The organism is Ensifer sp. 22460, assembly GCF_052044935.1.
Classification (GTDB): Bacteria; Pseudomonadota; Alphaproteobacteria; order Rhizobiales; family Rhizobiaceae; genus Ensifer.
Genome location: NZ_JBQENZ010000033.1, coordinates 2501 through 58743, shown reverse-complemented (window position 1 = coordinate 58743; position 56243 = coordinate 2501). Strand labels below are relative to the sequence as shown.

52 protein-coding genes, 1 tRNA gene and 2 rRNA genes are annotated in these 56243 nt (G+C 61.8%); 20 read left to right on the top strand and 35 right to left on the bottom strand.

Annotation, left to right across the window (positions count from 1 at the left end):
• Positions 1 to 178 precede the first annotated feature (178 nt).
• The 3 genes from recF to ACTJKM_RS30770 all read left to right on the top strand — a co-directional run bounded on the left by recF (position 179) and on the right by ACTJKM_RS30770 (position 2636).
• Positions 179 to 1303: a DNA replication/repair protein RecF gene (recF, locus tag ACTJKM_RS30780; protein WP_058328323.1), complete on the top strand. Its 1125-nt coding sequence runs from the start codon at positions 179 to 181 to the stop codon at positions 1301 to 1303.
• Between the two features lie 93 nt (positions 1304 to 1396).
• Positions 1397 to 2158: a molybdopterin-synthase adenylyltransferase MoeB gene (locus tag ACTJKM_RS30775; RefSeq protein ID WP_058328324.1), complete on the top strand. Its 762-nt coding sequence runs from the start codon at positions 1397 to 1399 to the stop codon at positions 2156 to 2158.
• Between the two features lie 7 nt (positions 2159 to 2165).
• Positions 2166 to 2636, top strand: a complete 471-nt coding sequence (locus ACTJKM_RS30770; RefSeq protein ID WP_440639112.1) for a GNAT family N-acetyltransferase — start codon at positions 2166 to 2168, stop codon at positions 2634 to 2636.
• A 65-nt stretch (positions 2637 to 2701) separates the two neighbouring features.
• Here ACTJKM_RS30770 and ACTJKM_RS30765 read toward each other — a convergent pair whose 3' ends face one another.
• The gene (locus ACTJKM_RS30765) at positions 2702 to 3706 is read right to left on the bottom strand and encodes a 2-hydroxyacid dehydrogenase (protein ID WP_057247751.1); all 1005 of its coding nucleotides are present in this window, start codon (positions 3704 to 3706) and stop codon (positions 2702 to 2704) included.
• Between the two features lie 182 nt (positions 3707 to 3888).
• Here ACTJKM_RS30765 and ACTJKM_RS30760 point away from each other — a divergent pair, with 182 nt between their 5' ends.
• Entirely contained in the window at positions 3889 to 4440 is a 552-nt protein-coding gene (locus tag ACTJKM_RS30760) for an SH3 domain-containing protein (RefSeq protein ID WP_057247750.1), read from the top strand.
• A gap of 38 nt (positions 4441 to 4478) precedes the next feature.
• Here the strand turns inward: ACTJKM_RS30760 and ACTJKM_RS30755 are convergent, their stop codons facing one another.
• Positions 4479 to 5471 (bottom strand): adenosine kinase, encoded by a 993-nt coding sequence (locus ACTJKM_RS30755; RefSeq protein ID WP_057247749.1) that lies wholly within the window; start codon positions 5469 to 5471, stop codon positions 4479 to 4481.
• Between the two features lie 87 nt (positions 5472 to 5558).
• Positions 5559 to 5987, bottom strand: coding sequence for a VOC family protein (locus ACTJKM_RS30750; RefSeq protein ID WP_057247748.1), 429 nt, complete (start codon positions 5985 to 5987; stop codon positions 5559 to 5561).
• 68 nt (positions 5988 to 6055) lie between these two features.
• Between ACTJKM_RS30750 and ACTJKM_RS30745 the strand changes: the two genes are divergently transcribed.
• Positions 6056 to 6649 (top strand): TetR/AcrR family transcriptional regulator, encoded by a 594-nt coding sequence (locus ACTJKM_RS30745; RefSeq protein WP_057247747.1) that lies wholly within the window; start codon positions 6056 to 6058, stop codon positions 6647 to 6649.
• A 30-nt stretch (positions 6650 to 6679) separates the two neighbouring features.
• Here the strand turns inward: ACTJKM_RS30745 and nth are convergent, their stop codons facing one another.
• A complete protein-coding gene (gene nth, locus ACTJKM_RS30740; RefSeq protein ID WP_058328341.1) occupies positions 6680 to 7450 on the bottom strand; it encodes an endonuclease III in 771 nt (256 codons plus the stop codon).
• A 22-nt stretch (positions 7451 to 7472) separates the two neighbouring features.
• On the opposite strand from nth, the gene ACTJKM_RS30735 reads away from it, so the two are divergent.
• A complete protein-coding gene (locus ACTJKM_RS30735) occupies positions 7473 to 7970 on the top strand; it encodes a DUF2244 domain-containing protein (protein ID WP_057247746.1) in 498 nt (165 codons plus the stop codon).
• Between the two features lie 105 nt (positions 7971 to 8075).
• Positions 8076 to 8963 (top strand): methylated-DNA--[protein]-cysteine S-methyltransferase, encoded by an 888-nt coding sequence (locus tag ACTJKM_RS30730; RefSeq protein WP_058324472.1) that lies wholly within the window; start codon positions 8076 to 8078, stop codon positions 8961 to 8963.
• Positions 8964 to 9080: 117 nt separating this feature from the next.
• Here ACTJKM_RS30730 and ACTJKM_RS30725 read toward each other — a convergent pair whose 3' ends face one another.
• The 6 genes from ACTJKM_RS30725 to mepA all read right to left on the bottom strand — a co-directional run bounded on the left by ACTJKM_RS30725 (position 9081) and on the right by mepA (position 15307).
• Entirely contained in the window at positions 9081 to 9716 is a 636-nt protein-coding gene (locus ACTJKM_RS30725) for a 2,3-bisphosphoglycerate-dependent phosphoglycerate mutase (protein WP_058328325.1), read from the bottom strand.
• A gap of 34 nt (positions 9717 to 9750) precedes the next feature.
• Positions 9751 to 10569, bottom strand: coding sequence for a 4-hydroxy-tetrahydrodipicolinate reductase (dapB, locus tag ACTJKM_RS30720; protein ID WP_057247743.1), 819 nt, complete (start codon positions 10567 to 10569; stop codon positions 9751 to 9753).
• Positions 10570 to 10694: 125 nt separating this feature from the next.
• A complete protein-coding gene (locus tag ACTJKM_RS30715) occupies positions 10695 to 12512 on the bottom strand; it encodes an ABC transporter ATP-binding protein (RefSeq protein WP_058328326.1) in 1818 nt (605 codons plus the stop codon).
• Between the two features lie 112 nt (positions 12513 to 12624).
• On the bottom strand, positions 12625 to 13644 hold the full coding sequence (locus ACTJKM_RS30710) for a glucokinase (RefSeq protein ID WP_057248222.1): 1020 nt from the start codon (positions 13642 to 13644) through the stop codon (positions 12625 to 12627).
• Positions 13645 to 13764: 120 nt separating this feature from the next.
• Entirely contained in the window at positions 13765 to 14148 is a 384-nt protein-coding gene (locus ACTJKM_RS30705; protein WP_057247741.1) for a methylglyoxal synthase, read from the bottom strand.
• A gap of 103 nt (positions 14149 to 14251) precedes the next feature.
• Positions 14252 to 15307, bottom strand: a complete 1056-nt coding sequence (mepA, locus tag ACTJKM_RS30700; RefSeq protein WP_425985866.1) for a penicillin-insensitive murein endopeptidase — start codon at positions 15305 to 15307, stop codon at positions 14252 to 14254.
• 232 nt (positions 15308 to 15539) lie between these two features.
• On the opposite strand from mepA, the gene ACTJKM_RS30695 reads away from it, so the two are divergent.
• The 5 genes from ACTJKM_RS30695 (at position 15540) to ACTJKM_RS30675 (ending at position 22414) form a co-directional block, all read left to right on the top strand.
• The gene (locus tag ACTJKM_RS30695; RefSeq protein ID WP_113512243.1) at positions 15540 to 17399 is read left to right on the top strand and encodes an extracellular solute-binding protein; all 1860 of its coding nucleotides are present in this window, start codon (positions 15540 to 15542) and stop codon (positions 17397 to 17399) included.
• Between the two features lie 177 nt (positions 17400 to 17576).
• Entirely contained in the window at positions 17577 to 18662 is a 1086-nt protein-coding gene (locus tag ACTJKM_RS30690; protein ID WP_058328328.1) for a microcin C ABC transporter permease YejB, read from the top strand.
• A complete protein-coding gene (locus ACTJKM_RS30685) occupies positions 18662 to 19807 on the top strand; it encodes an ABC transporter permease (RefSeq protein ID WP_058328329.1) in 1146 nt (381 codons plus the stop codon). Before ACTJKM_RS30690 ends, ACTJKM_RS30685 begins: the two co-directional genes overlap by 1 nt.
• 8 nt (positions 19808 to 19815) lie before the next feature.
• Positions 19816 to 21444, top strand: a complete 1629-nt coding sequence (locus ACTJKM_RS30680) for an ABC transporter ATP-binding protein (RefSeq protein ID WP_058328342.1) — start codon at positions 19816 to 19818, stop codon at positions 21442 to 21444.
• Positions 21445 to 21454: 10 nt separating this feature from the next.
• The gene (locus tag ACTJKM_RS30675) at positions 21455 to 22414 is read left to right on the top strand and encodes a 2-hydroxyacid dehydrogenase (protein WP_058328330.1); all 960 of its coding nucleotides are present in this window, start codon (positions 21455 to 21457) and stop codon (positions 22412 to 22414) included.
• A gap of 52 nt (positions 22415 to 22466) precedes the next feature.
• Here the strand turns inward: ACTJKM_RS30675 and ACTJKM_RS30670 are convergent, their stop codons facing one another.
• The 3 genes from ACTJKM_RS30670 to ACTJKM_RS30660 all read right to left on the bottom strand — a co-directional run bounded on the left by ACTJKM_RS30670 (position 22467) and on the right by ACTJKM_RS30660 (position 25160).
• On the bottom strand, positions 22467 to 23321 hold the full coding sequence (locus ACTJKM_RS30670; RefSeq protein WP_058328331.1) for a C40 family peptidase: 855 nt from the start codon (positions 23319 to 23321) through the stop codon (positions 22467 to 22469).
• Between the two features lie 9 nt (positions 23322 to 23330).
• On the bottom strand, positions 23331 to 23681 hold the full coding sequence (locus ACTJKM_RS30665; protein WP_057248220.1) for a MarR family transcriptional regulator: 351 nt from the start codon (positions 23679 to 23681) through the stop codon (positions 23331 to 23333).
• Positions 23682 to 23768: 87 nt separating this feature from the next.
• Entirely contained in the window at positions 23769 to 25160 is a 1392-nt protein-coding gene (locus tag ACTJKM_RS30660; RefSeq protein WP_057247734.1) for a leucyl aminopeptidase family protein, read from the bottom strand.
• A 131-nt stretch (positions 25161 to 25291) separates the two neighbouring features.
• Here ACTJKM_RS30660 and ACTJKM_RS30655 point away from each other — a divergent pair, with 131 nt between their 5' ends.
• Positions 25292 to 26113: a tetratricopeptide repeat protein gene (locus tag ACTJKM_RS30655; RefSeq protein ID WP_057247733.1), complete on the top strand. Its 822-nt coding sequence runs from the start codon at positions 25292 to 25294 to the stop codon at positions 26111 to 26113.
• A gap of 270 nt (positions 26114 to 26383) precedes the next feature.
• Here the strand turns inward: ACTJKM_RS30655 and ACTJKM_RS30650 are convergent, their stop codons facing one another.
• The 10 genes from ACTJKM_RS30650 to ACTJKM_RS30605 form a co-directional block, all read right to left on the bottom strand.
• A complete protein-coding gene (locus ACTJKM_RS30650) occupies positions 26384 to 27367 on the bottom strand; it encodes a type II secretion system F family protein (RefSeq protein WP_057247732.1) in 984 nt (327 codons plus the stop codon).
• Between the two features lie 10 nt (positions 27368 to 27377).
• Complete coding sequence (locus ACTJKM_RS30645; protein ID WP_057247731.1) at positions 27378 to 28388, bottom strand: type II secretion system F family protein; 1011 nt, start codon at positions 28386 to 28388, stop codon at positions 27378 to 27380.
• An 8-nt stretch (positions 28389 to 28396) separates the two neighbouring features.
• Complete coding sequence (locus tag ACTJKM_RS30640; protein WP_057247730.1) at positions 28397 to 29866, bottom strand: CpaF family protein; 1470 nt, start codon at positions 29864 to 29866, stop codon at positions 28397 to 28399.
• 21 nt (positions 29867 to 29887) lie between these two features.
• Positions 29888 to 31177, bottom strand: coding sequence for an AAA family ATPase (locus ACTJKM_RS30635; RefSeq protein WP_057247729.1), 1290 nt, complete (start codon positions 31175 to 31177; stop codon positions 29888 to 29890).
• An 18-nt stretch (positions 31178 to 31195) separates the two neighbouring features.
• Entirely contained in the window at positions 31196 to 31891 is a 696-nt protein-coding gene (locus ACTJKM_RS30630) for a CpaD family pilus assembly protein (RefSeq protein WP_057247728.1), read from the bottom strand.
• Between the two features lie 56 nt (positions 31892 to 31947).
• Positions 31948 to 33495, bottom strand: coding sequence for a type II and III secretion system protein family protein (locus tag ACTJKM_RS30625; RefSeq protein ID WP_057247727.1), 1548 nt, complete (start codon positions 33493 to 33495; stop codon positions 31948 to 31950).
• 10 nt (positions 33496 to 33505) lie between these two features.
• Complete coding sequence (cpaB, locus tag ACTJKM_RS30620) at positions 33506 to 34315, bottom strand: Flp pilus assembly protein CpaB (RefSeq protein ID WP_057247726.1); 810 nt, start codon at positions 34313 to 34315, stop codon at positions 33506 to 33508.
• Between the two features lie 118 nt (positions 34316 to 34433).
• Positions 34434 to 34946, bottom strand: coding sequence for an A24 family peptidase (locus tag ACTJKM_RS30615; protein WP_057247725.1), 513 nt, complete (start codon positions 34944 to 34946; stop codon positions 34434 to 34436).
• A 111-nt stretch (positions 34947 to 35057) separates the two neighbouring features.
• Positions 35058 to 35237 carry a Flp family type IVb pilin gene (locus tag ACTJKM_RS30610; protein ID WP_057247724.1) on the bottom strand — a complete coding sequence of 60 codons (180 nt, stop codon included), beginning with the start codon at positions 35235 to 35237 and terminating at the stop codon, positions 35058 to 35060.
• A gap of 34 nt (positions 35238 to 35271) precedes the next feature.
• Positions 35272 to 35457, bottom strand: a complete 186-nt coding sequence (locus tag ACTJKM_RS30605; protein ID WP_057247723.1) for a Flp family type IVb pilin — start codon at positions 35455 to 35457, stop codon at positions 35272 to 35274.
• Between the two features lie 256 nt (positions 35458 to 35713).
• Between ACTJKM_RS30605 and ACTJKM_RS30600 the strand changes: the two genes are divergently transcribed.
• The 7 genes from ACTJKM_RS30600 to ACTJKM_RS30570 all read left to right on the top strand — a co-directional run bounded on the left by ACTJKM_RS30600 (position 35714) and on the right by ACTJKM_RS30570 (position 41359).
• Complete coding sequence (locus ACTJKM_RS30600; protein WP_057247722.1) at positions 35714 to 36127, top strand: pilus assembly protein N-terminal domain-containing protein; 414 nt, start codon at positions 35714 to 35716, stop codon at positions 36125 to 36127.
• Between the two features lie 115 nt (positions 36128 to 36242).
• Positions 36243 to 36866 (top strand): TadE/TadG family type IV pilus assembly protein, encoded by a 624-nt coding sequence (locus ACTJKM_RS30595; protein ID WP_057247721.1) that lies wholly within the window; start codon positions 36243 to 36245, stop codon positions 36864 to 36866.
• Positions 36867 to 36925: 59 nt separating this feature from the next.
• Complete coding sequence (locus tag ACTJKM_RS30590) at positions 36926 to 37465, top strand: TadE/TadG family type IV pilus assembly protein (protein WP_057248219.1); 540 nt, start codon at positions 36926 to 36928, stop codon at positions 37463 to 37465.
• A gap of 144 nt (positions 37466 to 37609) precedes the next feature.
• Positions 37610 to 38830 (top strand): phosphopentomutase, encoded by a 1221-nt coding sequence (locus tag ACTJKM_RS30585; protein ID WP_057248218.1) that lies wholly within the window; start codon positions 37610 to 37612, stop codon positions 38828 to 38830.
• The gene (locus ACTJKM_RS30580) at positions 38827 to 39795 is read left to right on the top strand and encodes an adenosine deaminase (RefSeq protein WP_057247720.1); all 969 of its coding nucleotides are present in this window, start codon (positions 38827 to 38829) and stop codon (positions 39793 to 39795) included. Before ACTJKM_RS30585 ends, ACTJKM_RS30580 begins: the two co-directional genes overlap by 4 nt.
• Positions 39796 to 40016: 221 nt before the next feature.
• Positions 40017 to 40646 carry a uracil phosphoribosyltransferase gene (gene upp, locus ACTJKM_RS30575; protein ID WP_058324465.1) on the top strand — a complete coding sequence of 210 codons (630 nt, stop codon included), beginning with the start codon at positions 40017 to 40019 and terminating at the stop codon, positions 40644 to 40646.
• A 188-nt stretch (positions 40647 to 40834) separates the two neighbouring features.
• Positions 40835 to 41359, top strand: a complete 525-nt coding sequence (locus ACTJKM_RS30570) for a TIGR02281 family clan AA aspartic protease (protein WP_113512246.1) — start codon at positions 40835 to 40837, stop codon at positions 41357 to 41359.
• On the opposite strand, the gene deoA is transcribed toward ACTJKM_RS30570, so the two are convergent.
• The 12 genes from deoA to ACTJKM_RS30510 all read right to left on the bottom strand — a co-directional run bounded on the left by deoA (position 41352) and on the right by ACTJKM_RS30510 (position 56112).
• A complete protein-coding gene (deoA, locus tag ACTJKM_RS30565; protein ID WP_113512247.1) occupies positions 41352 to 42668 on the bottom strand; it encodes a thymidine phosphorylase in 1317 nt (438 codons plus the stop codon). The genes ACTJKM_RS30570 and deoA overlap by 8 nt on opposite strands.
• Positions 42665 to 43471 carry a purine-nucleoside phosphorylase gene (locus ACTJKM_RS30560; RefSeq protein ID WP_058328335.1) on the bottom strand — a complete coding sequence of 269 codons (807 nt, stop codon included), beginning with the start codon at positions 43469 to 43471 and terminating at the stop codon, positions 42665 to 42667. Before ACTJKM_RS30560 ends, deoA begins: the two co-directional genes overlap by 4 nt.
• Positions 43468 to 43860, bottom strand: a complete 393-nt coding sequence (locus ACTJKM_RS30555; RefSeq protein ID WP_034805117.1) for a cytidine deaminase — start codon at positions 43858 to 43860, stop codon at positions 43468 to 43470. The genes ACTJKM_RS30560 and ACTJKM_RS30555 overlap by 4 nt, the downstream gene beginning before the upstream one ends.
• Before the next feature lie 4 nt (positions 43861 to 43864).
• Positions 43865 to 44836: an ABC transporter permease gene (locus ACTJKM_RS30550; protein ID WP_057247715.1), complete on the bottom strand. Its 972-nt coding sequence runs from the start codon at positions 44834 to 44836 to the stop codon at positions 43865 to 43867.
• 4 nt (positions 44837 to 44840) lie between these two features.
• Positions 44841 to 45974, bottom strand: a complete 1134-nt coding sequence (locus ACTJKM_RS30545) for an ABC transporter permease (protein ID WP_057247714.1) — start codon at positions 45972 to 45974, stop codon at positions 44841 to 44843.
• The gene (locus tag ACTJKM_RS30540; RefSeq protein ID WP_057247713.1) at positions 45971 to 47506 is read right to left on the bottom strand and encodes an ABC transporter ATP-binding protein; all 1536 of its coding nucleotides are present in this window, start codon (positions 47504 to 47506) and stop codon (positions 45971 to 45973) included. Before ACTJKM_RS30540 ends, ACTJKM_RS30545 begins: the two co-directional genes overlap by 4 nt.
• Positions 47507 to 47751: 245 nt before the next feature.
• Positions 47752 to 50022, bottom strand: a complete 2271-nt coding sequence (locus ACTJKM_RS30535) for a heavy metal translocating P-type ATPase (RefSeq protein ID WP_440661572.1) — start codon at positions 50020 to 50022, stop codon at positions 47752 to 47754.
• 93 nt (positions 50023 to 50115) lie between these two features.
• Positions 50116 to 51534: a coniferyl aldehyde dehydrogenase gene (locus ACTJKM_RS30530; RefSeq protein WP_058328337.1), complete on the bottom strand. Its 1419-nt coding sequence runs from the start codon at positions 51532 to 51534 to the stop codon at positions 50116 to 50118.
• Positions 51518 to 52231 carry a lysoplasmalogenase gene (locus ACTJKM_RS30525; RefSeq protein WP_058328338.1) on the bottom strand — a complete coding sequence of 238 codons (714 nt, stop codon included), beginning with the start codon at positions 52229 to 52231 and terminating at the stop codon, positions 51518 to 51520. Before ACTJKM_RS30525 ends, ACTJKM_RS30530 begins: the two co-directional genes overlap by 17 nt.
• 392 nt (positions 52232 to 52623) lie before the next feature.
• A tRNA-Met gene (locus tag ACTJKM_RS30520) sits at positions 52624 to 52700 on the bottom strand.
• Between the two features lie 352 nt (positions 52701 to 53052).
• Positions 53053 to 53167 (bottom strand): 5S ribosomal RNA (gene rrf / locus ACTJKM_RS30515).
• Positions 53168 to 53315: 148 nt separating this feature from the next.
• A 23S ribosomal RNA gene (locus ACTJKM_RS30510) occupies positions 53316 to 56112 on the bottom strand.
• Between the last annotated feature and the right edge of the window lie 131 nt (positions 56113 to 56243).

The following is a 56243-nucleotide window of genomic DNA, read 5'->3' as shown; positions in this document are numbered from 1 at the left end:
CGCGCTGGCCATTTCGTCTTGCCTTGGCCAACGCTTTCGTCCTACTGCATGTCTCCTTAAATCGACCTCGATTTAAGGACGAAGACATGCAGCAATTCAAAGTGCTACAGCGACCTTTGCGCGTCTGATATGACGCGCGGCGCTGTAGCTGGCGCCCAACGTCGAATCCGGTTTGCCCATGCCCCACAAGGTCTTTCTCAACCGCTTGAAGCTCACGGAGTTCCGCAACTATGCGGCTCTCTCGCTGGAGCTCGACCAGCGCCATGTGGTGCTGACGGGAGAGAACGGCGCCGGCAAGACCAATTTGATGGAAGCGGTTTCCTTCCTCTCGCCAGGACGAGGCTTGAGGCGCGCGGCTTACGCCGACGTCACCCGCGTCGGCGCGAGCGACGGGTTTTCCGTCTTTGCGGAGGTCGAGGGCATGGAGGGGCCGGTCGAAATCGGCACCGGCACCGCCGGGGTAACCGAGGGCCAATCCCGGCGGCTGCGGCTCAACGGAACTCCGGCATCAACCGTCGACGAACTGACGGATCACCTGCGCGTTCTCTGGCTGACGCCATCGATGGACGGGCTCTTCACCGGGCCTTCGGCCGACCGGCGGCGCTTCCTCGATCGGCTGGTGCTTTCGCTCGATCCTGAGCATGGCCGACGCGCCAGCGAATTCGATCGGGCGATGCGCAGCCGAAACCGGCTGCTCAGCGAGTTTCGCCCGGATCCGTCCTGGCTGACCGCAATTGAGCGAGAGATGGCCGGTCTCGGGGTTTCCATGGCGCTGGCAAGGCAGGAGATGCTCGGCCTCTTGACCGCGCTCGTCGAGCGGAATGTCGATGACAGCGTTTTTCCGTCCGCCCGCCTGGCGCTGTCCGGCTTTCTCGACGACGAGGGCCATCGCCCGGCCTATGATCTCGAAGAGCAATATCTGACAATGTTGCGCGACGGGCGGCCGCGCGACGCAGCGGCGGGCCGGACGCTCGATGGACCGCACCGAAGCGACCTGCTGGTGCGTCATCGGGACAAGGACATGGAAGCCGCACGCTGCTCGACCGGCGAGCAGAAGGCGCTGCTCGTCGGACTGGTGCTGGCGCATGCGCGCCTCGTCGGCGACATGACTGGCCACGCGCCGATCCTGTTGCTTGACGAGATCGCCGCGCATCTCGACGTCAACCGGCGTGCGTCGCTGTTCGACCTCGTCGATGGTCTTGGCGGCCAGGCCTTCATGACCGGTACCGACCAGGCGATGTTCGAGGCGCTTGGCGAACGCGGTCGCTTCCTGACCGTTTCGCACGGGAGCGTTACGGGATAAGCAAGAGCGGATGAGGAAAAGTGTGTGCGGTTTTCCGCCCGCATCCGCTCTCGCTTGAGAATCGATCGGCCGCCCGGATGAGGAGGATGTTGCATGACCGGTGAGAACAAGCTCGACCAATCGGAGATCGCCCGCTACGCCCGCCATATCGTGCTGCCGGAAATCGGCGGCGCGGGGCAGCAAAAACTCAAAGCGGCACGTGTGCTGGTGATCGGCGCCGGCGGGCTCGGCGCCCCGGTGCTCGTCTATCTCGCGGCCGCTGGCATCGGCCGGATCGGCGTCGTCGACGACGACATCGTTGCGCTCTCGAACCTCCAGCGGCAGATCATTCACCGCACCGAGGACATCGATCGCGCCAAGGTCGAAAGGGCAGCCGAAGCGATCGGTTCACTCAACCCGCATGTCAGCGTCGACGAACACAGGCTGCGGCTCAACCCCGACAATGCCGAGGCGCTGTTCCGGCAATATCACCTGGTGATCGACGGCTCGGACAATTTCGACACACGCTATCTCGCAGCCGATACGGCAGCCGCGGTCGGCATACCGCTGGTGACCGGCGCCGTCGGCCGCTTCGACGGATCGCTGACGGTGCTGATGCCGTACAAGGCAGGCAGCGATGGACGGCCGAACCCCTCCTATCGCGATCTGTTCCCGGAACCACCGCCGGCCGGCGTCGTGCCCTCCTGCGCCGAGGCCGGCATCGTCGGCGCCCTGACCGGCGTCATCGGTACATTGCAGGCGATGGAGGCGATCAAGGTGATCGCCGGTTTCGGTGAACCGCTGGTCGGTCGGCTGTTGATGTATGACGCGCTGACGGCGCAGTTCAACACGATCCGCTACCGTCGCCGAGCGTAGGCCGATCATGGTGCAGATCTTTCGCATCAGTGAAAGCTTCGACCGGCACGAGGAGCTGCTAAAGCTGATCCTTGGCGCCTTCTCCTACATGGACGGACGGGTCGACCCGCCCTCCTCGGCGCACGTACTCACCGTCGAATCGCTCCGGCAGAAGAGTGCCAACGAGATCGCCTTTGGCGTTAGCGACGGCGAGCGGCTTGTCGGCTGCATCTTCTGCAAGCCTGAAGCCGATTGTCTCTATATTGGCAAGCTCGCGGTTGCCCCGCAGACACAGGGAAAGGGTATCGGCCGGTTGCTGCTCGCGGAAGCGGAGGCGACAGCGCGAGCGCTCGGCCTTTCGGCGTTGCGGCTACTCACCCGCATCGAACTCACCGAAAACCACCGGGCGTTCGCCGCCTGGGGCTTCGTCGAAACCGGTACGATGTGCCACCCCGGCTTTACCCGGCCGACGGCGATCGAGATGCGCAAGACACTCTAGCTAGCTTCTAACCTTGAGCAGGCCGGACGGACAGCCGCACGGCAGGACCGTGCGGCGCTCCGCGATCAGTCGCGGCCCGGAAGCACGCGGTCCGGCGGGCGATGGCCGTCGAAGAAGGTGCGGATGTTGATGACCACCTTGTCGCCCATATCGATGCGGCCCTCGAGCGTCGCCGAACTCATGTGTGGCAGGAGCACGACCTTGCCTTCGCCGGCAAGCTTGATCAGCTTCGGATTGACCGCCGGCTCGTTCTCGAAAACGTCGAGGCCGGCACCGGCGATCTTGCCTTCGCGCAGCGACTTGATCAGCGCCGTCTCGTCGATGATGCCGCCGCGGGCTGTGTTGACGATATAGCTGTCAGGCCGCATCAGCGCCAGGCGGCGGGCCGAGAGCAGGTGATAGGTCGCCGGCGTCGACGGGCAGTTGACCGAAACAATATCGACGCGGGCCAGCATCTGGTCGAGGCTGTCCCAGTAGGTCGCCTCCAGCATCTCTTCGGTTTCCGCGTTCACCCGGTGACGGTTGTGATAGTGGATCGAAAGGCCGAAGGCCTTGGCGCGGCGTGCGACCGCGGTGCCGATCCGGCCCATGCCGACGATGCCGATGCGCTTTCCGGCAATGCGCCGGCCGAGCATCCAGGTCGGCGACCACCCGGCCCATTCGCCCTTGCGATCGGTCAGGATCTGCGCACCTTCGGCAAGCCGGCGCGGCACTGCGAGAATCAGCGCCATCGCCATGTCGGCGGTGTCCTCCGTCAACACGTTCGGCGTGTTGGTGACGGTGATGCCTTTGCGCGCTGCGGCGTCGACGTCGATATTGTCGACCCCATTCGAGAAGCTGGCGATCAGCTTCAGCTGTGGGCCGGCCTGCTCGATCAGCGCCGCATCGATGCGATCGGTCACTGTCGGCACCAGCACGTCGGCGCGCTTCACCGCCGCGACGAGCTCGGGCTGGCTGCGCGGCGTGTCGTCGATGTTCAACTCCGCATCGAAAAGTTCGCGCATGCGCGTCTCGACGATATCAGGCAGTTTACGGGTGATGTAGACCGTGGGCTTCTTCTTGCTTGTCATTGCTGCGACGGGCCTTGTTGACGGGTCCTTAACCAAGTTGGGCGATACTTTCTCCCTGTAGCCGCAATTTCTACCAGACCCCACCGGGAAGACAAACAAAACTCGCGCGTTCGTCCCCGCGATTTCAGCCCGTGTGTTGGGCCCCAGGTGAACTGCGCCCGCAAAAGCTAGTGCCACGGAAAATGAGCTTCGTCATGCGTCATGTCATTTCCAGATTCTCGTTCTCGTTGATCGCCGCCTGCCTTGGCGCCGGGATCATGGCGTCGGCGGCTTACGCTCAAGCTGCCAAGGGCGCCAGCGGACTGCCGCTGCCGCGCTTCGTGAGCCTCAAGTCGAAGAGCGTCAATCTCCGGATCGGCCCGAGCGTCGATTACGCGGTCGCCTTCCGCTACATGAAGCCCGGCGTTCCCGTGGAGATCATCCAGGAATACGATAACTGGCGCCGTATCCGCGACGCCGACGGCACCGAAGGCTGGGTCAACCAGGCGCTGCTTTCCGGCGACCGTACAGCCGTCGCAGCGCCCTGGATGCGCGGCAAGGGCGAAGGCGTCTTCGTCAACATGCGCCGCGATCCGCAGGGTACATCCCCGATCGTCGCCCGCATGGAGCCGGGGGTCATCGTGCATGTCGGCGAATGCAATGGCGACTGGTGCCATGCCGAGACGCAGGGCGTCGAAGGCTGGATCGCCCAGAGCGAGATCTGGGGCGCCTATCCCGGCGAGGCCTTCAAGTAAGGCCACGCCTGCTTTTCACAAAATTCAATCAGGACGAATCAGGCGAGACCCGCCTGCTTGGCGGCCGTTTCCAGCGAGACCATCGGCCGCGGGCCGATCTGACCGATGACAATGCCGGCGGCGAGATTGCCGAGCCTGCTGCAGTCTTCGAGCGAGCGTCCGGTCGTGTAGCCGTGCAGGAAGCCCGCGGCATAGAGGTCGCCGGCACCGGTCGTATCGACGACCTGGGCGATCGGCGTTGCGCGGACCCGAACCCGCTCCTCTCCACGCACGACCACCGAGCCTTCTTCGCTGAGGGTCACGGCAGCGAGCTTGCAATCCTTCGAGAGTTTTTCCAGCGCCAGATCGAAGTCTTCGGTCTCGTAGAGGGCCAACGCTTCCTGCCTGTTGGCGAAGACGATATCGACCGTGCCTGATCGCATGAGTTCGAGGAACTCCTCGCGATAGCGGTGAACGCAGAAGCTGTCAGACAGCGTGATCGCGGTTTCGCGGCCGTTTTCGTGAGCGATCCGCGCGGTCTCGCGGATGGCGTCCTTGGCCCGCGGCGGATCCCAGAGATAGCCTTCGAAATAGGTGACCTTGGCCTCAGCGACGACGTCGGCCTCCACATCCTCGGGGCCAAGCTCGACGCAGGCGCCGAGATAGGTGTTCATCGAGCGCTCGCCATCCTCGGTGACGAAGATCATCGAGCGCGCGGTCGGCGGCACGTTTTCGAGCGGCTTCGTCTGGAAGTAAACGCCCTGGGCGCGGATGTCGTGCGCGAAGATCTCGCCGAGCTGGTCGCTCGCGGTCTTGCCGAAGTAGGCAGCGCGACCGCCAAGGCTGGCGACACCGGCTGCCGTATTGCCGGCGCTGCCGCCGGACGCTTCGACGGCCGGGCCCATGCGCGAGTACAACAACTCGGCTCGTTCGGCATCGATGAGGTTCATGGCGCCCTTTATGATGCCGTTTTCATTGAGAAAGGCATCGTCGCAGCGCGCGATGATATCAACGATGGCATTGCCGATCGTCAGCACGTCGTATTTTGTCATGAACCTCGTCCGGTCTCCGTGATGGCCGGTGTTCGTTAATACCGGTTTTCCGGCCATTTGGAAGACAAAAGACGTGGGGCCATCGCATCAGGCCGTCGGAAGCGCGCTTTCGTCGTAAGCTGCGGCGAATTCGGCGCTCGGCGGGATCGGCTTGATGACATCGATCAGCACGCCGTTCGGATCGGCGGTGATGAAATGACGCTGACCGAAGACCTCGTCTCGCAACGTCTTCAGGATCGGAAGCCCAGCGGCAACCGCTTGCGCGTAAATGCGATCCGGATCCTCGACCTCAAAATTCAGCAGAAGACCGCGGGTGGGCGTACGTGCTTCCTCCGGGATCGTCTCGTGGCGGTAGTCGAGCACCGCCAGCGTCACATGCTCGTCCTCGACCGACTGCAGATGCACATACCAATCGCTGGTGAAGAGCGCCTGGAAGCGGAAGTGCTCGATGTAAAAGGCGGCGGTGGCGGCAACATCTGATGTCATGATGACAGGATAGTAGCTCGTCGATTTCATGGCTTTCCCTCGCTCCGGCAATATCATACAATCTGTATGTATCTTTAATTAACATACAGGCTGCATGTATGCAACAGGAAGTCTCCCGTCGCTCCAATCGCGAGCGATCCGACACGACGCGCACCGCGATCCTCGATGCCGCGCGTGGCCTTTTCGTCACCCGGGGTTATGCCGATACCTCCACGCCCGATATTGTTGCCGCCGCCGGATTGACCCGCGGCGCGCTCTATCACCACTTCGAAGACAAGAAGGCATTGTTCCGTGCCGTGGCGGAGCGGGAGGCGGGCGCAGTGGCGATATCGATCGAGCAGGCAACGGCCAACGACCTCACGCCCCGCGACGCACTGAAAGTCGGTGCCCGCGCCTATTTCGACGCGATGCGCGAGCCGGGCCGAATCCGTCTGCTGCTGCTCGACGGGCCGGCGGTGCTCGGCAAGCAGGAAATGGCCGCGATCGACGCGGCCAATGCCCAGAGAACCCTGGAGGAGGGCATTGCCGAGGCGATGGCGCCGGCAGTGCCGGGCCCGGAAAGGCTGTCGGCCATGGCCTCGCTGCTTTCGGCCGCCTTCGATCGCGCGGCGCTCGACATCGCCGATGGTGCTTCGGCCGAGCTTTACGCGGAGACGATCGGCACGCTGATCGACCGGCTGGTGTCGGCCTGACGCCAACCGTCAAGACAATACCAGGGTGCCTCAGCCTGCGGCGGAGATGATCTGCGGCGGTAGTTCGACGAGCGGCGCCGGGATATCGCAGGTCTTTTCCGGCGACTTGCAGAGATCGGCGATGACGCAGCGCTCGCATTCGGGCTTGCGCGCCTTGCAACAGTAGCGCCCGTGCAGGATCAGCCAGTGATGCGCGTGGTAGAGGTATTCATCCGGGATGATCTTGATCAGCTTGTCTTCCACCTCGTCTGGGGTCTTGCCCGGTGCCAGACAGAGGCGGTTGGCGATGCGGAGGATGTGGGTGTCGACGGCGATCGTCGACTGGCCGAAGGCCATCGACAACACCACATTCGCGGTCTTGCGACCGACCCCCGGAAGGGTCACCAGTTCCTCCCGCGTGCGCGGCACTTCGCCACCGAAATCGCGGATCAGCTTTTCGCTGAGCGCGATGACGTTCTTCGCCTTGTTGCGGTAGAGACCGATGGTCTTGATGTAGTCCCGGACCTTCTCTTCCCCAAGCGCCAGCATCTTCTCCGGCGTATCGGCGATGGCGAAGAGCGCGCGCGTCGCCTTGTTGACGCCGGCATCGGTCGCTTGCGCCGAGAGCGCCACGGCAACGACGAGCGTGAACGGGTTGACGTGCTCCAACTCGCCCTTCGGCTCGGGGCGCTGGATCGAGAAGCGGCGGAAAATCTCCTTGAGCTCGTCCTGGCTGTAGAGGCTCTTCACCCGCGGCGTTGCGCGGCGGCTCGTCTTGGGTTTTGCGGCGCTGACGGGGAATTTCGGCTTCACGTTTTTCATGATGCATCTATAGTCAAAGGTCATGATCAATGGCAACGTCACCACCCCGCCCGAGGATGCGCCGGTCTTCACCGCCGAGCTTACGCCCTATCGTTCGCTCGGGCGAAAAGGCTTCAGGATCGTCTTCCTGATCGCCGGACTGCTCAGCCTGGTGCACGCTTTTGTCTTCCTCGTCATCGGCGCCTGGCCGATCGTGTTCTTCTTCGGGCTCGACTACCTGCTGCTGTTCGGCGCCTTCTGGCTGAATTACCGCTCGGCGCTCAGCCGCGAAGAGGTCAGCGTTTCCAGAACCGATGTTTCCGTGCGCAAGTTCACGCCGTCGGGCCAGATCACCGAACACCGCTTCAATCCGTTCTGGGCCCGCTTCAATGTCGCCCGCCATCAGGAAATCGGCATCATCTCGATGACGATCAGCGGTGGTGGCCGCCGGACCGACATCGGTTCGTTTCTCAATCGCGACGATCGCGAGACCTTCGCGCTCGCCCTCTCGGGTGCGCTTGCGACCGTTCGCCGCCGCTGACGCTCGCCGAACGACCAATGGGACGCAAATCCGCGCATTCGTTCAAGTTTCGGGTGGTTTCCTGGACCAGCAAGGGATTACCTGTGACATGACAGGAGAAGAGCCATGAACATTGCGACATCCGTACCCACAGACATCACGCCGAAAGGCACCGATTACGATACGGTCAGCCGCGTGATCGAAATGCTCACCGAGGATTATCGCGACCAGCCGTCGCTCGAAACGGTGGCGCACCGCCTGAAGCAGTCGCCGACGCAACTCCAGAAGGTCTTCACCCGCTGGGCCGGGCTTTCGCCGAAGGCCTTCCTCCAGGCGGTGACGCTCGACCATGCCAAGCGCCTGTTGCGCCAGGAAGACATGCCGCTGCTCGAAACCAGCATCGAGGTCGGCCTGTCAGGGCCGAGCCGCCTGCACGACCTGTTCGTCACCCACGAGGCGATGTCGCCCGGCGAATGGAAGGCGCGCGGCACCGGCCTGACGATCCGCTACGGTTACCATCCCTCGCCCTTCGGCACGGCGCTGGTGATGATCACAGACCGCGGCCTGGCAGGCCTCGCCTTTAACGATGGCGGCGGCGAACAGGCGAGCTTCGAGGACATGGCGCAACGCTGGCCGAACGCCAGCTATATCGAAGACAGTGCGGCCACCGCCTACTATGCGGCACGCATCTTCGATCCCTCGCGCTGGCGCCAGGAAGAGCCGCTGCATATCTTCCTGATCGGCTCCGATTTTCAGATCCGGGTCTGGCAGGCATTGTTGAAGATCCCGCTCGGCTGCGCCACCACCTATTCGAACATCGCCGGGACGATCGGCCAGCCGACGGCCTCGCGCGCCGTCGGTGCCGCGGTCGGGCGTAATCCGATCTCCTTCGTGGTTCCCTGCCATCGCGCACTCGGCAAGAGCGGCGATCTCACCGGCTACCACTGGGGCCTGACGCGCAAGCGCGCGATCCTCGGCTGGGAAGCCGGCAAGGCGGCGGACGGCACGATCTGATGCTTTCAAGTCACGCAGATCCGGACGGAAAGCCGCTTCGCACCTTTCCTGGAACTGCTTGGAAAAACAAAAAAGGGGCGCTCGGCGCCCCTTCTTCATTTCCATCTTTGTCAGCGCTCAGTGGGCGCCGGACATGTCGCCCAGCACTTCCTTGGAAGCGACCGTCGAGTCGGCCTTGAGCTTGTAGACCATTGGCACGCCGGTCGCGAGGTTGAGCTTCAGGATCTCTTCCTTGGTCAAATGATCGAGCACCATGACCAGCGAGCGCAGCGAGTTGCCGTGGGCGGCGACCAGAACCTTCTGGCCCGACAGCACGCGCGGCAGGATCTCGGTCAGGTAATAGGGCCAGACGCGGGCACCGGTGTCACGCAGGCTTTCGCCGCCCGGAGGCGGCACGTCGTAGGAGCGGCGCCAGATGTGCACCTGCTCTTCGCCCCACTTCTCGCGTGCGTCGTCCTTGTTAAGGCCGGAGAGGTCGCCGTAGTCGCGCTCGTTGAGCGCCTGGTCGCGGATCGTTTCGAGCGAGGACTGGCCGACGGCGTCGAGCACGAACTGGCAGGTGCGCTGGGCACGGACGAGGTCCGAGGTGAAGGCGATGTCGAACTTGATGCCATATTCGGCAAGCGCCTTGCCGCCGGCCCTGGCTTCCGCGACGCCGAGTTCCGTCAGGTCCGGATCACGCCAGCCGGTAAACAGGTTCTTCAGGTTCCAGTCGCTCTGGCCATGCCGGACGAGGACGAGAGTACCGCTCATGTCGAATTCCCCTTGAGACTTGAGAGTGGAAAGGTCAGTTGAGCCCGAGAACGTCGAGCATGGAATAGAAGCCGGGTTTCTGGCTGCGTGCCCAAAGCGCCGCCGTGACGGCGCCGCGCGCGAAGATCGAGCGATCCGTGGCACTGTGCGAGAGCGTCACCTGCTCGCCTTCGCCGGCGAGAATGACCGAGTGTTCGCCGACGACCGAGCCGCCGCGCAGCGTCGCAAAGCCGATCGTACCGGCCGGACGCGGGCCCGTATGACCGTCACGCACGCGCACCGAATTGTCGGCAAGGCTGATGCCGCGTCCCGTCGCCGCCGCTTCGCCGAGAAGCAATGCGGTGCCCGAGGGCGCATCGACCTTGTGCTTGTGGTGCATTTCGAGGATTTCGATATCCCAATTGGCGGGGCCGAGCGCACGCGCCGCCTTTTCCGTCAACACGCCGAGCAGGTTCACACCGAGGCTCATATTGCCCGACTTGACGATCCGGGCGTGACGCGCAGCAGCACGGATTTTCGCCTCGTCGTCGGCCGAGCAGCCGGTGGTCCCGATGACATGGACGATGCGGGCCTGGGCCGCAAGGCCGGCAAACTCGACGGTGCCCGCGGGTGCTGTGAAATCAAGCACGCCTTCCGCCTCGACGAACGCTTCGAGCGGCTGGTCGGTGACCGGCACGCCGATCGGCCCGAGACCGGCCACTTCGCCGGCGTCACGGCCGATGAAGGGAGAACCCGGGCGTTCGATGGCGGCATGCAGGCGCACGCCGTCCATCGCGTGGACCGTGCGTATCAGCGTCTGGCCCATACGGCCTGCAGCACCCACCACCACGAGCTTCATATCGGGTTCGCCCATCGGTGATTTCCTTCTCGTCCGCTGTTAGCGCGTTCCCAGTCAAAACGGCGTCGGGAAACGCTCTATCTCATTGTTCTTACGCATTTCCGGACGCAAAACCGCTACGCGCTTTTGCTGGAAATGTTCTAGATTTCGGCGCCGGCCGGCGCTTCGGGCGCCTTGGCCTCAGGCGACTGGCCCTGAAGATTGTGAAGCCGAGCGTAGAGACCGTCCGGTCGCCGTGCAAGCTCGGCATGCGTGCCCTCCTCGACGACGGAACCATCCTTCATGACGATGATCTTGTCGGCATTGACGACGGTCGAAAGGCGATGCGCGATGACGATCACCGTACGGCCGTTCATGGCGTAATCGAGCGCCTTCTGCACGGCGGCTTCCGATTCGGTATCGAGCGCCGAGGTGGCCTCGTCGAGCAGCAGGATCGGCGCATTGCGCACGAGTGCACGGGCGATGGACAGCCGCTGGCGCTGGCCGCCGGAAAGCGTCATGCCGTTTTCGCCGACCGGGGTATCGTATCCCTGCGGCTGCGCCAGAATGAAATCATGCGCATAGGCAAGCCGCGCGGCTTCCTCGATCTCCGCGTCGGTCGCATCGATGCGCCCGTAGCGGATGTTGTCGCGGATCGATCCTTCGAAGAGGTAGGGTTGCTGCGACACATAGGCGATGCTCTTGCGCAGCGACTGCTTGGTGACGTCGGCAATATCCTGCCCATCGATCAGAATCTGGCCGGAAGCCGGATCGTAGAACCGCGGGATGAGGCTGATGACCGTCGACTTGCCGGCACCGGAGGGGCCGACGAGCGCCGTCGTCTTGCCGCCTTCTGCAACGAAGCTGACGCCTTTCAGAACCTCGTCGCCGTTAGCGTACTGGAAGCGGACGTCGCGCAGCTCGACTGCGGCACTCGTGAAGGCCAGTTCCTTGGCGTCCGCCTTGTCGCGCTGATGCGGCACGGTGTCGAGGATTTCGTAGACCATGCGGGCATTGACGGCAGCACGCTCCATCGAGACTTGCAGCCGCGCCAGTCGGCGGGCGGGATCGTAAGCCATCAGGAGAGCCACCACGAAGGCGAAGAAGGCGCCGGGCGGCACGTCCGCATAGATCGCGCGGAAGGCGGAATAGGCAAGCACAGCAGAAATCGCGAGGCCGGCGAAGGTTTCGGTCATCGGTGCCGTGCGCTCGCTCAACCGCGCAATGCGGTTCGCCCGGTTCTCGGCCCGATCGATGATCGCATCGACCTTGCCGCGCAGTTCGCCTTCCATGGTGAAGGCCTTGACGATGGTGATGCCCTGGATCGTTTCCTGCATCGCGCCGAGAACGCGGCTATTGACCTCGATCGATTCGCGCGTCGCCGAACGCAGGCGCCTGGAAACGTAGCGCAGGCCGAGCAGCAACGGCGGCGCCGCGACGAAGACGATGATCGACAGCAACCAGTCCTTGGCGAACATGACGCCGACCAGACCAATCAGGGTCAGGAGATCGCGGGCGATCGACGTGACCGTCAGGTTGAGCACGTCGCGGATGCCGCTGACATTCTGGCTGATCTGGGCTGCAAGCTGTGCCGATCGCGTCTCGTTGAAATAGCCGACGCTCAGCGCCATCAGATGGGCGTAGAGCCGGCGCTGGTAACGCGCGACGATGTTGTTGCCGATCTTCGACAGGGCAACGGCCTGGCCGTAGGTGGCGAAGCCACGCAGAATGAAGGCTGCGAGGATCGCGCCGCAGACGAGCAGGACGATATCTGCCCGCTTGTTGGCGAAAGCCTCGTTGATCACGGTCTCCATGATCGAGGCCGTGAAACCGGTTGTGGCAGCGACGACGGCCAGACAGGCAATGGCAAAAGCATAGCCGCGAATGTGGTCGCGACCGTTTTCCGCAATGACCCGTTTCAGAATTCCGCTGATCGTATCGGAATCGACCGCGTGCTGTTTTCTATTGCTGGCGCTCAAAAAGCCCGTCTTCCCTGGACCCAATGTGGCGAGCCGGTTTCCGGCCCGACCTTTCCCGGGGCTCTATAGTAGTTTGGTATCGCTTTGGCGAGTCTTTGCGCGCGCCGACTGCTCAGCTTCTCCAGCGGCGTCCCTCCGTTGCAACACCGAAATCCCTCGGCGTGCGGGCAAAAGCGGCCAGACCGGAGAGCGCCGCCATCGGATGAATGACGGCAAAGGTCGGGATCGTCTTCATCAGCGCCGAGTGCGGCGCCTTGTCTTCGAAGGCGTCACGGAACGGTGATTTCATGAGCGCCGGCAGGATCTTCTGCGAGATGCCACCCGCCAGAAACACGCCGCCGCGGGCCATGAAGATTAGCGCCATGTCGCCGGCAACACGGCCGAGATAGGTGCAGAACAGCGAGATCGTCTCGATCGCCGCCCTGTCGCTCTCGGCCAGCGCGTGCGTCGTCACTTCCGCCGGATCGATGAGCACCGGGTCCACGCCATCGGCGGCACAGACGGCGCGATAGAGATTCATGATGCCGCGCCCGCAGAGAATCTGCTCGCCGGCCATGCGTCCCTCGATCGGTTCGAGGAAGGGCCAGATCTGAAAGTCGCGTTCGCTACGCGGGCCGATGTCGACATGGCCGCCCTCGCCCGGTACCGGGATCCAGGTGTGCTGGGCAAAGACCAGTCCGCCGACGCCGAGACCCGTGCCCGGGCCAAGCACGACACGCGACGTCAGGGGACGAACGCTGCCGCCGCCGATCTGCACGAGATCCTCGTCCGCCGGCGCAGCCACGGCGAGCGCCTGTGCCTCGAAATCGTTGATGATCAGCACGTCCTCGAGGCCAAGGCTCGAGAGCATGTCCTTCGGCCTGATCACCCAGCCGGCATTGGTGAGCGGAATTTCATCGCCCCGGATCGGACCGGCCACCGCCAGAATCGCCGAACGCGGCTGCACCGAGGTCTTGTCGAGGATGCTCTTCTGCATCGCCTCCTCGATCGTTTCGAAATCGCCGGTCTTGATCGGCGGCAGCTGCTTCGGCTCGGCAAAGGCATCGAGGAGCAGGGCAAAGCGGGCATTGGTGCCACCGATATCACCGATCAGGATCGGAAAGGGGAAGGCGTTTTCACTGGTGCCGGGCATCGCAAGATCCATCCTGATCGTCGTGGCAGGTATATCGCTGTCTATCAGCTAGAGCGGGATAAGGGAAAGTGTGTCCGGTTTTCCGCCCGCAGCCGCCTAACTCATGAGAAGCGATCACGTTTATGATTTTGGGTTGAAGTCGATCAACCGTTCGGCTGTCGCCTGGTTGAGGGCCATCGGAATGTCGTAGACGATCGCGAGACGCATCAGCGCCTTGACGTCCACGTCATGCGGCATTGCCGTCAGAGGATCGACGAAGAAGATCAGAAGCTGCACCTCGCCGGTGGCGATCATCGCGCCGATCTGCTGGTCGCCGCCGAGCGGACCGCTTTTCAGGCGCGTGATATCGAGCCCCGGACAGACATCGAGGACACGGCCGCCTGTCGTGCCTGTCGCAACGATGCGCCATTGGGACAAAACCGCTTCATGCACCTTGGCGAAAGCCGCAAGATCGTCCTTCTTCTGATCGTGAGCGATCAGGGCAATGCATTTCCGATCCGCCATGTCGGGCCTCGCATCAATCTTTAAATCGATTTGATCGCCCTATACATGAACGCCGCGGCAATGGGAAGGTTGAAGCCCGCCCACCCCGCTCACGCGTTCATGATCATTGCAAGGCCGGACGGGCCAGCGGCACTGGAATATCGGTCGGCGGAACGTCTCCGGCGGCAGCGCCGATCACCTGCTCGATACCTTCAGTCGCCGGGGCAGGTGCCGCCGCCCGATAGGCCGTGCCAAACGTGGCGGCCTCTTCCGAGGCGGGCGCGGGACCGTTCAGCACCAGCGCGCAAGCTTTCGGCAGGTCGGCCATGGTCGTGAGCCTTGGCTTCACCGGCTTTTCGCCCGGCTTCTTCTTCGGCTTTGCCCAGGGCTCGTCGGTAAACCACCAGGCCAGCGACTTGTCGCAGCCATCGCCGGCCGGCACCGCCGCCTGGTCCTTGCAGCTCGCTGCACCCGCGGGGCATTTGATGCGGATGTGGAAATGATAGTCATGACCGTAGATCGGCCGGACCTTGCCAAGCGCCGATCGGTCCCCGGTCCAGGTGTCGCAGAGCTTCTTCTTGATCGCCGGATTGACGAAGACGCGCTCCACCTGCGGGTAGCTGGCGGCCAGCATGATCAGCTGCGCGTGTTTTGGCGTCCAAATGGAGCGATCAACCGTCAGGAACTTGTTCTTCTGCAGCATCGAGGTCGCGGAGATATCTTCGCGCTCGCGGTAGCTGAGCGTGCGCTGCGGCATCGGCGTCAGCCAGATATCGGCGTCGAGACCGATCTGATGGGACGCGTGGCCCGACAGCATCGGGCCGCCGCGCGGCTGCGAGATGTCACCGAGCAAAAGGCCCGGCCAGCCGACCTTTTCGGCGGCATCGTGCGAAAACTGCTCGATCAGCGCGATCATCTGCGGGTGACCCCAACGTCGGTTGCGCGACAGCCGCATCGCCTGCCAGGTGGGCCCGTCGGTCGGGATCGCGACACCGCCGGCAAGGCAGCCCTTCGCGTAGAAACCATAGGGGTTCGCGGCCATTTCGGCCGGCAGGGCCTTGGCACCGAACAGCGCCTTTGCCGGCACATCCTCGGCCGCCGCGTTGTCGGCAATCAGAAGGCTTGTTCCCAGCAGCAACGCAAGAAACGCCGAGCCGCAACGTCGAAGTGGAGCAATCATTGAATTTCGTCCCATTTGTCTCGCGGACAGAAGCGCCAACACGCGGCATTCCCTGTCCGACGAACCCCGATCCTAAGGCCCCGTGTTTGCCTCAGCCTTACGCGTCACGCGCTTGTGAATCACCGGGATGTGACTCAAAAATTTTGCCTGATTTGCGGCGGTGCCTGTCAATTGCCCGGATTTCGCCTATGCTCTCGAAAAAGAAGATTGAAATATAAGGGGTACCGGCTGGATGCCAAACTTCTGCAGGACCGTGAAACCTGGCCTCGCTGCCTCGCTTCTGACAGCAGCGTTTCTTCTCTTCCCTCCTGCATCGAACGCCGAAGATCAGCCCGTCTGGCGTCATGGCACGTCTTCAATCGGTGAACTGAAATACAAGCCTGACTTTGCCCGCTTCGACTATGTCAATGCGGATGCGCCCAAAGGCGGCGAATTGCACCTCTCCGAAAGCGGCACCTTCGACACGTTCAATCCGATCCTTTCCAAGGGCGAGGCGGCGAGCGGTGTTACCTCCCTCGTCTTCGACACCCTGCTCAAATCCGCTGAGGATGAGATCACCACGGCCTACGGTCTGCTAGCCGAGGGCGTCTCCTATCCCGATGATATTTCCTCCGCCACTTTTCGTCTTCGCGCCGAGGCGAAGTGGGCGGACGGCAAGCCAGTGACGCCAGAGGATGTCGTCTTCTCGTTTGAAAAGGTGAAGGAGCACAATCCGCTCCTGTCCAACTACTACCGCCACGTCGTTTCGGCGGAAAAGACGGGCGAGCGCGACCTTACTTTCCGCTTCGACGAGAAGAACAACCACGAACTGCCAAACATTCTCGGCCAGTTCCCGATCCTGCCGAAGCATTGGTGGGAAGGGCAGGACGAGAAAGGCAACAAACGCGACATCAGCCGCACGACGCTTGAACCGGTCATGGGCTCCGGCCCCTACAAGATCGCTTCGTTCCAGGCCGGCGGCTCCATCCGCTTCGAACGCAGGGACGACTATTGGGGCAAAAACCTCAACGTGAATGTCGGTCAGTATAATTTCGGTACGATCACCTACGCCTTCTTCAGCGACCGGAACGTACAATTCGAGGCGTTCCGCGCCGGCAATGTCGATTTCTACCAGGACAACAGCGCCAGCCATTGGGCGACGGCCTATGATTTTCCGGCCATGAAGGATGGCCGCGTGATCCGCGAGGAAATCGAGAACCCCTTGCGCGCGGCCGGGATCATGCAGGCCTTTGTGCCGAACATGCGCCGAGAAAAATTCCGGGACCAGCGCGTGCGCGAGGCGCTAAACTACGCCTTCGACTTCGAGGATCTCAACCGCAATCTCGCCTACAATGCCTTCCAGCGTGTCGACAGTTACTTCTGGGGCACCGAGCTTGCCTCATCCGATTTGCCTGAAGGCCGGGAAAAGGCCATCCTGGAGGAGCTGAAGGACAAGGTTCCGGCCGAGGTCTTCACCACGCCCTACACCAACCCCATCAATGGCGACCCGCAAAAGGTGCGCGACAACCTGCGCAAGGCGCTCGCGCTGTTCAAGGAGGCCGGCTACGAGCTGAAGGGCAACCGCCTCGTCAACGTGAAGACTGGCGAACCCTTCAGCTTCGAACTGCTTCTGTCCAACCCGTCTTTCGAGCGCACGGTCACCCCGTTCATCAACAGTGTGAAGAAGATCGGTATCGATGCCCGCATCCGCACCGTCGATGACTCCCAGTACACCAATCGCGTCAGAAGCTTCGACTATGACATGATCTACGGCATCTGGGCGCAGACACTGGTGCCCGGCAACGAGCAACTCGACTATTGGGGCTCATCCTCGGTCAACCAACAGGGATCGAGAAACTATGCCGGGATCGCCGATCCGGCGATCGACGAGCTCATTCGCAGAGTGATCTTCGCGCCGAACCGCGATGAACTGGTCGCGACCACGCGGGCGCTCGACCGCGTCCTTCTCGCCCACCACTACGTCGTGCCGCTCTTCTATTCGAAGTCGGTGCGCGTCGCCTATTGGAACCACCTCGCCCACACGAAGGAACTTCCCTATTACGGCACAGGCTTCCCGGATGCCTGGTGGTCGAAAAACGCCACCCCCAAATGAAGTCCTTGCACTCGGATGGCGTCTCGATTCCAAATGCAGAAAAACGAATCACTGAAACAAGCCCCGATCCGGGCCTGACAGCCGCAAGGAGACACAGGGATTGAAACACCATAGACGGCATGCCGACGCTTCGCCGGTCCGGGCCACCGCCCACACGTCGATCGAAAGGCTCGCCTGATGGGTGCCTATATCCTGCGCCGCCTGCTTCTGATGATCCCGACGATCTTCGGGATCATGGCGATCTCCTTCGCCATCGTACAGTTCGCACCGGGCGGCCCGGTCGAGCAGGTGATTTCGGATCTCACCAATGCTGGCGGCGGCTCGGACCGCTTGAGCGGCAGCAGCGGCGACCTGATGCCGTCGGGGGGGGATGAAGGCGGCCGCTATCGCGGCGCGCAAGGGCTAGATCCGGAATTCATCGCCAAGCTCGAAAAGCAATTCGGCTTCGACAAGCCGCCGCTTGAGCGCTTCGCGACGATGATGTGGAATTACATCCGCTTCGATTTCGGCGAGAGCTTCTTCCGCAACACATCGGTCATCGATCTCATCAAGGAGAAGATGCCGGTCTCGATCTCGCTCGGCCTCTGGATTCTGCTGTTTTCCTACGCAATCTCCATCCCGCTGGGCATCAAGAAGGCGGTTTCCGACGGCTCGGCCTTCGACGTCTGGACCTCCGGCATCATCGTCATCGGCTATGCCGTGCCGAGCTTCCTGTTCGGCATCCTCTTGATCGTCATCTTCGCCGGCGGGTCGTTCTTCGACTGGTTCCCGCTCCGCGGCATTGTCTCCGACAATTTCTGGCAACTGCCCTGGTGGCAGAAGCCACTCGACTACATCTGGCACATGACGCTGCCGCTGATCACGCTGCTGCTTTCGGCATTTGCGACCACCACGCTGCTCACCAAGAATTCCTTCATCGACGAGATCAAGAAGCAATATGTGACGACGGCGCGGGCGAAGGGTCTCAACGATCGCCAGGTGCTCTACGGCCACGTGTTCCGTAACGCCATGCTGATCATCATCGCCGGCTTCCCGGGCGCCTTCATCTCGGCCTTCTTCACCGGGTCGCTGCTGATCGAGTACATCTTCTCGCTCGATGGCCTCGGTCGCCTCGGTTATGATTCGGTCGTCAAGCGTGACTACCCGATCGTCTTTGCAACGCTCTTCATCTTCTCGCTGATGGGTCTGCTCGTCAGCCTGCTGTCAGACCTCATCTACACCTGGGTCGATCCGCGCATCGACTTCGAGCGGAGGGACGTCTGATGGTGGACGTGACGACCTCCCCGACAAGCCGCGTGGCGGTGCCCCCGCGCGGCTGGCTGTCTCCGGTCAACCAGCGGCGCTGGCAGAATTTTAGGGCGAACCGACGCGGCTACTGGTCGCTCTGGATCTTCCTTGCGCTTTTCGGCCTCAGCCTTGTTGGCGAATTCATCGCCAACGACAGGCCCATTGTCGCCTCCTACAAGGGCGAGCTTCTCTTCCCTGTTGTCATCGATTACCCGGAGGAAAAGTTCGGCGGCTTCCTTGCCGAGACCGACTACCGCTCCGACTTCATCCGCGACGAAATCGAGGCCAATGGCTGGATGATCTGGCCGCCGGTCCGCTATTCCTATCAGACCGTCAATTCCAACATCCCACATTCGGCGCCCACCAAACCCTTCTGGCTGATGGACAAGGAGGAGCGCTGCTCCGCCTATCCGGAGGGGCGGAATGACCGCAACTGCATCGTCGGCAATCTCAACTGGCTTGGCACCGACGATCAGGCCCGCGACGTGTTTGCGCGCATGATCTACGGCTTCCGTCTCTCGGTGCTGTTCGGCCTGACGCTGACCATTGCCTCGGCGGTGATCGGCGTGACCGCCGGTGCTGTCCAGGGCTATTTCGGCGGCTGGACCGATCTCCTGATGCAGCGCTTCATCGAGATCTGGTCGTCAATGCCGGTGCTTTACATCCTGTTGATCATTGCCGCGATTCTGCCGCCCGGCTTCTTCATCCTGCTCGGCATCATGCTCTTGTTTTCCTGGGTCGGCTTCGTCGGCGTCGTGCGCGCCGAGTTCCTAAGGGCGCGCAATTTCGAGTATGTGAATGCGGCGCGCGCGCTCGGCGTCGGCAACGGCACGATCATGTATCGCCACCTGCTGCCGAACGCGATGGTCGCAACGCTGACCTTCCTGCCCTTCATCCTCTCCGGCTCGATCACGACGCTGACATCGCTCGACTTCCTCGGTTTCGGCATGCCGCCGGGCTCGCCTTCGCTCGGCGAGATGATCGCGCAGGGCAAATCCAACCTGCAGGCGCCCTGGCTCGGGCTGACGGCCTTCTGCGTCATGTCGCTGATGCTATCGCTGCTGATCTTCGTCGGTGAAGCAACGCGCGATGCCTTCGACCCGAGAAAGACATTCCGGTGAGCGCGACGATGACAGATCCCATCCTCTCCGTCCGCGACCTCTCGGTCGCCTTTCACCAGGGCGGCAACACCTCGATCGCCGTCGACCACATCTCCTTCGAGATCAAGCGCGGGGAAACCGTGGCGCTTGTCGGCGAATCCGGTTCGGGCAAGTCGGTTTCGGCCAATTCGATCCTGAAGCTGCTGCCCTATCCGTCCGCGAGCCACCCGAGCGGCGAGATCGTCTTCAACGGCAAGGACCTGTTGAAGGCCGGCGATGCGGAGCTGCGCAACGTGCGCGGCAACGACATCACCATGATCTTCCAGGAGCCGATGACCTCGCTCAACCCGCTGCATTCGATCGAGCGGCAGATCGGCGAGATCCTCGAACTGCACCAGGGGCTCGAAGGAGCCGCTGCGCGCACCCGCATTCTCGAGCTTCTCAACCAGGTCGGCATCCGCGAGCCGGAGAAGCGCCTCAGCGCCTATCCGCACGAGCTCTCCGGTGGCCAGCGCCAGCGCGTCATGATCGCCATGGCGCTTGCCAACCGCCCCGAGTTGCTGATTGCCGACGAGCCGACGACGGCGCTCGACGTCACGGTGCAGGCGCAGATCCTCGAGCTTCTGAAGACGCTCAAGGACGAGCACGGCATGTCGATGCTGTTCATCACCCACGACCTCGGCATCGTGCGCAAGATCGCCGACCGGGTCTGCGTGATGACCAAGGGCAAGATCGTCGAGACCGGGCCGACCGCCGAGATCTTCTCCAACCCGCAGCACGCCTACACCCGCCATCTGCTCGCCTCCGAGCCGAAGGGCAACCCGCCGCCGTCAGACGCGTCGAAGCCGATCGTGATGGAAGCCTCGGACATGAAGGTCTGGTTCCCGATCAAGGCCGGCTTTCTGCGCAAGGTGGTCGACCATGTGAAGGCCGTCGACGGCATCGACCTGAAGCTGCGCGCCGGCCAGACGCTCGGGGTCGTCGGCGAATCCGGTTCCGGCAAGACGACGCTCGGCCTGGCGCTGACGCGGCTGATCTCGTCGAAGGGCCGCATCGCCTTTATCGGCAAGGACATCGACCGCTACAGCTTCAACGAAATGCGGCCACTTCGAAACCGGATGCAGATCGTCTTTCAGGACCCCTATGGCTCGCTCAGCCCGCGCATGTCGGTGGCCGATATCATCGCCGAAGGCCTGAAGATCCATGAACGTTCGCTTTCGGAAAACGAGCGCGATGCCCGCGTCGCCGCCGCTCTCGAAGAAGTCGGCCTCGATCCTTCGACCCGCTGGCGCTACCCGCACGAATTTTCCGGCGGCCAGCGCCAGCGCATCGCCATTGCGCGTGCCATGGTGCTGAAGCCGCAATTCGTCATGCTCGACGAACCAACCTCGGCGCTCGACATGAGCGTGCAGGCGCAGGTGGTCGATCTCTTGCGCGACCTGCAGAGCAAACACGATCTCGCCTATCTGTTCATCAGCCATGACCTGAAGGTCGTGCGGGCGCTTGCCAACGAGATGATCGTGATGCGCCTGGGCAAGGTGGTGGAACAGGGGCCGGCCGAGCGCATCTTCAATGCGCCGAGCGAAGATTACACGAAGGCGCTGATGGCAGCGGCCTTCAACCTCGAAGCCGTCAATCTCACCGCGATCCGCCAGTAGAGTGCCCGCAATGTCCGCAAAGAGCCCCGTCATCGTCGATCTGAAGTTCATTCCGGAGGAGGTCGAGGCGGCTCTTCGCGGCGCCTTTCCCGATCGCGAGGTGATCAATCGCGCCGACGTCGTGCACCACAACCGCGATCTCTCGGGGATCGACTATGCAGTGGTGTGGAAATCGGCGCCGGATCTCTTCGAGCGGGCGCCGGATCTCAAGGTGGTCTTCTCCGGCGGCGCCGGCGTCGATCACGTGCTGACGCTTCCCGGGCTTCCCGAGGTGCCGCTGGTGCGCTTCGTCGATCAGACGCTGACGACGCGCATGAGCGAGTGGGTCGTCATGCAATGTCTTCTGCATCTGCGCCAGCACCGCGCCTATGAGGCGCTAGCGGCGAAGCGCGAATGGCGCGATCTGACCCAGCCGGAAGCCGCAGACATCACGGTCGGCATCATGGGCATGGGCGTGCTTGGCCAGGACGCCGCCCGCAAGCTCTCCACCATGGGATTCAAGGTCGTCGGCTGGTCGCGCAGCAAGCGAGACGTCGCAGGCATCGAGACCTTCGGCGGCAGCGAGCTCGACACGTTCCTGGCGCGCACGGATTTCCTCGTCGGTCTGCTGCCGCTGACGCCGGACACCCGTGGCATTTTCAATCTGCGCCTGTTTGCCAAGCTCAGCCGCAACGGTCCGTTTGGCGCGCCTGTTTTCATCAATGCCGGTCGCGGCGGCAGCCAGGTCGAAGCGGATATCCTGAGCGCGCTGGACAGTGGTGTGCTCGGCGGCGCCTCGCTCGATGTCTTCGAAGAGGAACCGCTTGCCAGCGACAGCCGCTTCTGGACGATGCCGAACGTCTATGTCACACCGCATGTGGCGGCATCCTCCGACGTCAAGGCGCTGTTCCGCCATGTCGAGCAGCAGATCGCCCGCTTCGAAAGCGGTCAATCGCTCGAACACGTGGTCGACAAAGTAGCCGGCTATTGATTTAGCGGAAGCGAGGCGCGCGGCGGAATCAACCCGCCTGTAGTGGCTTGCGTCAGGGCCGGCGATAGCCGGTCGGCTGGTCATAGAGCCAGCCAATGCGAGCGATCGCCTCTTCCAATCCTTCATGCGCGACCGACATGGTGTGGCCGTTGGCATGGATCAACGTGCGCTCGTCTTCCATGATCGCGACATGGCCCTTCCAGAACACGAGATCGCCGCGCCGCAACTCTTCACGGGCGATCGGAGCGCCGAGCCGAGCCGCCTGCATGTCGGAATCGCGCTCGACTACGCGGCCTGCCATCAACATCGACGTCTGGACGAGGCCTGAGCAATCGATGCCGAAGCCGGAGCGGCCGCCCCACAGATAGGGCGTTTCCAGGAAGCGGGCGGCGACCGTGACGTAGTCGGCGCTGACGGCGTGGCCAACGGGCGCACAATGATTGGCGACGATCGCGCGGCCGCCTTCAAGCAGGAAGTAGCGCGTTCCGCGCGTTTCCGCCTCGCCGATAACCGCGACACGGCTTCCCATCGAGAGAGCGAAGGCCTGCGGAAACTTGAGGTCGGCACCGTTGTAGACGAATGTGCGCGGCACGGTGACGATATGGGTCGGAACTGCGGTCTGGCGCAGAAGAGCCGTCTCCGGCATGTAGCCGACGTAGCCGTCGAGATCGGCTTTGACCCAGGCCCAGCCGTTGGCCGTATCAAGCACCCGCACGCCCTCGCCATAGAGCACCTCGGTGTCCGTGCCGCAGGCGGCGTCCGGGCGGGCACGGAGCGGCGCGACCGGCACGGCGAGTGTCGCCACCTCTCCCTCGACATAACGCTCCGCCTCGACCTGGCCGCGAAGCGCGATTTCGGCGAGATCGCTGCGATAGGCGTTGAGACGACGGTCCGGCAGTTGCGACATGGCTGAGACTCACAAGGTCAATTTGCGACCATGAAGAATGATCAGATCGCCGAGTTTTTCAAGGTAAAGCGCACCTTCGACGGTGCGCTTGATGATCACGTTGCGCCGGTCGATATCGTCACGCACCCGGTCCACGAGACCAAGAGCGCCCATGGTATCGAGCGCGCGGGTGATGACCGGCTTGGTAACGCCAAGCGTCGCCGCCAGTCCGCGCACCGTGTGGGGCGGTGGCACGAGGTAGATGTGCAGAAGGATCGCCAGCTGCCGCAGGGTCAGGTCGCGGCTGTCGACGCGCACCTGGGCGAGCGACACCGTATGCCAAAGCCCGAGGGCCTGGGAGGGCGTAAGCTCGATCGGCAATGGCGGCTCCTGCGCAAGAAACTGATCCGCCACGATAGCGGCGGATCGTTACGCAAGCGTTTCTTTCTTGCCAATCGTTCCGATAGGCTATTTTGCCATCTTCTGGACGTGATGGTAGAGCGCCCGGATCGCCTGCGCCTCGCCGCCAACCGGCGAATGCGGCCGCTCGGACTGTGCCCATCCGAAGATGTCGAAATGCACCCAGCTCTTGGTGTTGGTGACGAAACGCCGGAGGAAGAGCGCTGCAGTGATTGAACCGGCCATACCACCCGCCGGCGCATTGGTGAGATCTGCGATCCGTGCCGAGACATCCTTGTCGTAGCCATTGTAAAGCGGCATGCGCCACATCGGATCGTCGACCTCGAGGCTTGCTTCCGAGAGATCATGGGCAAGGTCGGCGTCGTCGGTAAAGAAGGGCGGTAGATCCGGGCCGAGCGCGACGCGAGCGGCACCGGTGAGCGTCGCCATGTCGACCAAAAGATCAGTCTTCTCCTCGTCGGCATAGGCGAGCGCATCGGCCAAGATCAGCCGGCCCTCGGCATCGGTGTTGTCGATCTGAACTGTCAGCCCCTTGCGGCTGCGATAGATGTCACCGGGGCGGAAGGCATTGGCGGAGATCGAGTTCTCGACAACCGGCACGATGACGCGCAGATCGACCTTGAGTTTGGCGTCCATGATCATCAACGCGAGGCCGAGGACATTGGCGGCACCGCCCATGTCCTTCTTCATCAAGAGCATCGAGGCGGCCGGCTTGATGTCGAGACCGCCGGTGTCGAAGCAGACGCCCTTGCCGACCAGCGTTACCTTCTTGTGGCCCTTCTTGCCCCAGCGCAGCTCAAGCAGGCGCGGAGCTTCGGCGCTGGCGCGTCCAACGGTATGGACCAGAGGGAAATTCTGCGTCAGCAGCGCTTCGCCCGATATCACCGAGACATCGGCCTTGTAGTGGGCGGCAAGCGCGCGGAATGCCGCTTCGAGCGCCTCGGGACCCATGTCGTTGGTTGGCGTGTTGATCAGGTCGCGCGCAAGGAAGACGCCGGCGAGCTGCCGCTTGATATCGGTCGCATCGGCGTCGGCGGGGATCAGCAGTGTCGGCGGCTCGCCCTTGGTGGATTTGTAGCGCTCGAAGCGATAGGAACCGAGGCCATAGCCGAGCGCCAGCCGGTTGGCGGTGAGCGGCGCGGTTTCGATGTGCCACTTGCCTGCCGGCAGTGCTCGCGCAAGCTTGCCGGCCAGAAACGGCGCTTCCGACGGGTTGCTGCCGAGACCGAAGAGCGCACCGCCGAGATGGCCGTCTGAGGACGGGATCAACAGCACCGCGCCGGATTCGGCCGTGAAGCCAGCCTTGCGCGCCCAGTCCAAAGCGATCGGATCGATCGTCCCCGTCTCAATATGCGCCGGCGTGACCGCGAAGATCGGCAGGGTCTTGCCGGCGCTGGTGTTGAACGGCGACGGCCGCTCGATGAACTGATAGGGAGCCATGAAAGTCCTCGGCTGACAGAGATGGAATCGCGCCATTAACGCTCCGTTAGGGTTAACAGATTATTGCTGGAGTGAAAGTTGCGCCGGTGTTGTCTGAAGTTCAGGTGCGCGAATGCATGCTGGGGACACTCATGGCCAAACGCACGACTTCACCGTTGAAAGTCGCTCACTTCTTCCAGGGCGCGGCGATTGCGCTGGTGGCGCTCTCGCTCGCAGGCTGCGCCAATCAGCCGAAGAAGGAGCTGACCACGGGCTCGATTTCGAGAACGTCGACGCCGGTTCAGTCGATGACCGCGACCGAGCTTTCGGCGGCGGCCGAAAGCGTTGGCCAGGCCTATGAAAAGAACCCCAAGGATCGCGAAGCCGGGCTCAACTACGCCAACCTCCTGCGTATGACCGGCCGCAACGAGCAGGCCCTCGCGGTCATGCAGCAGGTCGCGATCAACAATCCGTCGGACCGGGAAGTGCTCGGCGCCTATGGCAAGGCGCAGGCCGCGGCCGGCCAGCTCGATCAGGCGCTGGCGACGATCAGCCGCGCCCAGACCCCGGACCGTCCGGACTGGAAGCTGAAATCGGCCGAGGGCGCAATCCTCGACCAACTCGGACGCCCGCAGGAGGCGCGCACGCGCTACCGCGAAGCGCTCGAACTCAAGCCGAACGAACCGTCGGTGCTCTCCAATCTCGGCATGTCCTATCTTCTGACCAAGGATCTCCGCACCGCCGAAACCTATCTCAAATCGGCGGCGGCCCAGCCCGGTGCTGACAGCAGCGTTCGCCAGAACCTGGCGCTGGCCGTCGGGCTTCAGGGCCGCTTTCAGGAGGCCGAGACCATCGCCCGGCAGGAGCTTTCCAGCGAGCAGGCGGAAGCGAACGTCGCCTATCTGCGCTCGATGCTCTCCCAGCAGGGAGCGTGGAAGCAGTTGGCCAAGGCTGACGAAGCGAAGACCAACTGAGCACCTTGCAGGCGAGGCACGGTCAGGCGGCTCTCCCCTCCTCCGGTGTATTTCACCTCAGAAACGCATGCGTTTAAGCGCGCATCAGTCCGCGCGACGTCGTAAGCCGACACTGTCCTAAGCAGTGGGCGTAACGGACGACGATTTTCAGTTACACTCCGAAATTCGCTGGAGCATCCCGCGTCGAGCGGAATCGCTGGAAGCGAAAAAGATGCTCTGGAATCAAGGTTCCAGAGCGTCGTTCGTGCGTTCGTCTGAACGCAGGGTGGTCTAGAACTTGTCGGCCACCTGAATGCCGGCGGGTCCAAGGATGACGGCAACCAGCACGGGCAGAAAGAAGAGGATCATCGGCACCGTCAGCTTCGGCGGCAGCGCCGCCGCTTTCTTCTCCGCCGCGTTCATGCGCTGATCACGGCTTTCCTGCGCAAGGACGCGCAAGGCCTGGGCGATCGGGGTGCCGTAGCGGTCCGCCTGGATGAGTGCCTGGACCACCGACCTGACCTCTTCGAGGCCGGTGCGAAGACCGAGGTTTTCAAGTGCTGCGCGACGCTCGGGCAGGAAGGAAAGTTCTGCCGTCGTCAGCACGAGTTCTTCCGCCAATGGCTGCGACTGGGCTGCGATTTCGTCGGCGACACGCCGCATGGCAAGTTCCATCGACACACCCGATTCGACACAGATCAAGAGAAGGTCGAGTGCATCCGGCCAGGCGCGACGAATGGAAGCCTGACGCTTGGAGACGGCATTGGCGACGATAATGTTCGGCGCGTAGAAGCCCAGATAGGCGAAACCGATCGCAAAGAAGAGACGTACCATCAGCGGTTTCTCGGCAAAGTTGCCGAGCCCGAAGATGTAGACGAGGGCGACGAGCAGAAACAGGAAGGGCAGGCAGAAACGCGCAAACAGGAAGGTATTGAGGGCATTCTGTGAGCGAAAGCCGGCCATTTTCAAACGGTTGACCGTCTTGTCATCCACGAGCGCCGTGCGCAGATTGAGCCGTTCGACGATCTGGCGAATGGAGGCGTTGTTTTGGCCACGCAGGCTCGCCCTGCCGCCCTGCATATCAGCAAGCCGCGCCCGTTCGCGTGCTCGGATTTGTTCCCGCTCGCTCGCAACCGACTTCATCCGCTTTCCGAGGTCGCCCCGTTCGAAGAACGGCACGATCAGCGAATAAAAAGTCGCGAGCACGGCGAGCGAAACCAGAACGGCCAGGACAACGTTCGGATCGGTCAGTGTCTTGATCAGGCCCGTGCTCATCGATGCCCCCTCAGATATCGAAATTGATCATGTTGCGCATCACCATGATGCCTACGCTCATCCAGAAGAGGCCGAGACCGATAATCAAGTGGCCGCGCGGGTCGGTGAACAGGACCATCATGTATGCGGGTGACGTCAGATAAACCAGCAAAGCAACGATGAACGGCAGGGCACCAATGATGCACGCCGACGCCTTGGCCTCCATCGACATCGCGCTGACCTTCGCCCTCATCTTCCTACGTTCGCGCAGAACCTTCGACAGGTTGCCGAGGGCTTCGGAAAGGTTGCCGCCCGCCTGCGCCTGAATGGCGATCACGATCGCGAAGAAGTTCACCTCCGGCAAGGGAATGCTATTGATCATGCGGGCACAGGCATCAGTGACGCTCAACCCGACCTGCTGTGATTCCACCACGCGGCGAAACTCCGTCTTCACCGGCTCCTGCGCGTCGGCGGCAATGAGGCGGAGCGCGTCATTGAGAGGAAGGCCCGATTTGATCGAGCGGACCATGGTCTCGAGAGCGTTCGGAAACTCCTCCAGGAACTTCTTGCAGCGTCGCTTGATCAGGAAGCCGACAAACCAACGGGGTAGGCCAAGGCCGGCGATCACTGCTATGCCGAGGCCTATAGCGGGCCCGGCTCCCATGATCAGGGCGACGAGAAAGGCGAAGGCGCCGAAAAGCGCGCTGAACAGATAGAAGCGCCCCAAGGAAACTGAGAGGTCCGCCTGGGTCAGTCGCACCTTCATCGAAGGGGAAGACTTGGCCGAGCGCTCCTGTTGCTTCTTCTCGAGTTCCTTCAGCGAATCCTGCACGGACTTGCGCCGCTTCGACAGTTCGCTCACGCGGTCCCGCGCGGCCTTCACCTTGGCGCGGTCCGTTTCAGCCGCGCTGACCTTACGCACGCGGCCTTCCGCCTTCTTTTCGCTTTCGATACGCGAGAACAAAAGGCCGTAGGCGAGCGCCGCCGCCGATATTGCGACAAGGGCGGCCAGCGCCAGAACGGTGATGTCTATGCCGAACATCGCAGCTCCTAGTTCTTGTCCATCGCGTCAAGGGTGGCGGCCAAACGCTTATCCTCGTTGAAGTAGCGGGCGCGATCCCAGAAATGCGGCCGGCCGATTCCGGTCGACGTGTGGCGGCCAATGATACGTCCGCCGGCGTCCTCGCCATCGATCTCGTAGCGCATCAGGTCCTGCGTGATGATCACGTCACCTTCCATGCCGACCACTTCGGTTATGTGGGTAATGCGCCGGGAGCCGTCGCGCAAACGCGATGCCTGGATGATCACATCAACCGATCCGGCAATGATCTCGCGCACGGTTTTGGCTGGCAGGCTGTAGCCACCCAAGGCGATCATCGATTCCATACGGCTCAAGCATTCGCGCGGCGTGTTGGCATGGATCGTTCCCATCGAGCCGTCATGGCCGGTGTTCATCGCCTGAAGCAGGTCGAAAACCTCTGGTCCGCGCACTTCGCCGACGATGATGCGTTCGGGGCGCATGCGCAGGCAGTTCTTGATGAGGTCGCGCATGGTGATCTCACCTTCGCCTTCGATGTTCGGCGGGCGCGTTTCCAGGCGCACGACATGCGGCTGCTGCAGCTGCAGCTCGGCCGTGTCCTCGCAGGTAATGACCCGTTCGTCGGCGTCGATGTAGCGCGTGAGGCAGTTGAGAAGTGTCGTCTTGCCCGAGCCGGTGCCACCGGAGATGACAATGTTGCAGCGGACGCGGCCGATGATCTGCAGAAGGACGGCACCCTCCGCCGTTACCGAACCGAAGCGCACGAGCTGCTCCAGCGTCAGCTTGTCCTTCTTGAACTTGCGGATGGTCAGCGCCGTGCCGTCGATGGCGAGCGGCGGGGCAATGACGTTGACACGGGATCCGTCTGGCAGGCGGGCGTCGCAGATTGGGCTCGATTCATCGACGCGACGGCCGACCTGGCCGACGATGCGCTGGCAGATCGACAGCAGCTGCGCGTTGTCGCGAAACCGGATTTCCGATTCCTGCACCTTGCCGCCGACTTCGATGAAGGTCTGACCGGCGCCATTAACCATGATGTCGGCGATGTCGTCGCGGGCAAGCAGCGGTTCGAGCGGACCATACCCCAGCACGTCGTTGCATATGTCGTCGAGCAGCTCTTCCTGCTCGGAGATCGACATCGCGAAATTCTTGATCGTGATGATGTCGTTGACGATGTCGCGGATTTCCTCGCGCGCGCTCTCGGTGTCGAGCTTGGCGAGCTGCGACAGGTCGATCGTGTCGATCAGCGCCGAAAATACCTGCGACTTCGTATCGTAATAGTCTTCCGTTCGCGCTGTGCGACGCCGGGTCGTCGATGGGGCGGCCGGCTGGATCTTCGGGATCGCGGACGTCGTTTCGCCGAGAACCGGAACCGCGGACCGCTCGGTCGCCATCGGTTGCGCAGCAACCACGGGCGGCGGAACGGCGGGACCCGGGGTGCCGCTTTTGCCGAAGCCTTCGTTTCCGCGTTTGCCAAACATTTGCGTGATCCTATGTCCAGTCTATTTCCTGCCGAGCGCGGCAAGCACCTTTCCAAGTCCGCCGCGCCGAGCCTTCTTCATCGTTACCCGGCCGGTCAAAAGATGCGCGAGCTGTGAGAACGTTTCAGCCGCCGGCGCCTTCTTGTCGATTTCCGCTATCATCCGTCCGCTGTTCGAAGCGTTGCCAAATAGGGCCGCGTCAAAGGGAATGATGGCCGCCGCTTCGGTTTCCAGCGAATCGCAGAACTCGCTCGCCGTAATCTCCGGACGCTTCGGCATCCCGACCTGGTTCAGAACCAAGTGGGGCGGTTTGTCGTTTGGACGCAGCTTCTTCATTGCATCGAGCAGGTTCTTGGTATTGCGCAGGCTGGCGAGATCGGGGATCGCGGTAATCACCACTTCGTCGGCTTCTCCGAGCACGGCGCGGGTCCAGTCCGTCCACAGATGCGGAAGATCGAGTACGGAAACGGGGGCGCTGCGCTGCAGGATCTCCAGGATCGGGTGGAACGCACCGGTCTCAAAATCATAGGCGCGGTCCAGCATGGAGGGGGCGGCCAACAGCGACAGGTGGTCGGAGCATTTGGTCAGCAGCCGGTCAAGGAACACCTCGTCCAGGCGCTCTGGCGCAAACACCGCTTCGGCAATGCCCTGCGGCGGATCCTGGTCGAAATCGATGTTGGCCGTGCCATAGGGAAGGTCGAGATCGGCGAGAATGGTCTCGGTCGAGAAGAGGCTGGAGATGCCCCAGGCGCAATTGTGCGCGATCACCGACGAACCGCAACCGCCCTTTGCACCGATGAAGGCGATGCTTCGGCCCAGGGGCTCGGCATCCGGGTCGACGAAGATCGCCGAAACGGCGGTGAGAATGTCCGGCATAGACACCGGTGCGACCATGTATTCCGAAATGCCGTTGCGGATGAGCTCGCGATAGAGCCCGATATCATTGTGTTTGCCGACGAGAATCACCTTGGTGCTCGGGTCGCAGACCTCTGCAAGCGGCGTAAGCTCGGCCAGTAGCGACCGTGGTTCGGTCGATGTTTCAAGGATGATGAGATTGGGGGTAGACACGGTCGCGAACATGTTTGCGGCCGCGTCGATGCTGCCGCTGTTGATGCGCAAGCTGACCTTGGCCATGCGCCGGTCCCGCCCGCAACGCTCCATCAGCTGCTGCATTGCATTGGTTTCGCAGAATGCGTGGATCGAGATCCGCGGTAGCGGGCGGACTTGCTCCAGATCGCCCGTGCGCACTTGGTCGAAGAAAGGCTCGTCCCCCTCGCCGCCGGTGCCGATCTTATAATCGATCGTGTTCATTTCTTCATCCCGCCGCTATCAGTTGAAGATGACGACCGGGCCGTCGCTCTTGTCGGTTCCACGCCAGTCCTTGATCACCTGGCCACGCTGTTCCGCGTCGATCGGCGACGTCTGGCGCGGGCCGAGCAGGTCTGTCGGATTGGCGATCTGGGCGGCCAGGTTCGATTGCGAGGCGCAACCGAAATTGTAATAGTTCTTGTTTTCCAGTGTGTTGAGGTTCAGATCTTCCGGCCAGGTGCCGCAAGGCGCGGTCTGGGCGGTAATCGCAACGTAGCTCAAGCGGATCGGTGCCGCGTCTCCATAAGGTCCGGCGTCGTAGCTCGTTTCGAGCAGACGTTTGGCGGGAATGCCCGCAGCAACCAGGACGCCGCGGATTTCCCTGCGCATCGCTTGCGCAGCATGGCTGTTGGCCGCGCCGCGCGGCATCATGATCTGCACGACGCCGCTTGCCGAATTGCGATAGTCGGAAGCGAACCCGGCGATAACATCGCGCGTGCCCTGGGTCAGGCGACGGTCGCCCGATGCGATCGGGATGTCGATGGCGCGTTCGCCTTCGGCGAGCACGATCGGATGTCTCGTGCGATAGTCGTCCGGAATCGAGCCAGTAGCGAGATTGTCCTTTGTCCCGCAGCTCGCAAGAAAGATACCAGCGATGGCCAGCATGGCCACGCGGCTCGTGCATCGCATGAAGGCGCTGGATGTGCTCAGGGGCATGGCAGTCGGCCTTTCAGAATTCTGGTGGGAACCGGTTCGAAGCGTCATGACCCGACCTATTTGTAGATGAAGCCGACATTGCCGTGGTAACGCCCTGCCGGAGCGGCCGCCTCCGGCCGCCCGTAGATGCGGTTCACGCGGCCAAGGAAGTAGCTGTCGAGATCATTGGCCGGATTGAAATTGTCGTCAGGCCGGGAGATCGCGCTTCTGGCGACAGGACGGACAAGATAGGGCGTCGCGATGATGACGAGCTCGGTTTCGTTGCGCACGAAATCCTTGCTGCGGAAGAGCGTTCCGAGGATCGGGATCTTCGAAGCACCCGGCAGGCCGGACATCGCCTGGCGAATATTGTCCTGAACCAGGCCGGCGATCACGATCGAGCCGCCGGAAGGCAACTCGACGCTGGTCGAAGCTTCGCGCCTGCGGATGCCGAGAAAGGTATTGCCAGGAATCTTGCTCGTGCCGTTGCCAGTGACGACGGATCCCTCATAGGTGGGCTCAGAGACATTCGTCTCGATCTGCAGGCTGATGCGTCCCGGTCCCAGGACAACAGGCTTGAAGTTCAGGCGGATGCCGTATTCGACGTCGTTGACTTCGCGCGTGACCCTGTTTTCGCCGGTCTGATCGTCGGTCGTGACTTCCTGGGTTCCCGACAGGCGAAACTGACCGCCGACATAGAACTTCGCCTCCTGACCAGAAATCGCCGTCAGGCTTGGCTCGGCCAGTGTCCGCATCACACCCGCCTGCTCCATCGCGTTGATGTAGCTGGAGATCATCGTGCCGCCGACAGACTTGTTGATCACGGCGTTGACACCAACGCCGATCGCATCCCCGAGGTTGGCCGGATTGCGGAAACCGATGCCGCTTTCGCCGTCGCTAACACGGCCGTTGAAACCGAGCTGCTTCAGCACCTGGCGGCTGACTTCGGCCACCGTGACCTTGAGGTTGACCTGGTCATCGCCGTCGATCGTCAGGAGGTTGACGATCTGCGAAACCTGGCGATCTTCAGCGAAGATGTCGGCATCGCCATTGTTGCCCTGGGCGGTGATGTTGCGCGTGGTCGCCTCGCCGCCCTGGAGGAAGGCCTTCGCAAGGTCTACGGCACGGGTGGAATCGAGCGGCGTTCGCACGGTTCCGGTCAAGACGATGTTGTCCGAAATGATCTCGACATTGATGTCGGCGTCCGGAATGAAGCGACGCAGATTGGACTGGAGATTGGCGATATCGCGCTCGACTTCGATGTCGAGGCTGACGATCTCCTCGCCATTGGGGCCGAAGACGAAGATGTTGGTCTGGCCGACGGATTTGCCGAAGAGATAGATACGCCGTGAGGTGCGCGTCACTGCGTCCGCCAGCGACGGGTCCGCCACGAGAATGTCGTGCGCGTCCGCCGGCAGGTCGACGACCACGGCCTTGTTTAAGCCGAGACTGACCTTCTTCTTGACGCCTGGGCCGCTTTCAACGATCCGCACGACGGAGGAAGCAGCGGCGAGTGCGACCGTCGGCGCCGGCAGATACATGCCGGTAAACGCCAGGCAGAATGATAGGCCGGCTGCGACAGACGCCCGAAATGTGTTTCCGCTCCGTTTCACCTTATGCCCCATTCTAGCCTGGTTACTGCTGTGTCTGGCCGAGGGCGCCATCGCTCTTGACGATGGACCCGGATTTGATGACCTGAATGCTCGGCTGACCGTCGCCGCTCAATAGATAGTCTGCGGCGTCGGTGTCGGATTCCTGTGCATCGGCGACGCTTCGGAGCGCCAATGAAATGCGCTCGGCCATCTGCTGCGCCACTGTCATTACTTTCGACTGGTCGGGCGTCAGCTCCAGCGTGGCCGTGGTTCCGACCACGGCCTTGGTGCCGTCTTCCTTCTCCTCGACCTGCTGGTCGATCGCCAGAACACGCACGTTGCTGAGCACGGTTTCGGTCAGGTAGAGTTCGCCATCGCCCTTGCGGACCATGATGACGTCGACACGGTCATTCGGAAGGATGAAGCCGCCGGCACCGGTAGCGACGGTGATTTCCGTCGCGACGGCGCGTTTGCCCGCCGGCAACAGCGACGACATGATGCGGTTGGACGAGTCTGCGACCTTTTCGTGACGGACCGGCTCGCCGTTGAAGATCGGCAAGCGAACGACGGCTCCGGTGAGGTCGTCGATTGCCGACGGTTGACTTTCGTCGGTGATCAGGCCGTCAACCAAACCGTCCTTCGGCCAGGCCATCCACTGGATGGAATCGCCGGCCAGGCGCGATCCGACAGGCAGGCTCTTGCTGGCAACCAGGACGTTGACGGTCGGCGCCCGCTCGATCAGAGGCTCGGCGGCCAACGGCGCAGGTGCGCGCGTCAGTTTCATCGCCAATAGACCAGCCATTGCAGCCGACAGAACGGCCACCGCCAGTATTATGATGCGAACCGGTTTCATGATCGTTTCCGAGCCCCGAAGAATTGCCAGGGTCAGATTGATCAGGAATTGGTGTAATTATAGTTAACGGATTACTTATGAGGAGAGTTAACGAAAGGTGATGCCCCGCGCTTGAGCCTTAAGAAAGGCGCGCAAAGACCGCCTCCATAAGCGGCGAAGCCGGATAGGCAACAAAGCCACCGAGCGCGATTGCCACGCCGTACGGAATTTTCTTGGCCGTCAGCAAGAGCTGCGGAACGGGGATGCCACTCGCCAGTATCGTGTTTTCCTGCCGGCGCAACATCAGGATGGCAAGCGTCAACAAACCTCCAAAAATGGAAACGTAGAGCAGAAAAGCGGTCAACGACGGGGTGAATCCGAACCAGATGGCGCTGGCTGTCAGGAGCTTGGCGTCGCCGCCGCCCATCACGTTTGCAGCAAACAGGCCGAAGCACACGGCAAAGACAACCAAGGCCGCGGCCACATGCTGGCCGATCTCCCCGAGATCGAGTCCCGCCAGCAGCGCCACGACAAAAAAGCTGCCCAGAAGCACTACCGAAACGCGATTGGGAATCGTCATGGTCAGCAGGTCTGAAAAGGCTGCAAACGCCAGGCAAAAGGGAAAAACCACCAAAATAGCAGCCTCAGTCATGGTTCCTGCCTCCAAGATGAGCGCACGCAATCTCCGATTCCCCGTGGGGCTCCAGATAGAAATGGAGCCGCTTTTGCAGCGGCTCCATTTGTTCCTTGCAAGACCGGTTCATTAGATCTTGCCGCTCGTCGCAATACTCGATCCGATTGCATTGAGCGCGGAATCGAGCGTATTGCCAATCGTGGTTGCGCCGGCAATCAGGGCCGCGGAAACGAGCACCGCGATCAGACCATACTCGATGGCGGTCGCACCACTGTCATCCCGCTTCAGGCGACGGAAAATCTTCGCCATGCGAATCTCGCCTCGCTTGAACCGGTCAGACCGATTAGAGCTTACCAGTCGTGCTATCCGTGAGCTTTCCGCCCAGGCCGTCGAACGTGGTGTTGAGCGCGTCGCCCAGGGTGCTTGCGCCAGCAATGAGGGCAACCGAGATGAGGGCGGCGATCAGGCCGTACTCGATAGCGGTCGCGCCGGACTCGTCCTTCATCAGACGGGCAAAAATCTTCTTCATGATGATTCTCCTACTTCACATTTGTTGTTCAGCACTTCCGCCAACTGTTGCCGTTGATCGGATGTCCTCAAACTAGTCCTGGCGCATTTCCATCGACTTAAAGAAGGCGGTTACCGACAGGTTAACGACGCATCCCTGATTTTTGGGTAAACGAACAGAAAACGGCGCGGGGCCTATCCGGTCTCGAAATCATGGATTTAACGGTTCATTCACCAAGACGGGTGAGTATGGGGTGAACCCACCTCAAGGACCCGCCATGACCATGCCATTCGCGACCGGCCGAGCCGCCCTGTTTGCTTTCGTGATCGCATCGCTCGCCCCGGTGGTCGCCGCTGGCGCAGAGAACGACATGATGCGCGTCTATATGGATCACGCGCGCGTGCTCAAACTCGATCGCCCGGTCAGCAAGGTCATCATCGGCAATGCCGAAGTGGCAGACGCCACGGTTGCCGACGCCCGAACCATCGTCATCACCGGCCGCAATTTTGGCACGACCAATCTGGTCATCCTCGACCAGGATGGAAACGCAATTGTCGATGAGCGGATTCTGGTGTCGATCGACGAAGGCAACACCGTGCGTGTCTACAAACAGACGTCGCGCACCGTGCTCTCCTGTACGCCAAATTGTGAACGACACGCGGAGCGTAAAACCACAGGTAGCACCAACTAAATTTTATGGGTTTAGACCCGCGATTCGTTAAAATGCACATGATCTGCGGGAACGAAATATCAACGGTTGCTCCATAATCTTCCGCCCGTCTGGCGTAACATGATGGGACGGCACAATGAGCAGCGAGCAGGCAATCGAACGTGCGAGCGGGCCTGATATCAGGCGAAAAGGCATTCTGCGCCGCTTCATCCGCAACCGCAAAGGCACGACGAGCATCGAGTTCGCCATCCTCGCGCTGCCCTTCTTCGTGGTGATTTTCGCCTCACTCGAAACCTTTGCCGCCTTCTACGGCGACCAGCTCCTGGCGAACGCAACGGAGACGATGGCGCGCAAGGTCCGTACCGGCCAGATTACCTTCCAGCGGGGGAAGGCGACAGATATGACTCAAGCGCAGTTTCGCCAGGCCTTCTGCAATGAAATCTCGGTCCTGATGAAATGCTCCGCCACCGAAGCAAACCAGCCCTCGCAGTTCTACCTGGACGTCAGGGCGGTCTCGGATCTCAGCACGTTTCCTGTGAACATCCCGCGCAAGGCCGGCTCGACCGATATTGATACGGGCGACTTCAAGTTTGCCCCCGGCGGTCCGGGTACCTTCAACGTGGTGCGTGCCTACTATCGATGGAGCGTGATCACCGACCTCGTCAGGCCGTTCGTCACCAACTTGCGGCCCGCCGGCGCGAGCATGCCGAAGGACTATCTCATGGTGGCAACCGCCACCTTCCGAAACGAGAGCGAGTGAGGTTTGCCGTGAAGCAGATTGCGAAGCAAAAGATCCTGCGCCTTCGGGCGGTTTCTGCCATGTTTCACGCGCTGCGGCGGGACAAACGCGGCGTCGGAGCCGTTGAATTCGCGATCGTCGCACCCTTGCTGATCATAACCTATCTCGGTGCGTTCGAGCTTTCGGTCGGTTTTACGGTCGCAGGCAAGACGGCCCGCGCCGCAAGCGCCGTCGCCGACATCATCGCACAGCAATCGGAAGTCAACAAAGCCTTCCTCGCCAAGGTGCCGAATATCGCAAAGAGTATTCTCGAACCCTATGGGAACGCGAACTACACACTGAAGATCACCGGTATCGAGGTCTCAAGCACCAATGAGGGGACCGTCATTTGGTCGCACGATCAGGCCGGCGGGGTTCCCTACAGCGTGAATTCGAAGGTCACCCTGCCCGGCCAATTCACGGCCAACAAGTCCTTTGTCATTCGCACGGAGCTGACCGTGCCGCACGAGTTGCTGCTCTACGCTCCGAGCCTTCAGGCCACTGCGAAGACGATAGACCTCTCCAAGACGGCCTACTTCCACTCGCGTCTCGCCCAAACTATAAAATGCACTGATTGCTGATCGGGCACTGATCCGGCGCAATTGCATTGCGCCGTGCGCAGCGCTATCCCTTCGGGATTGTGCGTGGCGCGCGCCTCCGGCGTCGTCGCGTTCTTCCAGAAGCTTTCGGAGCGCGATGCGAGCGCTTCCGCTGTCAGGTGCATCATGGCGCGTGCGTTTCTATTCGTTCTCGATTCCTTCGGCTTAGGCGGCGCGCCGGATGCCGAAGCCTACGGTGACCTGGGCGCCAACACGCTCGGACACATCGCGGAGTTCTGCGCCGCCGGCGCCGCAGATCGGGTTGGTTTGCGAGAAGGGCCGCTCAATCTGCCGAACATGTCCGCCCTTGGCCTTGTTCACGCAGCAAAGCTCGCCAACGGCACGATTCCCAAGGGCATGCCGGTGCCCAATCGGGTCTATGGTGCCTTTGGCGCCGCCAGCGAAGTCTCGCGCGGCAAGGACACGCCCTCCGGGCACTGGGAAATCGGCGGCACGCCGGTCATGTTCGATTGGGGTTACTTTTCGGCTGAAGGCGATGCCTTTCCGCCCGAGCTCGTCGAAACCATCTGCCGCGAAGGCAACATTCCCGGCATCCTCGGCAATTGCCATGCTTCCGGCACCGACATCATCGCCCGCCACGGCGAGGAGCACATGCGCAGCGGCAAGCCGATCTGCTACACCTCTTCGGACTCGGTCTTCCAGATCGCGGCGCATGAGCAGAGCTTCGGGCTCGATCGCCTGCTTGAGCTTTGCCAGACGGTCCGCCGCCTGGTCGACGACTACAATATCGGCCGCGTGATCGCCCGCCCCTTCGTCGGCACCAGCCCGCAGACTTTCACCCGGACCGGCAATCGCCGTGACTATTCCGTGCTGCCGCCGGAGCCGACGATCCTCGACCGGCTGACGGAAGCGGGGCGCACGGTTCACGCGATCGGCAAGATCGGCGACATCTTCGCCCACCAGGGGGTGACGAAGCTGACGAAGGCCGACGGCAATATGGCGCTCTTCGACGCAAGTCTCGCGGCCATCGACGAGGCCGAAGACGGCAGCCTGGTCTTCACCAATTTCGTCGATTTCGACATGCTCTACGGCCATCGCCGCGACGTCGCCGGTTACGCGGCAGCACTCGAAGCCTTCGATGCGCGCCTGCCGGATCTCGACCGCCGCCTGCAGCCCACCGACATCGTCATCCTCACGGCCGATCACGGCTGCGACCCGACTTGGCGCGGCACCGACCATACGCGCGAGCGGGTGCCGGTGCTGATGTTCGGACCGTCGCTGCGCAGCCGCTCGCTCGGCGTCGCCAACACCTTCGCGCATATCGGCGAATCCGTCGCCAAACATCTCGGCATCGCGCCGGGCCATCATGGGAGAAGCCTCATTTGACCGCGCATCTGAAGAAGGCGGAGCTGCATTGCCACATCGAAGGCGCGACGCCGCCTGAGCTGGCTTTAGCTCAGGCCGAGAAGTATGGCATCGACACCAGCGCGATCATCCGTGACAGGGCCTATGTCTGGGAAGACTTCACCAGCTTCGTGAAATGCTACGACGCCATCGCCTCGCTGTTTCGGACCGAGGAAGACTACGCACTGCTCGCCGAAGCCTATCTGACGGAGCTTGCCGAAGCCGGCACAATCTACAGTGAAATCATCGTTTCGCCCGACCACGGCAACACGATCGGCCTGGGCGCGAAGGCTTACCTTGAGGGCCTTGCCGCCGGCATGGAAGCCGCAAGGCAGAAGACCGGGATCGAATCGCGCATGCTGATCACAGGCATTCGCCATCTCGGCCCGGAGTCCGTAATCAAGACCGCAGAATTCGCGGCCAGGCGGGAGCATGCGCTCGTCACCGGCTTCAACCTCGCTGGCGAAGAACGCATGCACAACGTGGCCGATTTTGCCCGCGCCTTCGACATTGTACGGGACGCAGGCCTTGGCCTGACGATCCATGCGGGCGAGCTCTCCGGCGCCTTTAGTGTGCGCGACGCGCTTGACCACGTGCACCCCTCGCGCATTAGCCATGGCGTTCGGGCGATCGAAGACATGGATCTGGTGCGGCGCCTTGCCGACGCCGGAGTCGTGCTCGAAGTCTGCCCCGGCTCCAACATCTCGCTGCAGGTCTTCCCGGACTTCGCCTCGCACCCATTGCGGGCACTTTACGAGGCCGGCGTGCGCGTCACGCTCAATTCCGACGATCCGCCGTTCTTCCATACGTCGCTCGCTCAGGAATACGACATCGCCTCTGCGGTGATGGGCTTCACCGACGAGGAGATCAACCGCATGACCCGCACGGCGATCGAGGCCGCCTTCGTCGACGAGCCGACGCGCCAGCGGCTGCTCGCGCGGATCTAGAGCGCCGTGCGTTCAGGTGAACGCACTTGGCTCTAGCCTATAATGCCAGAGCATCTTCCCGCTTCAAGCGATTACGCTTGAAAGCGGGATGCTCTGGAAACCGCGACGCCGGATTGCCGTCCGTCGGCTGGGGATGACGTTCTCCGGCCGGCCAATACCCTTGCGGCGACGACGCATTCCATGGAAAAAGGACGGATACAAAAAATCCGGAAAGGTGAGCCATGAACGGCGTTACAGTGATCGATCATCCGCTTGTGCAGCACAAGCTGACCATCATGCGCAAGAAGGAGACCTCGACCGCAGGTTTCCGCCGGCTTCTTCGCGAGATCTCGACGTTGCTCTGCTACGAGGTCACGCGCGATCTCGAACTGACGATGGAGCGGATCGAGACTCCGCTGGAGGAAATGGACTCGCCGGTCCTCGAGGGCAAGAAGCTTGTGTTCGCCTCGATCCTGCGCGCCGGCAACGGGCTGCTCGAAGGCATGCTCGAGCTGGTGCCTTCGGCCCGCGTCTCGCACATCGGCGTCTATCGTGACCATGAGACGCTGGAAGCGGTGGAGTATTACTTCAAGGCGCCGGAAAGCCTGTCCGAACGCCTCATCATCGTCGTCGACCCGATGCTCGCCACCGGCAATTCGTCGATTGCTGCGATCGACAAGCTGAAGGAGCGCGGCGCCAAGAACATCCGCTTCCTCTGCCTGCTCGCCGCTCCCGAAGGCATCCGCAATTTCCAGGGCGCGCACCCGGACGTGCCGATCTACACGGCCTCGATCGACAGCCACCTCAACGAACTCGGCTACATCATGCCCGGTCTCGGCGACGCGGGCGACCGGATGTACGGCACCAAATGATTTCCTGATCCTTAACCAGGATCGCAAATCCGCGAAAAAGCCGCCGGTATCCGGCGGCTTTTTTATGTCGTCTTAGGCGTCATGCGGTCTACTGCTCCATAGCGATCGCGCCTCCTTTTCGGGCGTGCAGACCGGTCTCCGCAGCAATTTGCGTTTGCTGCATCCGATGCCATTGAAGGGTGATGTCCATGCTCGTCCGTTTGCTCTCATTGGCAGGTGTGGCCGCACTTGCAGCCATGGTGGTTCCGCACTTGGCAACGACCGCCTTGACGCAAGGCGGTAACAAGACGGCTGCCAAGGAAGCTGCAGCCCCGCCGACGACCACTGCAAAGTATGCGGCGGGGCGGAGCGTTGTGCTCGACGCCGATGGCAGGGGCCACTTCTTTGGCACTTTCCGCATCAACGGCCGCAGCGAGCGCGGCCTAGTCGACACCGGCGCCAGCAGCATCGCCATCAACCTTTCGACCGCACGCCGGCTCGGCATTGCACCAAGCACGCTTTCCTTCACGGCTCGCGTCAATACTGCCAATGGTGTCGTCGAAGCGGCTCCGGCGATGCTGAACCGGATCGAGATCGGCGGCATATCGGTACGCGACGTTCAGGCACTGGTGCTGCCGGACAAGGCGCTCTCCGGCACGCTTATCGGCATGACGTTCCTGAACCGGCTGTCATCCTTCCGCGTCGAGGACGGTGCCCTGCATCTCGTCAGGTGATTTTCGCGAGAATCGGCGAATGCTTCGTCGGCTCGATATCATCGATCGTATAGAGTTCGTGCAGGCGACGACGGGCTACCTCCGCAGCATCCCGATCGGCCGCATGAACAAAGGCAATCAGGTCGCCCTTCTCGATCCGCGTACCGAGCGGCTTCAATGCATCTAAGCCGACCCGATGATCGATCCTGTCATCCGGATGCGACCGTCCGCCGCCGAGAGCAATGACGGCCATGCCCAGTTCGCGGGTCTCACAGGCTGCAAGATAGCCGGACTGCTTCGCTTCGACCGGCAAGATGACCGGCGCACGCCCGAGATAGGTCACCGAGCGCTCGACGAAATCCGCCGGGCCGCCGAGCGCGTGCACCATTTTTCCGAAGCATTCGAGCGCTGCTCCGCTTGAAAGGGCCTTGCGCGCCAGCGCTTCGCCCTGTTCGGCATCACCAGCGACGCCCCCCGCCACCAACATTTCGGCAGCAAAGGCCAGGACGACCGTTTCAAGCCGCGTGCCCTTCTTCTCGCCCCGGAGGAAGGCCAGGCAATTGTCGATCTCCAACGCGTTGCCGGCGGCATCGGCCAGCGGTTCGTTCATGTCGGTCAGAAGCGCCGAGGTACGAACGCCGGCGCCGTTGGCGACATCGACCAGCGAGCGCGCAAGCACCTGCGCTTCCTTGGCATCGCTCATGAAGGAGCCATTGCCGAGCTTGACGTCGAGCACCAACGACTGAAGGCCGGCGGCGAGCTTCTTCGACAGGATCGAGGCCGTGATCAGCGGCACGGAATCGACGGTCGCGGTCACATCTCGGATCGCATAAAGCCGTTTGTCGGCCGGCGCGAGGTTCGCCGTCTGGCCGATGATGGCGCAGCCGATCTCGTCGACCGTCCTGCGGAATAGCGCCGCCGACGGCTGGATATCGTAGCCGGGTATCGATTCAAGCTTGTCGAGCGTGCCGCCCGTATGCCCGAGGCCGCGCCCCGATATCATCGGCACGGCAAGGCCGCAGGCGGCAACGATCGGCGCCAGCATCAGCGAGACGTTGTCGCCAACGCCGCCGGTAGAATGCTTGTCGGCGATCGGGCGACCGATGGTGCTCCAGTCGAGTGTTTCGCCGGAGTCGCGCATCGCGAGGGTCAGGGCCACGGTCTCGTCGCGGCTCATGCCGGAAAACCAGACCGCCATGGCGAAAGCGGCGACCTGCCCTTCGGAGATCGAGCCATCCGAAAGGCCGCGGACGAAATCCGCGATCTCGGCTGGAGCGAGGCGTTCGCCGTTGCGCTTGCGCCTGATTGTTTCCTGCGGAAGCATCGTCACCCGCGCACCGCGTCGGCTGCGATCATGTCGGCGAGGATCGCGGCAAGCCGCTTGCCACCAACCGGCGCCATGTCCTTGGTCTCGTGATGGCTGATCTCGCCCCCGGTCATGCCGGCGCCGAAATTGGTGATCACCGAAGCGGCGACGACCCTCAGCCCGAAGAAACGGGCGAGAATGACCTCCGGAACCGTGGACATGCCGACGGCATCGGCGCCAAGGATGCGGGCCATGCGGATCTCGGCCGGCGTCTCGAAACTCGGGCCGGAGAACCACATATAGACGCCGCCAAGAAGCGGAATGCCGAGGCGTTCGGCACTCTCCTGCATTCTTCCGGCGAGCTCGGCATCATAGGCATTGGTCATGCCGACGAAGCGATCGTCGCTTTCCACGCCGATCAGCGGGTTGAAGCCCGAATAGTTGATGTGATCGGAAATCCGCATCACCGATCCCGGCGGCAGATCCTCCCGCAGCGATCCTGCGGAATTGGTCAGCACCAGGCACTCAATGCCGAGCGCTTTCAGGGTTTCCAGCGGCAGGCGCATCGCGTTGGCGTCGCCCTGTTCGTAATAATGGACTCGGCCGGAGAGCATGACAACAGGAACGCCCGAGAGCGTTCCGGCGACGAGTTCGCCGGCATGGCCGGAGACGCTGCTGACCGGGAACCCTGGTATGTCGGCATAGGAAAGCCGCAGCGTTTCGTCCACGGCATCGACCAGCGAGCCGAGCCCGGAACCGAGCACGATGCCATAGCGCGGCGAAAGGCCGCCGAGCCTGGATTTCAGCAATTCAGCGGCCGCGGTCATCCGAGGATCTCGGTCTCGAAGCTGTGCGGCAGCAGGTCCGACAGCGCCAGGGTCTTCTTCACCCCGGTCTCATCACACAGGAAGATCCGCGTGCTGGCACCGGAAAATTCCGCCAGCCGCTGCCGGCAGCCGCCGCAGGGTGGGCAGAGCGCCAGCTTCTCGGCGATGACGGCCACTTCCATGATCTTGCGTTGGCCTGCCATGACCATATGGCTGATAGCGGTGGTCTCAGCGCACCACCCTTCAGGGAACGACAGGTTCTCGATGTTGGCGCCGGTATAGATCTTGCCGTCCTCGGCACGGATCGCCGCGCCGACCGGAAACTTCGAATAGGGCGCGTGCGCCTTGGCCATCGCGTCACGCGCGGCCTCGAACAGTTCCTTTTCCATGGTTCTAGCGCTCCTTGACATAGGGGACACCGCCGGCCTTCGGCGGGATGGCCTTGCCGATGAACCCGGCGAGCAGGATCACGGTCAGAATGTAGGGCAGCGCCTGCATCAACTGCACCGGCACCTGGCCGATCAGCGGCAGGGGATTGCCCTGAAGGCGGATCGCCAGCGCATCGAGGAAACCGAAGAGCAGGCAGGCCAGCATGATGTTGAACGGCCGCCATTTGGCAAAGATCAGCGCTGCGAGCGCGATGTAGCCCTTGCCAGCGGTCATTCCCTTGACGAAGCCGGCGGTCATCGCCAGCGACAGATAGGCACCGGCAAAGCCGCAGAGGATGCCGCAGCAGATAACTGCGCGATAACGCAGCCAGAGAACCGAGATGCCGGCGGTATCGACCGCGCCCGGATTTTCGCCGACGGCGCGTAAGCGCAGGCCGAAGCGGGTGCGGTAAAGGATCCACCAGCTGATTGGCACCATCGCGAAGGCGACATAGGTCAGAAGGAAATGGCCGGAAAGCAGGTCAGAATAGATCGGGCCGAGGATCGGGATCTCCCTGACGCTGTCGGCATAGGGGAAGGTGATCGTCTGGAAACGGGAACCTTCCCCGAGCGCCGGCGTGCGGCCGCCCTGGCGGAACCAGGCTTCACCGAGAATGACGGTCGAGCCGGCGACGATGAAGTTGATCGCGACACCGGAGACGATCTGGTTGCCGCGCTGGGTGATCGAGGCGTAGCCGTGCACCAACGACAGCGCGATCGAGATCAGGATCGCCGCAAGCAGCCCCATCCACACGGACTGGGTGACCGCAGCGACGGCGCCGGCCGCAAAGGCCGCACCAAGCATCTTGCCTTCAAGGCCGATGTCGAAAACGCCGGCGCGTTCGGTGAACAGCCCGGCAAGGGCTGCGAAGATCAGCGGAACGGAAACACGGATGGTGGACTCGAGGAGCACCACGATGACGTGGAAGAAATCCATGGCTTCAAGCTCCCTTGGTCTGCGTCACGACGGCCGCACGGCGGCTCTGCATCGTAAACAGCCGGGTGATTGCCGGCCGGAACATGTTTTCGAGTGCACCGGCGAAGAGAATGACCAGGCCCTGGATGATGACGATCATGTCGCGCGAGATCGACGGCATTTCAAAGGAGATCTCGGCCCCGCCCTGATAGAGCATGCCGAAGAGCACCGCGGCCGGGATGATGCCGGCCGGATGCGAGCGGCCCATCAACGCCACGGCGATGCCGACGAAGCCTGCCCCTTGCACGAAGTCGAGCTGCATGCGCGCCTGTTCACCCATGATCGGGTTCAGCGCCATCATGCCCGCGAGACCACCCGAGATCATCATGGTGATAACGGTGATGCGGCTCTCGCTCATGCCCGCGTAGCGTGCCGCCGACGGGCTGTGGCCCATGGTGCGCATTTCGTATCCGAGCTTGGTACGCCAGATCAGCAGCCAGACACAGAAGGCCGCAACGAGCGCCAGCAGGAACGAGACGTTGAACGGCGCCGTACCGACATTCAGTCCGAAGATCGCAAGCAGCCAGTCGAGCTTCGGCAATTGCCCGCCTTCGGCGAAGGTCCGCGTCTGCGGCGCCATGGAGCCGAGCGGCTTCAGGACGCGTGTCAAGAGATAGACCATCAGGCTCGACGCGATGAAATTGAACATGATGGTGGTGATGACGATGTGGCTGCCGCGCTTGGCCTGCAGCCAACCGGGCAGGAAGGCCCAGGCCGCGCCGAAGAAGGCGGACCCAAGGATCGCCAGCGGGAACACCACGAACCAGGGCATCGTCTGATCGAGCCAGAGGCAGGCGAGCGCCACGCCAATGCCGCCAACATAGGCCTGGCCTTCGCCGCCAATGTTGAAGAGGCCGGCATGGAAGGCGACGGCGACGGCAAGACCGGTGAAGATGAAGGTGGTGGCGTAGTAGAGCGTGAAGCCCAAATACTCGCCTCGGCCGAAGGCACCGTTGATCAGATGATAGGCCGCTTCCAGGGGATTTTCGCCGACGAGCAGCACCACGAGGCCGGCAACGAGGAAGGCGACCGCGAGGTTGATCAGCGGGATGAGGCCATATTCGACCCAGCCCGGGAGCTTAGCATAAGGGGTGCTCATTCTGCGGCCTCCTTGCGGCCTTCTACACCGGCCATCAGGAGGCCGAGTTCGCCCTCGGTCGCATCAGGATCGCGCTCGCCGACGACACGGCCGGCGAACATGACCAGAATGCGGTCCGACAGGGCGCGGATTTCATCGAGCTCGACGGAGACCAGAAGGACAGCCTTGCCCTGGTCGCGCATCTCGATGATCCGCTTATGGATGAATTCGATGGCGCCGACATCGACGCCGCGCGTCGGCTGACCGATGATCAGCACATCAGGCCCGCGCTCCATCTCGCGTGCCAGCACGATCTTCTGCTGGTTGCCGCCGGAGAAATTCGCGGTCTTCAAGCGTGGGTTCGGCGGGCGGATGTCGTATTCGCCGATGCGCTTCTCGGCGTCCTTGCGAATCGCATCAACGTCGAGGAAGACGCCGTTGAGATAGCGCTTGTCATGGTGATAGCCGAGGATGGCGTTTTCGCATTCTTCGAACTTCAGGACGAGGCCGACATGGTGGCGGTCTTCCGGAACATGGGCGAGACCACGATCACGCAGCTCGGAGGGGTCGGCGCGCCCGGTGACATCGATCGGTTTGCCGTTCAGGAGCACGGAGCCGGAAACGGCGCGGCGGATGCCGGAGATCGCTTCCAGCAGTTCCGACTGGCCGTTGCCGGCAACACCGGCGATGCCGACAATCTCGCCAGCCCGCAGATTGAACGAGACATTGTCGACCATGGTAACCCCACGGCCATCCTTGACGGTCAACCCCTCGACGGCGAGCTTGACCTCGCCGGGCTTGGCTTCGCCTTTCTCCACACGCAAGAGCACGCGGCGCCCGACCATGAGCTCGGCGAGCTCTTCGACCGACGTTTCGGCCGTCGTGCGGGTCGCCACCATCTCGCCGCGGCGCATGACCGAAACCTCGTCGGTGATCGCCATGATCTCGCGCAGCTTGTGGGTGATCAGAATGACGGTCTTGCCCTGGCTCTTCAATTGCTCGAGCACGCGGAAGAGGTGATCGGCCTCGGCCGGCGTCAAGACGCCCGTCGGCTCGTCCAAAATCAGGATATCGGCCCGGCGATAGAGCGCCTTCAGGATCTCGACGCGCTGCTGCAGACCGACCGGCAACTCCTCGATGACGGCGTCCGGATCGACTTCCAACGCGTATTCGCGCTCCAGCCGTTTCAACTCGACGCGCGCCTTGGCAATGCCCTTGTTGAGGATCTGGCTGTCCTCGGCGCCAAGCATGATGTTTTCCAGAACAGTGAAGTTCTCGACCAGCATGAAGTGCTGGTGGACCATGCCGATGCCGGCGGCGATCGCCGCGTTCGGATCACGGATGGCAACGGGTTTGCCGTCGACGAGGATCTCGCCGCTGTCGGCCTGATAGAAGCCGTAGAGGATCGACATCAGGGTCGATTTCCCCGCACCGTTTTCGCCAATGATGCCGTGGATCGTCCCTTTGCGGACCTTCAGATTGATGTTCTTGTTGGCGTGGACCGGGCCGAAACTTTTGTCGATCCCACGCAGTTCGATGGCAATATTGTCCATATTGGCCTTGCGATCCCCAAACTGGCCCGCTTCGGCATTCTTCCCAGAAACCGTGCCGGCGATTTTTTTACCATTTGGTATAAGTTTATCATCGATTTTTCGGGGCGGAAGCCCTCAATCGAGTTCTCCTTATACTCTCACCAGATCGCTGGTGAGAGTCCAGCGTGAATATACACAGGCACCTGGACGCGAAAAACCGGCGACACCATGTGCCGCCGGTCGTCTTTTTGAGGCATTTTAGCTGTTCAGGCGGCTCGCACGGGCCGAAGCAGACGCAGAGCATTCATGGTGACGAGCACGGTGGCGCCGGTGTCGGCCAGGATAGCCGGCCACAGGCCGGTGACCCCAATGATCGTCGTCACCAGGAAGACTGCCTTCAGGCCAAGCGCGATGGTGATGTTCTGGACGATGTTGCGCATCGTCGAACGGGACAGCCGGATCATCGCCGCCACATCGCCCACCCGTCCATGCAGGACCGCCGCATCCGCGGTCTCGAGCGCCACATCCGTGCCGCCGCCCATCGCGATGCCGATATCGGCGGCCGCCAGCGCCGGCGCGTCGTTGATGCCGTCGCCGATCTTGGCGACGTTGAAGCCCTCGTTCTTCAGTTCACGGACGATCCGCTGCTTGTCCTCGGGCAGGAGCTCGGCGCGAACCTCCATGCCGAACTGGCGGCCGATTGCTTCCGCCGTGCGGCGGTTGTCACCGGTCAGCATGACGACGCGCAGACCAGCATCGGTCAGCGCCTTGACGCCGGCGGCCGCATCCGGCCGCGGCTCGTCGCGCATGGCAATGGCACCAGCAATCACGCCACCGGCTACCAGCACCGAAACCGTCTTGCCTTCGTCGTTGAGGGCCGAAACCCGCGCCGTCTCAGCCGCCGTTATCGGTGCCCGCTCAGCGGCCGCCTTCGGCGAGCCGAAGAACAATGCGCCACCCTCGACTGACCCTTCGAGCCCCTTGCCGCCGACCGCATTTACGGTCGCGATATTGGGGACGACAAGGCCGTCAGCCGCGCTCCGCTCCAAGATGGCACGGGCAAGCGGATGGCTCGATCCCTGCTCAAGTGCCGCCGCCAGGCGCAGAACCTCGGTCTCCGATCGGCCGAAGCCGACAATGTCGGTCACCCTCGGCTTGCCTTCGGTGAGCGTGCCGGTCTTGTCGAAGGCGGCGGCGGTCACCTTGCCGACATTCTCCAGCACTGCGCCGCCCTTCATCAGCAAACCGCGCCGGGCGCCAGCCGAAAGGCTGGCAGCGATCGCGGCTGGCGTCGATATAACCAGAGCGCAGGGGCAGCCGATCAGGAGGATGGCGAGGCCCTTGTAGATCCATTCATCCCAGGCGCCGCCCCAGAGAAGCGGCGGTAGCAAGCCGACCAGCGCCGCAACCACGACGACACCTGGCGTATAGTACCGCGAGAAACGGTCGATGAAGCGCTCGGTCGGCGCCTTGCTTTCCTGTGCTTCCTCCACCAGGCGGACAATCCGCGCGATGGTGTTGTCCGCAGCAGCGGCCGTCACTCGCACGCGCAGCGCACCGGAACCGTTGACGGTGCCCGCAACGACGGTGTCGTCGACCTCCTTGCGCACCGGCGTGCTCTCGCCGGTCACAGGCGCCTCGTCGACAGCACTCTCGCCAGAAAGCACCACGCCGTCGGCCGGAATGCGGTCGCCGGGACGAACGAGAATGACAGCGCCGACACTGAGCGTCTCGGCGGGAACTTCGTCCAGCCGGCCCTCCCGCTCGACGAAGGCGGTCTTTGGAACGAGTGCTGTCAGCGACTGGATGCTGGCGCGCGCCTTGCCGGCCGCTACGCCCTCCAGCAACTCGCCGATCAGGAAGAGCAGCACCACCATCGCCGCTTCTTCGGTCGCCCCGATGAAGACCGCGCCAACGGCAGCGATCGTCATCAGCATCTCGATCGAAAACGGCGTGCCCATGGTGGCAGCGGCAAGGGCGCGGCGCGCGATCGGCAACAGGCCGACCAGCATGGCCAGCGTGAAGATCCAGGGCTCTGTGGCCGGAACCATCTTGCCGACCGCATAGGCTGATATCAGCGCCAGGCCGCTGGCGATCGTCAGCTTGCCCTTACCCGATTTCCACCACGGGCCGCTCGCCGGGCCATGGTCATGGCCATGAAGGCCCATTGCCGCAGCCGCTGCGTTTTCGCCCTTCTGTCCGGCGTGGCCCTCACGGTGATGATCGTGGTGGTCGTGGTGATGCCCATGATCATGGTCATGGTCATGGCCGGAGCACACATGCGCTGCTTTCCGTTCCAGCGTCTGGCCAGCATTGATCGGATGCAGACGATAACCCAGCTTTCCGACTTTGCTGACGATCGATGTCGCGAGATCATTCTCATCGGCAAATTTTACCGACATCGTGCCTGCCGATACGGAGACCGAAACGTCCTCGACGCCTGACAGCCTGCGTACCGCCGTATCGATCTTGGTCGCGCAGGATGCGCAATCCATGCCTTCGACGCGATAACGGGCTTCTCGAACAGTGCTCGCCATGACCTGCTCCTTGCAATCTTGAAGCAAGGCTACGACCTCTAGCAACTAGAGCTACAAGGCGAAATTGCAGCGCGCATGCAGTATTTTTGGCAGCTATCGCGAAAGGAAGCGGATCACCCAGTCGGCGATGCCTTTATAGGGCGGTTTCACCAGGTCGCTCGGCGCCGGATCGTATTTCCGCAAGATCGGCATTGCCTTGGAGAATGTCAGGAATCCGTCGCGCCCGTGATAGTGTCCCATGCCGCTGGCGCCGACGCCGCCGAAGGGCAGGTCGTTGCAGCCGAACTGGTAGAGCGTGTCGTTGATGCAGACGCCACCGGCGACGACGCGCGAGAGCATGGCTTCGATTTCGGCCTCGCTGCGCGTGAAGCAATAAAGCGCCAGCGGACGGTCATGGCCGAGCACATGGCCGATCGCCGCGTCGATCGAAGCGTAGCTGACAACAGGCAGGATCGGGCCGAAGATCTCCTCGCCCATGACGGCGCTGTCGCGATCCGGATCGAGGATGACTGTCGGCGGGAGAAAGCGTGGGCGTCCGGGCGCGTCCTGTGTCCCATCGAGAAGCGGGACCACCCTGTGGCCGCGCCGATCGGCATCGGCGATCAGCCGTTTCAGACGTTCGTGCTGGCCGGCATTGACGATCTCCGTGTAATCGTCGAAGCGACGCTTTGCCGGATAACGCGTGGCGATTTCCTGCTTCAGCAAGTCCACGAAGGCATCGCGTCTGCTCTCATGAATCAGAACGTAGTCGGGCGCGATGCAGGTCTGTCCGGCATTGAAGAACTTGCCGGTCGTAACACGCCTTGCGGCTTTTGCGAGATCGGCGGTTTCTCCGATGATCGCCGGCGACTTGCCGCCGAGCTCGAGCGTTACCGGCGTCAGGTTTTGCGCGGCTGCCGCCATCACCTTGCGCCCGACGGCGGTCGAGCCTGTGAAGAACAGATGATCGAATGGAAGAGCCGAGAAACTGGCGGAAAGCTCGGGGCCGCCAAGCGCGACCGCCACCCGCGACGTGGGAAAGACCTCGGCGAGCAGCGACCGCAGGAACTCTGCCGTTTTCGGCGTATGCTCCGAGGGCTTCAGGTAGACATGGTTGCCAGCAGCAATCGCCGCGACCAGGGGCGCGAGCGCCAGATTGACCGGGTAGTTCCACGGCGAGATGATGCCGACGACGCCAAGCGGCACGAAGCGCACTTCTGCCTTGGCCGGCCAGAGCTTCCATCCTGCCTTCCGCCGCTCCGGACGGACCCAGCGCTTGAGCTTCGCCAGCGTGTGATTGATCTCCGAGAGCACGACGCCGCCTTCGCCGAGCAGCGTTTCATGCCGGGCGCGATGGCCGAAATCCGCATTGATCGCTTCGCACATCTCGTCCTTGCGGGCGCGCAGCCGATCCTTGAGCCGGCTCAGGTCGTTACGTCGTTGCTCGGTGGTTGGACGCTGTTCCAGCCATGCGCCACGCAGCCGGTCGAAGGTGGGGCGAAGCTGCGCGGATAAATTATCGTTTGCTGTCATGGGCTTGCGTCGAACGGGCGAAGAAATACTGGGCGGCATAATAGGTGCCGAGCACCCAGAGTGCGTTGTAGGGGATCTGCCAGCGGAAGCGGCCATAGGCAAGCAGCGTGTCGCTGATCATGAACAGTAGGCCGCCATAGGCGGCAAACCGCGCGGTTGCCTGCGCCGGCGTTCCCGAGAACTGCCGCAGGCGGGAAACAGCCTGGGCGGCCATGGCCCCGAGCGCTAATGCGTAGATGATGACGGGAATGCCCATCTCCGGCGGCAGGGACGTCCAGAGGCCAGCGACGACGGCAAAGGCGACCAGGGCGAAAGCACCGAACAGCCCGGGATGGGCCGCAAATTTGGCATCGCGGGTGAGTGCGAAGATGTAGGCGCAATGGGTCAGCAGGAAGCAGATCAACCCGGCGAGGAAATAATCGCCGGGCAGCATCAGAAACGTGTCGCCGGCCGCGGCAAAAAGCAGGCCGATGGCGACTGCCATGCCGTAGGTGCGTGACGAGGCCGGGCTGTTGCGCAGGACCACGACGAAAAGCAACAAGGTCGCCGTCGGCTTCGTCAGATAGTGCAACCAGCGCCAAGGGGACTCGTCTGAAGCGGCAAGCAGACTGCCGAGGATCGCCAGTCCGGCGCAAACGAGAAAGAGTGCGTAGACCAGTCGGGTTCGCTCGATACCCAAAGTCCCCTGATAGGCCATGCTCGCGAATCCCCCCGCCATTTTCGGAGCCTGGTGCGACTCCCTTTTGATTATGGCGATAGTTTCTATTTTCGAGAGCTTGTCCAGCTGCATCGCGCAGAGCGGGTGCCTGGAGGGGCCGATCAGCAGGATGTGCTTCGCTGTCGTGCACTCTGCCCATACGCTTGCTTCTACTTGCTTAGCCACCCAGCGACGTCAGGTTTCATTGGTCAAAACACAACAATCGCCGCTGGCTAGAAGGGGTTGGTCAAGTGTCTGGCATCGCGTCGCGGTTTGCCGTTTCAGCGCGCTTTATGCTTGCGGGCGTGGTGGTTTCGCGTGGTGACGGTGGTTTTGGTGGTTGAGAAACGCCAAAAGCCCGGCGGATTTCTCCGCGCGGGCTTTTTTTGATTTGGTTGCGGGGGCAGGATTTGAACCTGCGGCCTTCAGGTTATGAGCCTGACGAGCTACCGGGCTGCTCCACCCCGCGCCATCTAGGTAAACCGCTAAGCGGTTTATCCGTCATCGCGGTAAATCCCTATGGGATTTATCCGCTCTTTCCGGGTTTTGCCGAAGGCAAAATCCCGTTTAATCCGGTCCGAGTTTTGCGAAGCAAAATCCCGTTGTTTGTCTGTGCCGAGCAAATCGGTAGGATTTGTCTCGCGTAAGGGACGCACTGATTATTTTCAGCCTAGCAAAACAAAAGGGCCGCTTGGTGGCGGCCCGTGTTCGGCAGGGCCGAAGTGTGTGTCGAGAAGATTTCGGTTTGTTTCCGCCGCTACCTTATCCTTCTCGGCGATGCCTCGAAGGGGAGCGGCGGTTGTTTCTCTTGCGCTTTGCAGACCTGGCAGCGACCTACTCTCCCGCGTCTTAAGACGAAGTACCATCGGCGCTGGGGCGTTTCACGGCCGTGTTCGGAATGGGAACGGGTGCAGCCACCCCGCCAGAACCACCAGGTCGGCAAAGCGCAAGATTTGCGCCTAGCTTGGCGCAAACCGAATGAGAAGCTGGTTGAAGTTTTCACTTCAGTTGTTTTGAACACGTCGCTCATCTCAAGGCGAATGCAAAAGCATTCGTCCGAACGTGATGAGCACAAGCAATGGGAACGATCAAGCCAATCGAACGATTAGTACTGGTAAGCTTCATGCGTTGCCGCACTTCCACACCCAGCCTATCAACGTGGTCGTCTTCCACGGTTCTCAAGGGAATACTCGTTTTCAGGTTGGTTTCCCGCTTAGATGCCTTCAGCGGTTATCCATTCCATATATAGCTACCCTGCTATGCCCTTGGCAGGACAACAGGTCCACCAGAGATATGTCCATCCCGGTCCTCTCGTACTAGGGACAGATCCTGTCAATATTCCTACACCCACGGCAGATAGGGACCGAACTGTCTCACGACGTTCTGAACCCAGCTCACGTACCGCTTTAATTGGCGAACAGCCAAACCCTTGGGACCTGCTCCAGCCCCAGGATGCGATGAGCCGACATCGAGGTGCCAAACAACCCCGTCGATATGGACTCTTGGGGGTCATCAGCCTGTTATCCCCGGCGTACCTTTTATCCGTTGAGCGATGGCCCTTCCACGCGGGACCACCGGATCACTATGACCGACTTTCGTCTCTGCTCGACTTGTCAGTCTCGCAGTCAGGCGGGCTTATGCCATTGCACTCGACGACCGATTTCCGACCGGTCTGAGCCCACCATCGCGCGCCTCCGTTACTCTTTCGGAGGCGACCGCCCCAGTCAAACTACCCACCATACACTGTCCCGGATCCGGATGACGGACCGCGGTTAGACATCCATGACGATAAGGGTGGTATTTCAAGGATGGCTCCACAAGAACTGGCGTCCCTGCTTCAAAGCCTACCACCTATCCTACACATGCCGACACGAATGCCAGTGTAAAGCTATAGTAAAGGTGCACGGGGTCTTTCCGTCTGACCGCAGGAACCCCGCATCTTCACGGGGAATTCAATTTCACTGAGTCTATGCTGGAGACAGCGGGGAAGTCGTTACGCCATTCGTGCAGGTCGGAACTTACCCGACAAGGAATTTCGCTACCTTAGGACCGTTATAGTTACGGCCGCCGTTTACTGGGGCTTCGATTCAGAGCTTGCACCCCTCCTCTTAACCTTCCAGCACCGGGCAGGCGTCAGACCCTATACGTCGTCTTGCGACTTCGCAGAGCCCTGTGTTTTTGATAAACAGTCGCTACCCCCTGGTCTGTGCCACCCCATCTGACTTGCGTCAAAAAGGGTCACGCTTCTTCCGAAGTTACGCGTGCAATTTGCCGAGTTCCTTCAGCATAGTTCTCTCAAGCGCCTTGGTATACTCTACCTGACCACCTGTGTCGGTTTCGGGTACGGTCTATAATGGTGGAGCTATTTCCTGGAACCGCGTCCCCGCCTGGACAATCCAATAAGTCCAAACAAGTTAAGCGATCCGTCACTACCACCAGGCCCACGAATATTAACGTGGTTCCCATCGACTACGCGTGTCCGCCTCGTCTTAGGGGCCGGCTAACCCTGCTCAGATTAACTTTAAGCAGGAACCCTTGGTCTTTCGGCGAGAGGGTCTCTCACCCTCTTTATCGTTACTCATGTCAACATTCGCACTTCCGATACCTCCAGGACCCCTCACGGGTATCCCTTCACAGGCTTACGGAACGCTCCGCTACCACACGTCTTGCGACGTATCCTCAGCTTCGGTGCATGGCTTTAGCCCCGTTACATTTTCGGCGCAAAGACCCTTAATTAGACCAGTGAGCTGTTACGCTTTCTTTAAATGATGGCTGCTTCTAAGCCAACATCCTGGTTGTTTTGGGATCCTCACATCCTTTCCCACTTAGCCATGACTTGGGGACCTTAGCTGGAGGTCAGGGTTGTTGCCCTTTTCACGACGGACGTTAGCACCCGCCGTGTGTCTGCCGACTAGTACTCCTCGGTATTCGGAGTTTGGTTAGGATCAGTAAGACGGTGAGTCCCCATAGCCCATCCAGTGCTCTACCCCCGAGGGTATTCGGTCGACGCACTACCTAAATAGTTTTCGCGGAGAACCAGCTATTTCCGAGTTTGATTGGCCTTTCACCCCTAACCACAAGTCATCCCAATCTATTGCAACAGATGCGGGTTCGGTCCTCCAGTTGGTGTTACCCAACCTTCAACCTGCTCATGGCTAGATCACTCGGTTTCGGGTCTAATGCGACGAACTGAACGCCCTGTTCAGACTCGCTTTCGCTGCGCCTTCACCTATCGGCTTAAGCTTGCTCGTCACACTAAGTCGTTGACCCATTATACAAAAGGTACGCTGTCACCCTTGCGGGCTCCAACTGTTTGTAGGCATCCGGTTTCAGGTTCTATTTCACTCCCCTTGTCGGGGTGCTTTTCACCTTTCCCTCACGGTACTTGTTCGCTATCGGTCATGCACGAGTACTTAGGCTTGGAGAGTGGTCTCCCCATGTTCAGACAGGATTTCACGTGTCCCGCCTTACTCAAGGACACTGAGTGTTCTACGTGTAAGGGGCTATCACCCTCTACGGCCGACCTTTCCATGTCGTTCCACTTTATTCCTCAGTGCCACTGGCCTGGTCCGCGTTCGCTCGCCACTACTTGCGGAGTCTCGGTTGATGTCCTTTCCTGCAGGTACTTAGATGTTTCAGTTCCCTGCGTTCGCTTCTTACCCCTATGTATTCAGAGTAAGATACCTTTAAACAATACTTGGAAACCTAAGCCGTACTTGCGTACGACTTAAATTTTCCAAGCATTTAAGGTGGGTTCCCCCATTCGGAGATCCATGGATCAAAGCTCATTCGCAGCTCCCCACGGCTTATCGCAGCGTATCACGTCCTTCATCGCCTGTGCATGCCAAGGCATCCACCAAATGCCCTTCTTTCACTTGATCGTTCTCATTGCCAATGCTCATCCATTAGCCGTCGTCCCGAAGGGACGCGGCAGAAAGGGTTACCTTTTACAACCCAATCCTTATGAGATGCCATCGACGTGTTCGATACGGTCGCTTTATTGGAACCACGC

Excerpts from the sequence above, each read along its gene's own strand:
- ACTJKM_RS30650 (WP_057247732.1), bottom strand. The coding sequence starts at position 27,367 with ATGAGCACGGGCCTGATCAAGACACTGACCGATCCGAACGTTGTCCTG.
- ACTJKM_RS30735 (WP_057247746.1), top strand. The coding sequence starts at position 7,473 with ATGATCAATGGCAACGTCACCACCCCGCCCGAGGATGCGCCGGTCTTC.
- ACTJKM_RS30550 (WP_057247715.1), bottom strand. The coding sequence starts at position 44,836 with ATGGATTTCTTCCACGTCATCGTGGTGCTCCTCGAGTCCACCATCCGT.
- ACTJKM_RS30530 (WP_058328337.1), bottom strand. The coding sequence starts at position 51,534 with ATGACAGCAAACGATAATTTATCCGCGCAGCTTCGCCCCACCTTCGAC.
- ACTJKM_RS30775 (WP_058328324.1), top strand. The coding sequence starts at position 1,397 with ATGACCGGTGAGAACAAGCTCGACCAATCGGAGATCGCCCGCTACGCC.
- recF (WP_058328323.1), top strand. The coding sequence starts at position 179 with ATGCCCCACAAGGTCTTTCTCAACCGCTTGAAGCTCACGGAGTTCCGC.
- ACTJKM_RS30690 (WP_058328328.1), top strand. The coding sequence starts at position 17,577 with ATGGGTGCCTATATCCTGCGCCGCCTGCTTCTGATGATCCCGACGATC.
- ACTJKM_RS30630 (WP_057247728.1), bottom strand. The coding sequence starts at position 31,891 with ATGCCCCTGAGCACATCCAGCGCCTTCATGCGATGCACGAGCCGCGTG.
- nth (WP_058328341.1), bottom strand. The coding sequence starts at position 7,450 with ATGAAAAACGTGAAGCCGAAATTCCCCGTCAGCGCCGCAAAACCCAAG.
- mepA (WP_425985866.1), bottom strand. The coding sequence starts at position 15,307 with ATGATTGCTCCACTTCGACGTTGCGGCTCGGCGTTTCTTGCGTTGCTG.
- ACTJKM_RS30655 (WP_057247733.1), top strand. The coding sequence starts at position 25,292 with ATGGCCAAACGCACGACTTCACCGTTGAAAGTCGCTCACTTCTTCCAG.
- ACTJKM_RS30555 (WP_034805117.1), bottom strand. The coding sequence starts at position 43,860 with ATGGAAAAGGAACTGTTCGAGGCCGCGCGTGACGCGATGGCCAAGGCG.
- ACTJKM_RS30745 (WP_057247747.1), top strand. The coding sequence starts at position 6,056 with ATGCAACAGGAAGTCTCCCGTCGCTCCAATCGCGAGCGATCCGACACG.
- ACTJKM_RS30750 (WP_057247748.1), bottom strand. The coding sequence starts at position 5,987 with ATGAAATCGACGAGCTACTATCCTGTCATCATGACATCAGATGTTGCC.
- ACTJKM_RS30760 (WP_057247750.1), top strand. The coding sequence starts at position 3,889 with ATGAGCTTCGTCATGCGTCATGTCATTTCCAGATTCTCGTTCTCGTTG.
- ACTJKM_RS30570 (WP_113512246.1), top strand. The coding sequence starts at position 40,835 with ATGCTCGTCCGTTTGCTCTCATTGGCAGGTGTGGCCGCACTTGCAGCC.
- ACTJKM_RS30710 (WP_057248222.1), bottom strand. The coding sequence starts at position 13,644 with ATGCCCGGCACCAGTGAAAACGCCTTCCCCTTTCCGATCCTGATCGGT.
- ACTJKM_RS30640 (WP_057247730.1), bottom strand. The coding sequence starts at position 29,866 with ATGTTTGGCAAACGCGGAAACGAAGGCTTCGGCAAAAGCGGCACCCCG.
- ACTJKM_RS30585 (WP_057248218.1), top strand. The coding sequence starts at position 37,610 with ATGGCGCGTGCGTTTCTATTCGTTCTCGATTCCTTCGGCTTAGGCGGC.
- ACTJKM_RS30675 (WP_058328330.1), top strand. The coding sequence starts at position 21,455 with ATGTCCGCAAAGAGCCCCGTCATCGTCGATCTGAAGTTCATTCCGGAG.
- upp (WP_058324465.1), top strand. The coding sequence starts at position 40,017 with ATGAACGGCGTTACAGTGATCGATCATCCGCTTGTGCAGCACAAGCTG.
- ACTJKM_RS30635 (WP_057247729.1), bottom strand. The coding sequence starts at position 31,177 with ATGAACACGATCGATTATAAGATCGGCACCGGCGGCGAGGGGGACGAG.
- ACTJKM_RS30615 (WP_057247725.1), bottom strand. The coding sequence starts at position 34,946 with ATGACTGAGGCTGCTATTTTGGTGGTTTTTCCCTTTTGCCTGGCGTTT.
- ACTJKM_RS30545 (WP_057247714.1), bottom strand. The coding sequence starts at position 45,974 with ATGAGCACCCCTTATGCTAAGCTCCCGGGCTGGGTCGAATATGGCCTC.
- ACTJKM_RS30595 (WP_057247721.1), top strand. The coding sequence starts at position 36,243 with ATGAGCAGCGAGCAGGCAATCGAACGTGCGAGCGGGCCTGATATCAGG.
- ACTJKM_RS30670 (WP_058328331.1), bottom strand. The coding sequence starts at position 23,321 with ATGTCGCAACTGCCGGACCGTCGTCTCAACGCCTATCGCAGCGATCTC.
- ACTJKM_RS30590 (WP_057248219.1), top strand. The coding sequence starts at position 36,926 with ATGTTTCACGCGCTGCGGCGGGACAAACGCGGCGTCGGAGCCGTTGAA.
- ACTJKM_RS30660 (WP_057247734.1), bottom strand. The coding sequence starts at position 25,160 with ATGGCTCCCTATCAGTTCATCGAGCGGCCGTCGCCGTTCAACACCAGC.
- ACTJKM_RS30765 (WP_057247751.1), bottom strand. The coding sequence starts at position 3,706 with ATGACAAGCAAGAAGAAGCCCACGGTCTACATCACCCGTAAACTGCCT.
- ACTJKM_RS30770 (WP_440639112.1), top strand. The coding sequence starts at position 2,166 with ATGGTGCAGATCTTTCGCATCAGTGAAAGCTTCGACCGGCACGAGGAG.
- ACTJKM_RS30625 (WP_057247727.1), bottom strand. The coding sequence starts at position 33,495 with ATGGGGCATAAGGTGAAACGGAGCGGAAACACATTTCGGGCGTCTGTC.
- ACTJKM_RS30600 (WP_057247722.1), top strand. The coding sequence starts at position 35,714 with ATGACCATGCCATTCGCGACCGGCCGAGCCGCCCTGTTTGCTTTCGTG.
- ACTJKM_RS30730 (WP_058324472.1), top strand. The coding sequence starts at position 8,076 with ATGAACATTGCGACATCCGTACCCACAGACATCACGCCGAAAGGCACC.
- ACTJKM_RS30725 (WP_058328325.1), bottom strand. The coding sequence starts at position 9,716 with ATGAGCGGTACTCTCGTCCTCGTCCGGCATGGCCAGAGCGACTGGAAC.
- ACTJKM_RS30685 (WP_058328329.1), top strand. The coding sequence starts at position 18,662 with ATGGTGGACGTGACGACCTCCCCGACAAGCCGCGTGGCGGTGCCCCCG.
- ACTJKM_RS30645 (WP_057247731.1), bottom strand. The coding sequence starts at position 28,388 with ATGTTCGGCATAGACATCACCGTTCTGGCGCTGGCCGCCCTTGTCGCA.
- ACTJKM_RS30535 (WP_440661572.1), bottom strand. The coding sequence starts at position 50,022 with ATGGCGAGCACTGTTCGAGAAGCCCGTTATCGCGTCGAAGGCATGGAT.
- ACTJKM_RS30705 (WP_057247741.1), bottom strand. The coding sequence starts at position 14,148 with ATGGCGGATCGGAAATGCATTGCCCTGATCGCTCACGATCAGAAGAAG.
- ACTJKM_RS30560 (WP_058328335.1), bottom strand. The coding sequence starts at position 43,471 with ATGACCGCGGCCGCTGAATTGCTGAAATCCAGGCTCGGCGGCCTTTCG.
- cpaB (WP_057247726.1), bottom strand. The coding sequence starts at position 34,315 with ATGAAACCGGTTCGCATCATAATACTGGCGGTGGCCGTTCTGTCGGCT.
- ACTJKM_RS30540 (WP_057247713.1), bottom strand. The coding sequence starts at position 47,506 with ATGGACAATATTGCCATCGAACTGCGTGGGATCGACAAAAGTTTCGGC.
- ACTJKM_RS30695 (WP_113512243.1), top strand. The coding sequence starts at position 15,540 with ATGCCAAACTTCTGCAGGACCGTGAAACCTGGCCTCGCTGCCTCGCTT.
- ACTJKM_RS30680 (WP_058328342.1), top strand. The coding sequence starts at position 19,816 with ATGACAGATCCCATCCTCTCCGTCCGCGACCTCTCGGTCGCCTTTCAC.
- ACTJKM_RS30605 (WP_057247723.1), bottom strand. The coding sequence starts at position 35,457 with ATGAAGAAGATTTTTGCCCGTCTGATGAAGGACGAGTCCGGCGCGACC.
- ACTJKM_RS30755 (WP_057247749.1), bottom strand. The coding sequence starts at position 5,471 with ATGACAAAATACGACGTGCTGACGATCGGCAATGCCATCGTTGATATC.
- ACTJKM_RS30525 (WP_058328338.1), bottom strand. The coding sequence starts at position 52,231 with ATGGCCTATCAGGGGACTTTGGGTATCGAGCGAACCCGACTGGTCTAC.
- dapB (WP_057247743.1), bottom strand. The coding sequence starts at position 10,569 with ATGGGCGAACCCGATATGAAGCTCGTGGTGGTGGGTGCTGCAGGCCGT.
- ACTJKM_RS30610 (WP_057247724.1), bottom strand. The coding sequence starts at position 35,237 with ATGGCGAAGATTTTCCGTCGCCTGAAGCGGGATGACAGTGGTGCGACC.